The organism is Sphingobium sp. LMC3-1-1.1 (genome assembly GCF_040676285.1).
GTDB lineage: Bacteria > Pseudomonadota > Alphaproteobacteria > Sphingomonadales > Sphingomonadaceae > Sphingobium.
On the sequence record NZ_JBEGHQ010000006.1, the window covers coordinates 1 to 54,912 of the forward strand.

Genomic DNA, 54,912 nt, shown 5'->3' on the forward strand with positions numbered 1-54,912 from the left:
GGCAGAAGTCCGCCGATCACCGCCCACTCTTCATCCGACAAATCGCCCCGAAACATCGCTGCCCCAAAAAAGCAGCCTTGAATCAGAACTCAGCCCAAATGAAAACCTCTTTTGTCAACATCGCCTAGTGTGGGGATGCTATGTTGCCGACGGTTCCCCACCCCTCGATATTCGCAGGGATACGATTTACATTATCGAGCCTGCCCGTCGCACATTTAGCTATATCGCCGAACCTTCCAAGACGAGCTATCAGTTAAATGTGCGACCTGCATTGCTGCTGACACGTGAACCGACCGGGCGCTATGAATTCTCTCCTACGCGAGGCGACGGCTATTTTTGGCCGTTGCTGCCCACCCCCGGAAAGAACAGAGATCGGGTAAGGCATCCCGGTGAATATGCTGGGCGCATCGAAATTGCCGCTGATGGGGGAGGGGTAGTATATTCTCGAACAAGCGATGTTCGTGCTTGTCTCCAATAGTCCGCTATTGAGAAGGCTTATTGCCCTGTTTAGCGACCGACAATGGTCGTTAGCCGACTATATCAGCATCCGTCCGCCCCATGAAAAAGCAACGGCATAGAAAAAGAGGGCGGCGAAAAAATAGCCTGCTGTTGATAGACGGCTCGGCCCGACTTCTACGGAACTGGGTCGTGTGTGAAATGCTCCCAGTGCCACGGGGAACCATGCGGCGATCAATGCGGCGGCAGCGATTTGGGTCTGCCAACCTCGCGCAGAAGCATCGACCCATAGGAAGCCTATATAAGCTAGAAGCGAGGCCGGAATTAGCAGGGCCAGATAAATCAACCAGCTTAATCTGAACCAATTCCGCGACGGCGGCGAGGAGGTTGGATCTGTCATATTCCAATTATCCGCGATCCCGCCAATGTCTGCAACGGAGATCACGTCGATGGGCATTGAGCGTCCACAAATGGTCGATCTCAGCCATGCGCTAAATGCGGTGAAGCAGCGTCGTAGTCGATCGCCACAATAGATACAGAGCACTGCTGAGAAAAACTATGCAGCCTCCGAGCATCAGGCGTGCCGTGATCAGGCCCGGACCGTCGCTCACCCCTACCGCCAAGATAGAATAGAAAGCGGCGACGCAGCTACCAACGAACAAAAGGAGTCCACCAATAAAGGCCACTTTTGGAAAACGGCCTATCAAGCTGTGCACTTTCAGCATGGGCAATTTATGTCCGCTTTAGCGTTGCAATTCAAGCCGAGCGGGCGGCGAGTTTTGGTCGAAATGCGCAGCCAACCTGTCGATGCACAGAAAAGGGCGCCCGGACCGCACCGGGCGCCCTTCTTCGGCTTTTTAAGGGTCAGGCCTTGTAAACCTTGCCCACTGCTGCGCGGAACTTCGCCATGTCGTCTGTCGAACCGACGGTGACGCGTGAGACGGTGGGCCAGATCGCCCAGTTGCGCCCGATCTGGACCTTTTCCGGTGTGGCGATCAGTGCGGCCTGCATGTCCTTGGCCGGCTTGGTCTTCCAGTCCACCATGAACATGTTGGCCTGGCTGCCAGGCTGCACCTCTATGCCGTTGCTGGTGAGCCAGGCGATGGTTTCCTCCCGGTTCGCGATCATTTCCTGACGCCGCGCCTTGATGAGGCCAGCTTCGGGGTAGACTGCATTGCCGCAGGCCATGGCGGTGATCGACAGGCCGCCGGCCGTGGGGCCGAAGAGGCTGATGCGTTTCTGGATTTCCGGGTCCGCGAAGGTCAGTCCCAGGCGCACGCCCGCCATGCCGAACAGCTTGGAAAAGGTCCGCATGACGATCAGGTCCTTGCGGCCCGCCACCAGCTTCACCGCGCTGGGCGCTTCGGAGAAGTGGATATAGGCTTCGTCGACCAGCAGGATCGAATCCTTGGGCTTGTTGGCGAGCAGCCATTCGATGTCGGCCAGCGGGGTCACGGTGCCGGTCGGGTTGTTGGGCGAGCAGATATAATAGAGCCCGGCATTGGGATTGGCGGCCAGCATCGCCTTCACGTCATGGCCCTTGCCGACGGCCTGGGGCGCCTTGGCAATGGGGGCCTTCAGGTAATCGGCCGTGCGCCAGGCGGATTCGAAGGTCGGATCGGCGGTGACAAGGCCCCTGGTGGGAGAGCAGAAAGCCGCTACCGTGCTGACCAGCGGGCCACCGGAGCCGGGCCACAGCATGATGTGTGATTCCGGAATGCCTTCCACCTTGGCGACGGTAGCGATCAGGTCGCCCTTGTAGTTATCCGGATCGTACCAGTTGCCGACGGCCGCGGCCCTGGCGGCGGCCTGCACCCCCGGTTCGAACGGGCCGGTCCAGCATTCGTTGGCGCCGATGCGCACCGCGCCCTTCACTCCGCGCGCGGCCTGCTGCTGCGCGAAGGCGGGCTGGACCAACATGTTGCCGGCAGCCGCGCCGGCAGCCATCAAAGCGGAAATCTTGCCAATGGTGCGACGGGAATAGCCCCGTTCGAGCAGGTCTTCGCGGGCGTCCTTTTCCAACATCATGGTCATGTCTGTCCCCTAGTTTTGCACGACTGCGTATATTCAACCGGGGGAAACGAAGGAGGCGGCGCATTTCCGCAATGCGCCGCCTCCGTTTTCGGGGAAATAATGAGCCGCTGTGCTTGATCAGGCTTTCCAGACCTTGTCGACGGCGTCGCAAAAGGCCTTCATCTCCTCGGTCGAGCCGACCGAGACGCGCGACACGTTTGGCCAGATCGGCCAGTTGCGCCCGATCTGCACCTTTTGCGCAAGGATCGCGGCCTGCATTTCCTTCGCCGGCTTGCCCCAGTCGACCATGAACATGTTGGCCTGGCTGCCCGGAATGACCTTGATCCCCTTCTTTTTCAGATGCGCGATGGCCATTTCCCGGTTGGCGACCATTTCGGCGCGGCGGGCCTTGATAAGGTCGGCCTGCGCCACCGACACCGTGCCGCAGGCGACGGCCGTCATCGGCAGCATCGCTGTCACCTGCCCGCCGTCATAGCGCATCATCTTTTGCATGATCGCCGGGCTGGCGAAGGTCAGTCCCAGGCGCATGCCCGCCATGCCGAACAGCTTGGAAAAGGTCCGCAGGATCAGCACATCGTCGCGGGTTGCGGCCAGTTTGGCGGCATTGGGACCGTCGAACCAGTGGATATAGGCCTCGTCGACGACGAGGATCGCGTCCTTGGGCTTGTTGTCGGCCAGCCACTGGATGTCCGCCAAGGGTGTCATCGTGCCCGTGGGATTATTGGGCGAACAGATATAATAGACGCCCGCATTGGGATCGGCGGCCAGCATCGCCTTCACGTCATGGGCATAGTCCTTGGTAAGCGGCACCTTCGTCACCTTTGCGCCCAGCCAGTCGCCAGTGCGCCAGATGGCTTCATAGGCAGGGTTGCCGGTGACGATGCCGCGGGTGGGGGAGGCATAGGCGACGGCGACGCGGCTCAACGGATCGCTGGAGCCCGGCCAGGCGGTGATATGCTCTGCGGGGATGCCCTCCACGGTGGCGACCGCAGCGAACAGCTTGGCATGCTCATCATCCGGTTCGTATCGATTGCCTTCCCGTACCAGCTTGAACGCGGCTTCGGCGGCGACAGGGAAGGGGCCGGTCCAGCATTCATTGGCGCCGATGCGCACGGCACCCTCGACCGGCTTTGCGGCCTGTTGCGCCATGGCACCGGTGACGCGCAGGGCTGCCGCGCCTGCACTCAGCAGGGCGGCGACCTTGCCCATCTGGCGGCGGGAATAGCCGCGGTCGATCAGATCCTGTTCGAACGCCTTCGTGTCGATTTCTGCCATATGCTCGTCTCCCTGACTCGCTGACCAACCAAGATTTTACGACCGTAAACGAATTCGCTTCCTCTTTCCGCCATGGGCGGGGAAGGAAATTGGATGGAACCGCGCATATTCGCCTTGGAAAGCGGACGTACGATCTGTTAGCGCTTGGTATATGCTCAGCACGCCCGCCGCCGCCGCCCGCCAGATCCTCGTCCGCCTGCAGGAAGTCATGGCCGCGCGCACCAGTGCGCAGGCGAAGCTGAACAAGGTGGTGGAGATCATCGGGGAATCGCTGTCGAGCGAGGTCTGCTCCATCTATCTGGTGCGCGAGGGGCTGCTGGAGCTGTTCGCGACCCGGGGTCTCAAGCAGGAGGCCGTCCACGTCACCCGCATGGCGATGGGCGAGGGGCTGGTCGGCATGATCGCCACCAATGTCGAGACGCTGAACCTGGACGAGGCGGCCTCGCACCCCGATTACAGCTATCGGCCGGAAACGGGGGAGGAACTGTTCCACAGTTTCGCCGGCGTGCCGATCGTGCGGCGGGAGCGCGCCATCGGCGTGCTTTGCGTCCAGCATGTCGAGCCGCGCCGCTATGAGGAAATCGAGATAGAGGCGCTGCAGACGGTGGCCATGGTGCTGTCGGAGCTGATCGCCAATGCGGAACTGGCCGATGACGGGCCACTGGACAGCAGGGTTCAGGACACGGGTCCGTCCGTGCTGCACGGGTTGCAGCTGGTGATGGGCATGGCGCGCGGCCATGCGGTGTTTCATCAGCCGCGCGTGCATATCGAACATACCGTCGCCGAAGATACGGAGGCGGAGCGGCAGCGCGTCATTTCCGCCTTCACCAAAATGCGCGAGCAGATCGACCGGATGACCGGCACGGCCGAGTTCGGTACGGAGGGCGAGCATCAGGAGGTGCTCGAAACCTACAAGATGTTCGCCTATGACGAGGGGTGGATCAGGCGGATCAACGAAGCGATCGACAGCGGCCTGACCGCCGAAGCCGCGATCGAGAGAGTGCAGCAACGCACGCGCATGCGCATGCGCCAGATCGACGATCCGCTGTTGCAGGACCGGATGCACGATCTGGAGGACATGGCGAACCGGTTGCTGCGCATCGTTTCGGGGCAATTGGGGACTGCGGCGCAGCTGGGCCTCAGGCAGGATGCCATCCTCATCGCGCGCAACCTGGGGCCGGCGGAACTGCTGGAATATGACCGGCGGCGGCTGAAGGGCGTCATCCTGGAGGAAGGATCGCTCACCGCCCATGTCACCATCGTCGCGCGCGCCATGGGCGTGCCGGTGCTGGGCCGCGTGCGTGACATCCGCCATCAGGTCAATGAGGGTGACCTGATCCTGATGGACGTCGCGGACAACAACTTGCTGATCCGGCCGACGCCCGACATGGAGGAGGCGTTCGAGAACAAGTTGCACGTGACGCAGAAGCGGCGGGCGGAATTTGCCGCGATGCGCGACCTGCCGTCGGTCACGGCGGACGGACAGCGGATCGAGTTGATGGTCAATGCCGGGTTGCGGGAGGATGCGCAGGCGCTGGACATTGTCGGCGCGGACGGCATCGGCCTTTTCCGCACGGAATTCCAGTTCCTGGTTTCCGCGACCTTGCCCCAGCGCGAAAAGCAGCAGCGCCTTTATCGCGACGTGCTGGACGCGGCGGGGGATCGTCCGGTTATCTTTCGCACTGTCGACATCGGCGGCGACAAGGCGCTGCCCTACATGGCGCGGGACGGCGAGGAGGAACTGGAGGACAATCCGGCCATGGGCTGGCGCGCGCTGCGGCTGGCGCTGGACCGGGACGGGCTGATGAAGGCGCAGGCCCGCGCGTTGCTGGAGGCGGCGGCAGGCAAGACATTGCACGTCATGTTCCCGATGGTGTCGGAACCCTGGGAATATGAGCAGGCTCGCGCGCTGGTCGAGCATCAGCGCGAATGGCTGATGGCCCAGAAGAAGAAGCTGCCGGTATCGGTGCGCTATGGCGCCATGCTGGAGGTGCCCGCGCTGGCAGAGGTGCTGGACCTGCTCCTGCCCCGGGTCGACTTCCTCTCCATCGGCACGAACGACCTCACCCAGTTCCTCTTTGCCGCCGACCGTGCGCATCCGCGCCTGGCGGAACGCTATGACTGGCTCAGCATAGCGATCTTGCGGTTTCTCGACAGGGTGGTTCGTGCCTGCGAGGCGCAAGAGGTGCCGGTAGGCGTCTGTGGTGAAATGGGTGGGCGCACGCTGGAGGCGATGGCGCTGGTCGGGCTGGGCGTGCGGCGCCTGTCGATCACGCCGGCCTCGGTCGGTCCCGTCAAGGCGATGATCCGCTCCCTCGACGCGGCGAAGCTGCGGACGGTGATGCGCAAGTTGCTCGACGAGGGTGTGACGGATGTTCGCTCGGCGCTGGTCGACTGGGCCGGGGAACATGCTATTGAATTGAATTGAGAGGATTGTGGCGACACATCGGGCCGGTGCGGCGTTGACAATCCCCGTCCCGCAATGAGACAAGGCCGGCCTTCAAGGATCGCGGAGCAGCATGTCAGAAGAAGCTGAACAGGAAGCCGGCGTCGCGACGCCGGAACGGCTAGGCACCCCGGGGGCGCGACTGCGTGCGGCGCGAGAGGCGCAAGGGCTGTCGATCCAGGACGTCGCCACCCGCACCCGCATAGCGCAACGGCAACTGGAGGCGATCGAGCGGGACGATTATGCCGCCTTGCCCGGCATACCCTATGCGGTCGGCTTCGCCCGCGCCTATGCCCGCGCCATCGACGTGGATGAGGTCGCGATTGCCGCCGACGTGCGCAGCGCCGTGCATAATTCGGATATGGGCAGCGTCCGTTACGAAGCGTTCGAGCCGGCTGATCCGGCGCGTGTTCCGTCCCGCGCGCTGGCTTGGACGGCCGCCGCCATCGTCGTGATTCTGATGGCGGGCTTTGCGGTGTGGCGCATGCAGGTCATGACCCCGCCGACGGGCGAGGAAATCGCGGCGCAGCAGGCGCCGGCACCGACCGCCGCCCATCCTGCCGCTGGCGCGCCCCAGGCTGCGCCGGTGTCGCAGACCGTGCTGTTCACTGCCAATGACGATGTGTGGCTGCGCATCTATGACGAGGCTGGCGAGCGGCTGAAGGACGGCCTTATGAAGAAGGGCGAGACCTTCACGCTGCCGGCCAATGCGCGCAATCCGATGATATTGACCGGCCGGCCGCAGGCGCTCACCGTGACGGTCGGAGGGAAGCAGATCGCGCCGCTGGGGCCGCCGGACCGGACCATTGCCGACGTGCCGGTCAATGCCGAGGCGCTGCTCGCGCGTGCGGCGCCGACTGGCGGGGCGACGACGCCGGCACTGGCACCGGCGCCTTCCACCCGGACGGGCGCCGGGCATGCGGTTCCCGCTGTGTCGCCCACGGCTCCGGCGGCGCCAGCCGCATCGGCATCGCCCGGCATGGCTCCAGCCGAGACTGCTCCCGCCCAGACCGCTCCTGAGGATTAAGGCGTCGACTTTACGCCAACGGCTTTAGGCAAAGTCTCGCTTTACCGGGCGGGATAACGCCTTATGGTTACGGATGGAGAGCGGCCGGGATGCGCCGTATTGCATTGAAGAAGTTCAAGTCGGGGATCATCATGCGTAACGCCTTTTTCGCGACCTCTGTACTGGTGCTGGCCGCGCCCGTCGCGGCCCAGAATGTCAGCGTCGATGTGCGGGTTGACCGGCTGGAGAAGGAAATGCGCGCCGTGCAGCGCAAGGTGTTTCCCGCCGGCGCGCCGCTGGAGGCGGAAATCACCCGCCCGGCGACGCCCGCCATCATGCCCGGATCGCCTTCCTCAACGCCGGTGGCCGACCTGACGGCGCGGGTGAGCGCGCTGGAATCGCAACTTGCCTCTGTCACCGGTCAGGTCGAGGAAAACAGTTTCAAGCTGAAGCAGTTGGAGGAGGCGTTCAACCGCTACAAGGCGGAGCAGGAAAGCCGCGCCGCGCCCGTTGTCGTACCCCCGGTCTCCGCACCCTCGGCTTCTGTTGCGCCTGCTGCGGCATCCAGCCACCCCGCGCCTCGCCCCGCCCCCAGCGGCGCAAGCGAGGAGCGCAAGACCGCTGTTGCCGCGATCGAGCGGCCTTCCAGCGGCAATGAGGCGGACGATGCCTATAGCTACGGTTTCCGCCTATGGGACGCGAAATTCTATCCGGAGGCGCAGGCGCAGCTGAAGGCGACGGTCGACAAATATGGCAGCAGCCCGATCGCCAGCAAGGCGGCGAACCTGCTGGGCCGCGCTTATCTGGACGATGGCAAGCCGGCGCTCGCGTCGGTCGCCTTCTATGAAAATTATCAAAAGCGTCCCAAGGGCGACCGCGCGCCCGACAGCCTGGCCTATCTGGGCGAAGCGCTGATCCAGCTCAAGAAACCGGCTGACGCATGCAAGGTCTATGCGGAACTGGAGCAGGTCTATGGTGCGACCCTGTCGACCGGTCTGCGCGGCATGATGGACAAGGGCCGGACCAGGGCCAAGTGTACCGCCTGAAGCGCGGATGAGTGAGGGCGATCCCGTCGACGAGCTGATCCGGGCGATTGCTTCGCTGATCGGGGAAGACGGCGCCGCCCGCTTCGGCGTGGCGGTGTCGGGCGGTCCGGACAGCATGGCGCTGCTCGACATGGCGGGAAGGGCCTTTGCCGGGCGGGTCGAGGCCGCGACGGTCGATCACGGTTTGCGCGAAGCATCCGCCGCCGAGGCCGCGATGGTGGCGGACTGGTGCGCGCGGGCGGGGATCGTCCATACCACGCTGCATCCTGACGGCGCGGTTCGGGGCAATGTGCAGGGCTGGGCGCGGGCACAGCGTTATGCGCTGCTGGAGGGCTGGCGGGTGGCACGAGGCCTGGACTGGCTGCTGACCGCGCATCACGCCGATGACCAACTCGAAACACTGCTGATGCGCCTCAACCGGGGATCCGGCGTCAGCGGGCTGGCGGGCGTGCGGGCGCGGCAGGGTGTGGTTCTGCGACCGCTGCTGGGGATGCGCAAGGCGGCATTGTTGGCCTATGCGCGTGTGCGCGGGCTGCCTTATGTCGATGATCCGTCGAACAGCGATCCGCGCTTTGACCGGGCGGCCTTGCGAGCGGAGCTGGCGGGGGTCGAATGGATAGATGCCGAGGCGGCGGGCCGCAGTGCTGCGGCTCTGGCGGAGGCCGAGGAAGCATTGGAATGGATGGTGGATGATCTCGCTGCGCGTCACCTGTCGGCCGAAGGAGAAGGGCTGGCGCTGGATCGCACCGATCTGCCGCGCGAATTGCTGCGACGATTGCTTCTGCGGATGGTGAAGCGATTGCAGCCTGACGCCTCGCCGCCCCGAGGGGACGCCGTCGATCGCCTGATCGAAGCAGCGCGCCAAGGACGAAAAATGAGTGTTGGGCGCCTGGTGTTGAAGGGCGGATCCCGATGGACGCTAACCGTCGCGCCGCAGCGGCGATGGCAATAGCAATAGAGGATCGTTACGGAAAGGTTCCACCGCTTGGCGCGTCCGGCGAACCATCTGTCGATTTGTCCGCGCAAAATGACCTTTCCTTAACGCCTATGCTGGTTAATGAGGCCAGTTGAGCGTGGGATTTTTCGATTCATGTTTGAATTTGCAGCGGTGACCTATGGCCTGCTGGCCAGCGTCATTCTTTCGGCAGCACAGCGCAATCACCGGATGGAACGGCCCCATCCGCCAATGTTGCTCTATACAGGGTATATGCTCTGCGGTCTTTCCGCAGGGGTCGCGGTGATCCTGGCCTATATCGCCTTGTCGCAATTTGTCGGCGGCTGACCGGAGAGGTCGCGCGCTTGCGATTTTGCTGCGGCATCCTATCTTGCCGGGTGAAAGAGAGTGGTGAATGAACGACGAGAAGGACCCGCAGGGTAATCCCTGGATCAAGAGCGCGATGATTTGGGCGGGGGTAATTGTCGCCCTGCTGCTGTTCGTCTCCATGTTCGACAGCCGCACGGCGTCGACCGCCGGCACGGGCATCGCCTATTCCGAATTCCGTGCCAAGGTGCAGGAAGGCCAGGTCAAGGACGTCGCCATCGCCACCGACCGGATTTCCGGCACACTGAGCAGCGGCCAGAAATTCAGCACCGTCCCGGTCAACGATCCGGGGCTTACCGGCCTTCTGGACGACTATAATGTAAAATATTCCGGACAGGCGGAGGAACAGCCGAGCTTCTGGATGATCCTCATCTACCAGTCGCTGCCATTCCTGTTGATCCTGGGCATTGCCTTCTTCGTGCTGCGCCAGATGCAGAAGGGCGGCGGTGCGGGCGGCGCGATGGGCTTCGGCAAATCGAAGGCCAAGCTGCTGACGGAGAAGCACGGCAAGGTGACGTTCGATGACGTCGCCGGTATCGACGAAGCGCGCGAGGAGCTTCAGGAAATCGTCGAGTTCCTGAAGGACCCGACCAAGTTCGCGCGGCTGGGCGGCAAGATTCCCAAGGGCGCGCTGCTGGTCGGTTCGCCTGGCACCGGCAAGACGCTGCTGGCCCGCGCGATCGCGGGTGAGGCGGGCGTGCCCTTCTTCACCATTTCGGGTTCGGACTTTGTCGAGATGTTCGTCGGCGTCGGCGCCAGCCGCGTGCGCGACATGTTCGAGCAGGCAAAGAAGAATGCGCCCTGCATCGTCTTCATCGACGAAATCGACGCGGTCGGCCGCCATCGCGGCGCTGGTCTGGGCAACGGCAATGACGAACGCGAGCAGACGCTGAACCAGCTTCTGGTCGAGATGGACGGCTTTGAGGCGAATGAGGGCATCATCATCGTCGCGGCGACGAACCGCCCCGACGTGCTGGACCCCGCGCTGCTTCGTCCGGGCCGCTTCGACCGGCAGGTCGTGGTGCCCCGTCCCGACATCGAGGGCCGCGAGAAGATCCTGGCTGTTCACATGAAGAAGGTGCCGCTGGCGCCGGACGTCAATCCGCGGACCATCGCGCGGGGCACGCCGGGTTTCTCCGGCGCGGACCTCGCCAACCTCGTCAATGAAGCCGCGCTGATGGCGGCTCGTCGCGGCAAGCGCCTCGTCGCCATGGACGAGTTCGAGGCGGCGAAGGACAAGGTCATGATGGGCAGCGAGCGCCGCTCCATGGTCATGACCGACGATGAAAAGAAGATGACCGCCTATCATGAGGCGGGCCATGCCATCGTCGCGGTCCATGAGCCGGCGTCCGACCCGATCCACAAGGCGACGATCATCCCGCGCGGCCGTGCGCTGGGCATGGTGATGCGCCTGCCGGAGCGGGACAGCTACAGCTACCACCGCGACAAGATGCACGCGAACATGGCCGTCGCCATGGGTGGCCGCGTGGCCGAGGAGATCATCTTCGGCTATGACAAGGTGTCTTCGGGTGCGTCGGGCGACATCCAATATGCCACCAAATTGGCGCGCGACATGGTTACGCAATGGGGCATGTCCGACAAGCTTGGGCCGCTCCAATATGAGGAGCAGCAGGGCGAGACTTTCCTCGGCTATTCGCAGAGTCAGCGCGTCCATATGTCGGACGAGACGGCGAAGCTGATCGACAAGGAAATTCGGGGGCTGGTCGAGCAGGGCTATGCCCGGGCGCAGGAAGTGCTGAGCGGACACGAGGATCAGCTTCACCTGCTTGCCAATGCGATGCTGGAATATGAGACGCTCTCGGGCGACGAGATCAAGACGTTACTCGAAAAGGGTGAGATCACCCGCGACGACGGCACGACGATCAAGCCGTCGGTGATCCCGGCGGCGGGATCTTCGATCCCGAAAACGCGCCGTCGCAAGGGGCCTTTCGGCGATCCATCGCCTGCTGGCGCTTGATCCCACCTCTATATTCGGAAAGGCGCTGCCTGAGGGCGGCGCCTTTTTTGTCGGATGCAGCCGGCTTTGGGCTGGAAGAGCGGTCCTCAGCCGTCCGCCCGGCTATGCATGAAGAGTGGGCGGGAACCGTGCCGGATCCTTTTTCACTCCCGCCCCGCGCGAATGGCGGCGCCTCCGGCAAAGGGGGTGATCGCTACCAGCAGCAATGACGTGGCGCCCAGGAATTTGAGCGCCGCACCGCTGCCATCGCCCAGCGTCCCTGCGCCGAAGATCAGAAGCGGCACGGCAAGCGGCAAGGCCAGCAGCCCCGACAGCGCGCCGCTGGAGCGCAATCCTGCCGTCAGCGTCGCGACCAGCAATCCCAATGCCGCCAGCGCGGGCGTGCCGATCAGCAGTCCCGCTTCGAGCAACCCGATGGTCGTTCCGTCGAGCTTCAACAGCGCAGCCGCGGGCAAGGTCGCGACCATCAGCGCCGGTCCAAATCCCAGCCAGTGGGCAATCAGCCTGGCAAGCACGACCGTCTCTTCCCCGATGCCGCGCAGCGCCAACTGGTCAAGCACGCCGGCGTCGCGATCCGGCGCCACCAGCCGGTCCACTGGCAGCAGACTGGCGAGCAACGCCGCAATCCACAGCATGCCGCCGCCGCTCCGCCGCAACAATGCCGCGTCCGGACCCACGGCAAAGGGATAGAGGCTGGCCACCAGCAGCAGAAAGGCGACCGGCAGCCACAGTCCGGCGGATTGCCAGGATTGCCGCAAATCCCGCGCCGCCAGGGTCAGGAGGATGGTCATGCCTCCTCCTCCATCGCCCAGACATGGTCCTGCATCTTCACCATGGCGGGGCTGGCCAGCGGCAAGGGTTGGTGCGATGCGGCCACGACGATCCCGCCATCGGCCAGATGTCGGGTCACCGCTTTTCCCAGCAGGTCAAGCGCCGCCTCGTCAAGTCCGTTGCCCGGCTCGTCGAGCAGCCAGATGGGTGCGCCGCTCGCGATCACGCGCGCCAGCGCCGCCCGTTTCCTTTGTCCCGTCGACAGCAGGCGCACCGGCACCTGGCTGAGAGGTTCCAGCGCCATTGCCGCCAATGCTGCATCCAGGGCCTCCGGCGCTGTTGCATCCAGCCGCGCCCAGAAACGGAGCGCCGTTCCAAGTGGCTGCTCCGTGTCCAGGGCCAGCCTTTCGTCTGTAAGGGCTACCCGGCCCTGGCGTTCGACTGTCCCGGCGGTCGCAGCCAGCAGGCCGGCGCAGATGCGCATCAGGCTGGACTTGCCGATGCCGTTCGGCCCCTTCAGCAACGCACTGCCGCCCGGCTCCAAGCTGAGGTCGACGTCGCGGAACAGCCGCCGCCCGCCCCGCGCGCACGCGACGCCCGACAGGTGCAATCCCGCCGGGCTCATAGCGTGACCATATCCTCCAGCACGTGCATGTCGAGGTCAGACAGGCCGAAATGATGGCCGATCTCGTGTACGACGACATGGGTGATCAGCATGTCGAGCGGCACGCCGGTTTCGACCCATTCGTCCAACAATGGGCGACGGAACAGGTGGATGGTCGGCGGCAGGTCGCCGGTCTGTGCCCTTTCTCCGACCGGGCGCCCGGTATAAAGGCCGGTCAGGCCGAAGGGATCATCGATCTCCATCTCCTTGAGCAGCTTGGGATCGGCAAACTCCTCCACGAACAGCAGGACATTGGAAAGGTGCGAGCGGAACGGCTCAGGCAATCGGGAGAGAGCCCCCAGCGCCAGGCTTTCAATATCCTCGCGCGTCGGCGCAAATCGGGGCTGTTGACCGGCATCGTCCATAAGGGAGACATAAAGCATGTTCCGAATCGTCTGCAAACCGCCGACGCACCGGAAAATGGGTTAATGCCGCCGGAAAATGGAACGGCGAGGCAGGGGATGAATGGATGATTGCGAAATTGGACGGAGAGGAACGCGCGCTGGCGCTACGGAACCTGCCGGATTGGACGCCGGTGCAGGATCCGGACGGCATTCGCCGCCTTTTCACCTTCAGGGACTTCTCCGCGGCGTTCGGCTTCATGACGCGCGTGGCGTTGCTGGCGGAAATGGCGGATCACCATCCCGAATGGTCGAACGTCTACAATCGCGTCGAGATCCTGCTGACCACCCATGACGCGGGCGGTCTGTCACGCCGGGACATAGACCTCGCCGCCCGGATCGATGCCCTCTTATAGACTCTATTGGGAGGCATTGCCCTCGATCCGGTCGTCATAGCCGCTGAGGGCCGACATGACCGCCGGATCATCGGCATAGCGGTGACGCAGGAGCGACAGTCGCGCATCGGTGCCGGTGCAGAGCGCCGCGATATTGTCCTGCAAATAGGCAAGCCGTTCCGCGTCATAGGCCTCCTCACCGCGAAAATGGTCGCAACTGTCGCGGTCGACCATGAATCGCGTTACCTCGTCCGGAAAGGGCGTGGGATCCGCCGTGCCGTCCGATGGCGGCAGGTCGGGCACATAGGGCGGCGGCGGGATGTTGACCACGGACGGCTTCATCGGCAGCGGGCGCAGGGTTGATGCGCCGGCGGCCGCGATTTCCTTCCGCGGTCCACTGTCCATTTCACCATGGCGCGAAGGCGCGGGGTCGAGCTCGGGCGATGCGGGCAGGGCGGCCGGATCCTGTTCGCGCTGTGGAGGGCTGTCCCCGGTGAGAAGGGGGCCGGCTGCGAGACCTGGCGCGGATGGTGGTCCGGCTTTCGCGTTTGCCCGTCCCTCAGGGTCGGGAGAACAACCGGCAAGCAGGGCCAGCATCATCATCGGAAACAGCACCTTGCCTGCGTTCACCCGATCTCCTCTCTCAAGCTGGCGATCAGATCGGCGACATGGTCCAGCCGCTCTTCCTCTTCGTCGAGAATCGCCATGAAAGCGGTTCGCCTATATTGATCCACTGCTTCCCGGGAAAGACGGTTTGCCGCAGGACATGCTGAAATCACGATATCCAGCAGCCGCTCGACCCCGTGCAGACGTCCCCAGAGATAGTCGTTTTCCCGATAGGTGCGGCTGAAAAAAGCGCCGAAATTATTGAACTCTATGCCCTTGAGCGTTGCTTCTGCGCCGCCAGGGCGGATGGCGCTGCAATCCTCCGGCGAAATGCGGTCGACCTTGACCGGATCATATTCATCCATCCCATGGCCCTGCAGCAGCGGCAGGGTGGCAATGTCGTAAAAGGGGAAGCCAAGATAGGCGAGCAGCATCGTCCGCCGCGCTGCCTTGGGCAGTGCGGCCAGGGCTTCGGCCAATATCATGTCCGCCGCTTCGTCCCGTTCGCGGAGGCCGCGGAGTTTCGCCACCGCCTCCAGCGCCGCGCCAGCATCGCTGGGCACCTGGCCGGCCGCCGCCTTGATCTCCCCATTGTAGAAGTCGGTGCCCTCGCATTCGGTATAGTGCGACAGGGCGGCATAGATGGCGTCGTGCATCTTCTGGATGGCGGGGTCGGCGGCGGCCGCCTCCACCTCCACCTCCAGCGTCTCGGCCAGCCGCCGGGCGAGGAAGCGCAGGCGCCGGATGCGGAAGGACAGGTCGTGCAGGCGGAAGAAGTCGACCGGCGCAGAGGCGGGGCCGACATCCTCCGTCAACTGGTCAGCGCCCATGGCACGCACATGGCTCCACAGGGCCTGGCGATAGCTTTCGCGCATCAGGGCGCTTTCCTCCCCGCTCAGGCGGAACAGCAGGTCGGCCAGATCCTCGACGATGCCGGACAGCTTGAGATGGCCATAAGCGGGAAAGGCGAAACCGGCGGAACTGGCCGCCCGCTGCTGCGCCTTGTTGCGCCAGGCGGAAAGCCGTGCCGGCGTCGGCCGGTCGAGGAAGAGCATACCGCCGATGGCGCTTTCCACCTCCGCCTCGATCCCTGGTCGCAGCGCGTTCAAAATGCGCACCATGCGACGGATACGGGCACTGTGGCGGTCGATCGCCTCCAGATTGTCCCGGATCGGCTGTTCGCGGGGAATATCGCTCAGGGCGCCGAAGATCGTGCGGAAGAAGCCGGGCAGCGGCGCATCCTGGCCCGATGCTTCCTCCGCCTCGCCGTGTCGGTTGAGCTGGATCGAGCGATGACCGGGCTTGGGATCGATATAGACGAAGCGCCGATCGACCTCGCGACGCGACGGCCGGTTCCTGAGCGCGCCGATGGCCTGCGCGAAGGGAGCGTTGGCCAGCACCGAGCCGTCGATCAACACCGCGTCCTCGGCACGGCCGCGCGCCGCATGACGGGGAAGGGCACGCGCCAGAAAGGCGTCGCGCGTCGGCCAGGCGCGATGGCGGCGTTTCAGCACCCGATCCAGCTCACGCACAGTGAAGGGCGGAAAGGCGCCGGGGAAGCTGGCAGTGGCTCGGGCGGCGAAGACCAGTTCGGCCGGGTCGGCAAGATTGCGTCCGTCCCGACCGTGGGCGCGAAAGCCGATGGAGAGCCGATGCTCCGTCTCCACCACCTGTGGCGGGCTGTTGAGGTTCAGGCTCTGGGGATGGCCTTCGAAATCCGTGACAGTGACGAACAGGTCCAAAGGATGGCCGGCGGGCAACAAGGGTGGACCGCGCCCGGTCGCCTCCATCGCGTCGAAGGCATCCAGGATCATGGCGGTGAAGATTTCCCCGCCGAAGGGAGGCTCGAACCACCGGGAGCGGATGAAGTGCGACAGCTTGTGTCGAACCTCCTCCCGCGTGTCAGGCGCGACGGTGCGTTCGACCGTGTCGCCCGGATGCCGCGCCGCCATCCAGACGAGCGGCGTCGCCCAGAATTTGGTGATCCGCCGCGCCGGTCGGGCATCGGGATCGAGCAGCTTTTCCACATCCGCATTGTCGAGCCACATGTCGGTCAGCGGGTCCAGCGACTGGCCCGTCTCAATCGCCTGCGCCAGGAAGATGCCGTTGATGCCGCCGGCGCTGGCCCCGGCGATGATATCGGGCATCACCCGCAATTTGATGCCGCAGGTCTTTTCCAGATCCTCCAGCAACTGACGATAGACTGCCTCGCTGCTGTTGCCGGAGGGGACGCCGTCATGAAAAGCCCGGCTGGCGCGGGCCAGGTGCCAGATTTCCTTGGTGATGCCGTGCATGTAGACGGCCAGGCTGATCCCGCCATAGCAGACCAGTGCGAGCCTGAGTTCCCGCTCTTTCATGGGGCGGAGAGTTGCAGAGCAAGGGCGGCTTGTCGAGGGGGTGTAGGTGGTGAGGCGCCTTTGCCCAACAGGTTCGTCACCCCAGGTTGAATTCCGCCCAGATCGGCAGATGGTCCGACGCCTTGCGCGCTGAAGCGCTTTCGTGCACGCCACAGTCGACCAGCTTCAGCCGCTCGCAATGCATGATCCGGTCGAGCCTTGCTACAGGGCGCCGCGCGTGGAAGGACCGACCGCAGGGCGCGAAGCTGTAATGCCGCGCGAAGTCGGCGAGGCAGCCGCGCTCCGCGCTCCATTCGTTGAGATCGCCCATCAGGACCGTCGGCATCGGATCGCCCAGATGCGCGGCATGGATCACGGCGGCGGCCTGCTTGCGCCGCCATAGTCCCGACAGATCGAGATGCATGCCGAAGATGCGCAAGGACGCCTGGCCCAGCGTCACCTCCGCCATGGTGGCGCCGCGCGGTTCCAGGCAGGGCAGGTGCAGCACGTCGTGCGCGCCCACCTCTGCCTCCTTGCGCACCAATATGGCGTTGCCGTGCCAGCCCATCGAATCGACCTGCACGTTGAGCGGCACGGGCTTATAGGGGCTGATGCTCTCAACCAGCCAGTGCGGCAGCGCGGCCGACCGGACACCGAAGCGCCGGTCGGCCTCTTGCAGGGCTATGATGTCCGCATCCAGTTCGTTCAGAACGTCGATCACTCGTTCGGGAACCCGGCGGCGGTCGGTGCCTATGGCCTTGCGGATGTTGTAGCTTGCGAGGCGGACGGTCTTCATGACGAAACAATGCGCCACTCCGCGCCCGGTTTCCACGGGAAGATGCAAAGAGGATTTGTGTTCCGCATATGTTCTGTTATGCGTGCGCAATGGCCAAGGCAAAGCGCAAATTCGTCTGTCAGCAATGCGGCACCGTTTCGGGCCGGTGGCAGGGGCAGTGCGACGATTGCGGCGAATGGAACAGCATTGTCGAGGAAGCTGCGGAAACCGTCTTTTCCGCCCGTCATGACCTGCATAGCGGGGGCAGGGCGCTGATGCTGGTGGGGCTGGACGACAAGGTGGAACTGCCGCCGCGCACCACCACCGGCATAGCGGAGTTCGACCGGGCACTGGGAGGCGGCATCGTCTCCGGTTCGGCCACGCTGATCGGCGGCGATCCCGGCATCGGGAAGTCGACGCTGCTGCTGCAGGCCGCCGCCCGCATTGCATCTGCGGGGCACAGCGTCGCCTATATCAGCGGGGAGGAGGCATCGGACCAGGTGCGCCTGCGCGCGCAGCGGCTGGGGCTGGGCAACGCGCCCGTGCAGCTTGCCAGCGCCACTTCCGTGCGCGACATTTTGACGACCCTGGGCGAAGGTGCACCACCGGCGCTGCTGATCATCGATTCGATCCAGACGATGCACAGCGACCTTATCGAGGGCGCGCCCGGCACGGTGAGCCAGGTTCGCGCCTCCTCGCAGGAGCTGATCCGCTTTGCCAAGCAGCGCGGCACGGCCCTGATCCTTGTCGGCCATGTCACCAAGGACGGCAGCATCGCCGGTCCGCGCGTGCTGGAGCATATGGTCGACACCGTGTTGAGCTTCGAGGGTGAGCGGAGCCATCAATATCGCATCCTGCGCGCGATCAAGAACCGATTCGGCGGCACGGACGAGATCGGCGTCTTCGCCATGGTGGCGGAGGGGCTGGAGGAGGTTGCCAATCCCTCCGCCCTGTTCCTCACCCATCGCGACGAGAATGTGACCGGCGCGACCGTATTCCCGGCGCTGGAGGGAACGCGCCCGGTGCTGGTCGAGATTCAGGCGCTGGTCGTCCGTCTTTCCAGCGGCGCCACGCCCCGTCGCGCCGTGGTGGGATGGGACAGCGGGCGGCTCGCCATGGTGCTGGCCGTGCTGGAGGCGCGCTGCGGCCTCAGCTTCTCTACCTGCGAAGTCTATCTGAACGTCGCGGGCGGCTATCGCCTGTCGGACCCTGCGGCCGACCTGGCGGTTGCGGCGGCGCTGATGTCGGCCCTGTCGGAGCGTCCGGTGCCCGCCGATGTGGTCCTCTTCGGGGAAATTGCTCTGTCTGGCGAAATCCGGCCGGTGGCCCATGCTCCGCTCCGATTGCGCGAGGCGGCCAAGCTCGGCTTCAATCGTGCCTTTGTTCCCGCCGCCGTGGCTGACGGCGTCAAGGGCATTTCCGTGAGCGGTTATCGCGCCCTTGCGCAACTTGTTGACCAGATGCTCGGCCGCGGATAGCCAACAGCGCGATGAACGCGATCGACATACTCGTCCTGCTGCTGATCGGCGGCTGTGCCATTTTCGGGCTGATGCGTGGTTTCGTGCAGGAAACCCTGTCGCTGATCGCGTGGGTGCTGGCGATCTTTGCGATCCGGCTCTTCCATGCCTCGGCCACGGAACTGGTGGCGCCCTTCGTCGGCAGTGTGAGTGGGGCGGCTGTGCTGGCCTTCGTTCTGGTCTTCGGCATCACGTTCGGCGCTGGCAAGATGCTGGCGCACGCGATTGGCCGGCGCACGCGGCAGTCGATTCTGGGACCTGTCGATCGGGTTCTGGGCGCGGGCTTCGGCGCGGTCAAAGGCCTGATCGGCGCGACGCTGGTGTTTCTGGCGTTCAGCCTGGTTTATGACACTTTTTACGGCAGCGGCGCGCGACGCCCCGACTGGCTGTCGGATGCCCGGACATATCCGTTGCTCAATGCCAGCGGTCAGGCGATCAGCGAATTCGTGGTGGAGCATCGGGCGCGCAAGCCATCCGCTTCGGACTAGGCGGTCTGAACGCGCGCCGCCGTGACGCCCGTTTCGCAATGCTGTCCGTTCCGCCTGCGTATTGGTGGAAACTTTCGGTTCTGCTCATCCGTTCATCGGGTAACAGCAACGCAAGGAGATTTCCGATGGGCGAGATGACCGACAAGGTGAAGGCCGCGGGCAACAAGGCCGCTGGTGCGATCAAGGAAGCTGTCGGCCGCAACCAGCGCGATCCTGACCTGGTCGCGGAGGGGCAAGCCCAGAAGGTCAAGGGCACGGCGCAGGACATCAAGGGTTCCGTCAAGGGCGCTCTTGGCGACAAGATCTGAACCAAAGTCCATGAATGTTACATAGAATGGCCTCGCCTTTTTGGCGGGGCCTTTTACTGTATTATTGACATCATACACCTCTTGCTGCTTCACTTGGTGGGCAAGGGAGTTCAGGGACATGTTGGATCGACGGTCGATAATCGCGGGCGGGACGGCTTCGCTCCTGTGCGCGACTGGATTGCGCGCGCAGGTCCTGCCGCCGCAGGGTTTTGCCACGCCGTCGGGAACGGTCCCCTTCGCGCCCGAGGTGTTCCGCGAACGCCGTCGCCGGGTGATGGAGGCATTGAAGGACGGGGTCGCCGTCGTCCATGGCGCGGGGCCGGTGGAAAGCAGCGCGGCGGTGGCGCCGCCCTTCGTGCAGGATGGCGATTTTGCCTGGCTGACTGGCATTGTCGACGAGCCGGATGCCGTCCTTGTCATGGCGCCCGCCGAACGCACAATCAGGGAATGGCTGCTGCTGCCGTCGCGCGATGTGGAGTCGGAGCGCTGGGAGGTCGAGCGCTTGCCGCTGGGCACGGAACTGGAGCGGCGCACGGGCTTTGCCAGGGTTTCGCGCACCGGCGGCCTGGGGAGCCTGGTCACCACCCTGGCCGAGCGGTCCAAGACGCTGCATTTCCTGGGGCCGATCGTCAGCGCATCGGCGCCCGTGCCCAAGGCGCTGGAGCTCTATGGCAGGGTGATGCAGCGCGTGCCGGGCGTTTCGATGAAGGATGACAGCGCGCTTCTGCCTTCGCTGCGCATCGTCAAGGAAGCGCGCGAACTGGAGTTGATGCGCAAGGCGATGGCAGCGACGGCGCGGGGTCACATCGCCGCGATGAAGCAGGTGCGTCCCGGCATGACCGAACGGCAGTTGAAGGCGATATTGGAGGAGGGCTTCCGCGCCGGAGGCGGCGAGGGGCTGGCCTATGACAGCATCGTCGCGACCGGGCGCAACGCGGCGTCGCTGCACTATACGGGCGGCAGCGGCGTGATCGGCGAGAAGGACCTGATCCTGATCGACGCGGCCGCCTCCGTCGGGGGTTATGCCTGCGACGTGACGCGCACCTTCCCCGCCAGCGGCAGGTTCACCGACGAACAGCGCGCATCCTATGAACTGGTCCTCGCCGCGCAGGCCGCCGCCGTCGCCAGGCTGAAGGCCGGGGTCTATTATGAGGATCTGGTCGAGGCGGCGAAGGACGTGTTCCGGAAAGCGGGGCGGGTGGACGATTTCACCCATGGGCTGGGGCATCTGGTCGGGCTCGACGTCCATGATGTGGGCGACATGTCGAAGCCGCTGCCCGCCGGCGCGGTCATCACCGTGGAGCCGGGGCTGTATGTCCAGTCCGCCAATTACGGCATCCGGATCGAGGATCTGTACCTGATCACGCCGACCGGATCGCAGCGGTTGAGCGAAGGCGTGCCGCGCAGCATTGCGGAGATCGAGGCGGCGATGGCGCGATAGGCTGCCTCAACAAGGGCACGGTGTTCCTGCCCTGCCGTCATTCGGTGATCAGGGGGATGCGAGCCGTTCAGGCGGCGGGACTGGGCTCCTGCCTTCGCAGGAGCACGGCTTGCTGAAAGCCTGGGGGCCTAATCCTCTTCGGGGGTTGCCAGATAGTCCCGCACATCGCGTCGCAGCTCCCCGGCGCAGAGGTAGAGGGCGATGACATTGGGGACCGCCATCAGGAAGAAGCTGCTGTCGACGATGCCGACCACCCGGCCGAGGTCGATCGCGGCGGCGGGGGGCAGGGCGACGATATAGAGGATCTTGTAGGTCCATTGCGCCCTGGGGCCGTTGCCGAACAGATAGCCCCAGGCCTGAAGGCCGTAAAAGCCCCAGGCGACCAGCGTCGAATAGGCGAACAGCACCACCACCACCGCGAGCAGCCAGGGGAAGGAGGGCGACACCTGCGCGAAGGCGGCGGAGGTGATGGCAATCCCCTCCAGCCCGCCCTTCCATGTGCCGGCCACGACCAGCGCCAGCCCGCCCAGGGCGCAGACGACCATCGTGCCGAGCAGCGGTTCTAGCAGGGCGACCAGCCCCTCCGACACCGGATGCCGCACGCGCGCCAGGCTGTGCGCCATCACCGCCGATCCCACGCCCGCCTCGCTGGCGAACACGGCGCGCCGCATGCCGGCGACGAAGGCGCCGACCGCGCCGCCGGTCGCGGCCTGCCCGTTCCATGCGCCGTGCCAGATGTCCGCCAGCGCGCCCGGAATGGCGGCGGCATGAAGGATCAGCACGGTCGCCACGCCGACCAGATAGACCGCGACCTTGAGCGGGGTCAGACGTTTCGCCACTTCGCCCAGCCAGGCCGCGCCGCCCAGCGTCACCAGCGCCACCGCGCCCGCCAGCATCGTGCCATAGGCCCAGCCATTGCCGAAGCCCGTCACTACCTTCACCTGCGCGAAGCTCTGGTTGACCTGAACCATGGGGATCGCCCCGAACAGCGCGAAAAAAGCGTAGAGGCCGCCCAGGATCAGCCCGGCCCTGGGCCAGCCGCGCGCGGCGCCGACCGCCTTCAGCACATACATCGGCCCGCCATGCACATGGCCCTGCGCGTCGAAGACGCGATATTTGAGGCCCAGCGTTACTTCCGCCATCTTCACCGTCATGGCGAACCAGCCGATGATGAACATCCAGAGGATCGCGCCCGGCCCGCCCATTGTCAGCGCGACCGCGACGCCGGCGATATTGCCGAGGCCGATGGTGCCCGACAGCGCCGTCGACAGCGCGCCCCATTGGCTGACGTCGCCCTTCGCCTCGCCCGCATGGGGCTGCACCTTGAGGATGCGGAGCGCCCGGCCCACGGCCGTCAGGTTGGGAAAGCCGAGCCAGATGGTGAAGAACAGCATCGGCAGCGCGAGGTAGAGCACGATCAGTTCGATCTGCGTGCCCAGCACCGGCACCTTCATGAAGACCGCGCCGGAAAGGGCGTCGACCGCTGCATTGAATCCGTCCATTCGCAAGGGGATGGCCGGTCCCGGCTGGAAAGTCGAACAAAGATTGCTATGGGAGGGTGAGAGCTTCACCGCTGGGCGGGCAGGGACGATGAGCAGGAAATATTTCGGTACGGACGGCATTCGCGGGCGCACGAACCAGTGGCCGATGACGGCCGAGCTGGCGATGAAGGTCGGCATGGCGGCGGGCAAGCATTTCCAGCGGGGCACCCATCGCCACCGCGTGGTGATCGGCAAGGACACGCGGCTGTCGGGCTATATGGTGGAAAATGCCCTGGTCGCCGGGTTCACCGCGGTCGGCATGGACGTCGTGCAGTTCGGGCCGATCCCGACGCCCGCCGTGGCGTTGCTGGCCCATTCGATGCGCGCCGACCTGGGCGTGATGATCTCCGCCAGTCATAATCCCTATTTCGACAATGGCATCAAGCTGTTCGGTCCGGACGGATACAAGCTGTCCGATGAGGATGAACTGAAGATCGAGGCGATGCTGGACCAGCAGATTCCGCTCGCCGCATCGCAGGACATCGGCCGGGCCCGCCGCGTGGAGGATGCGCGCGGCCGCTATATCCATGCGGTGAAGTCGAGCTTTCCGGCGGAACTGCGGCTCGACGGACTCAAGATCGTGGTCGATTGCGCCAATGGCGCGGCCTATCAGGTCGCGCCTTCCGCCCTGTGGGAGCTGGGGGCGGAGGTCGTGGCGGTCGGCGTCACGCCCAACGGCATCAACATCAACGACCAGTGCGGATCGACCGCGCCGCTGCTGTTGCAGGAAAGCGTGGTGTCGGCGGGCGCGGACATCGGCATTGCGCTGGACGGCGACGCCGACCGGCTGATCGTGGTGGACGAGCATGGCACGATCGTCGACGGCGACCAGATCATGGCCCTGATCGCGGGCAATTTCGCGAAGGCGGGCACGCTGCGCGGCGGCGGGCTGGTGGCGACGGTGATGTCGAACCTGGGGCTGGAGCGTTTCCTGGCGGGGCAGGGCATGGCGCTGGAGCGGACCAAGGTCGGCGACCGCTATGTGCTGGAACGGATGCGCGAGGGCGGCTTCAATGTGGGAGGCGAGCAGTCGGGACATATGATCCTGTCGGACTATGCGACGACCGGCGACGGCACGGTCGCGGCGCTGCAGGTGCTGGCGGCGCTGGTGCGATCGGGCAAGCCGGCGAGCGAGGTGCTGCACCAGTTCGATCCCGTGCCGCAATTGCTGAAGAATGTCCGCTTTTCGGGCGGCAGGCCGCTGGAGCATGAGGATGTGAAGCGCGTCATCGCCCAGGCCGAGGCGGAACTGCAGGGCAGCGGGCGGCTGGTCATCCGTCCTTCCGGTACGGAGCCGGTGATCCGGGTGATGGCGGAAGGCGACCGGGAGGAACAGGTCAGGGATGTAGTGGAGCGCATCTGCGACGCGGTGGCCAGGGCGGCGGCGTGATGGCGTCGCGTTGCGGTCGTTCCCGCCGGCGAAGAGAGGACGGACGAGCGGCGGGTGCGGATCATGCTTGAGATGCGGCCCGATTGCGAGCGCTGCGGCGTGGACCTGCCCGCCGATGAGCCGGGCGCGTTCATCTGTTCCTTCGAATGCACCTATTGCGCGTCCTGTGCGGAGGCGCTGGACGACCGCTGCCCCAATTGCGGCGGGGAGTTGATGGACCGGCCGACCCGGACGGGCGACGCGCTGAAGCGGCATCCGGCGTCGGCGGAGCGGCGTTTCAGGGCATGACCGTCGCGCGCGTCCTGATCATCGCCGGGTCCGACAGCGGCGGCGGGGCCGGCATCCAGGCCGATATCCGCACCGTGACGCTGCTGGGCGGTCATGCCATGACGGCGATCACCGCGATCACCGCGCAGAACACGCTGGGCGTGCAGGGCGTTCACCCGGTACCGACCGACATGGTGATCGGGCAGATGGAGAGCGTCATCAGCGATATCGGTGTCGACGCGGTGAAGATCGGCATGATCGGATCGGCGCAGACCGCCGCGGCGGTGGCGGAGCGGCTGGCGATGCTGGAGGGCGTGCCCATCGTCTTCGACCCGGTCATGGTCGCCAGCAGCGGTTCGGTGCTGGCCGATGAGGCGACCGTGGCGGCGTTCGAGAGGCTGATGGCGCTGGCCACGGTGGTGACGCCCAATATCCCGGAACTGGCGGCGCTGGGCGGGGAGGAGATCGCGATCCGCTTCGCCACCCATGTGCTCGCCAAGGGCGGCCATGGCGAGGGGCCGATGCTGACCGACCGGCTGATCGGGCCGCGCGGCGTGGTGAAGGCGTGGAGCAATGCGCGGATCGACACGCGGCATAGCCATGGCACCGGCTGCACGCTGGCCAGCGCGATCGCGACGGGGCTGGGCCAGGGATGGGACATGATCGACGCGATCGAACGGGCGCGCAAATATGTGCGGGAGGCGCTGGCGCTGGCGCCTGGGCTGGGCGGCGGACATGGGCCGATGGGCGCGCCTTTCGGATTCCATGACCATGCCTGATTTCGCCCATGAACTGCGCCATCATCCCGGACTGGTCGCCGGGGTGGACGAAGCGGGGCGGGGGCCGCTGGCCGGGCCGGTGGTGGCGGCGGCGGTGATCCTGCGGCAGGAGGATTGCCCCGACGGGCTCAATGACAGCAAGCAGCTCAGCGCGGCGAAGCGGGCCGTGCTGGAGGGCCAGATCAAGGCGCGGGCGCTGTGCTGGGGCCTGGGGGTCGCGTCGGTCGAGGAGATCGACAGCCTGAATATCCTGTGGGCGACCATGCTGGCGATGACGCGGGCGGTGGAGGCGCTGACCCATGATTGCGCGCATGTGCTGGTCGACGGCAATCGCTGTCCGCAGTGGCGATGGGCTTCGACGGCAGTGGTCGAGGGCGACGCCAAATGCCTGTCGATCGCGGCCGCCTCCATCCTGGCGAAGGAGGCGCGCGACCGGATGATGATAGAGGCGGCGGCGGTGCACCCGCATTATGGCTGGGAAAGCAACAAGGGCTATGGCAGCGCCCGGCATCTGGCCGCGCTGCGCGAGCATGGGCCGACGCCGCTGCACCGCAGGAGCTTTGCGCCGGTCGCGCAGTTGAGCCTGCTCTAGGGGATCGTTGCAGCGGCCCATCCCGTTCCGATACGGGGAAGCGACATGCGGGGGCTGGTGCCGGCCGGTCTTATGGTTAAGAAGGTGTTTATGCGCGCCTTTCCGACCTTCCTGCTGTTGCTGATCCTTGCGGTTGCGCGGCCTGCGGGGGCGCAGGAATCGCTGGGCCCGGGGGGGTATAGCTGGCTGGAGGAGGGGCCGTTTGGCGGGCCGCTCTATCTGGTCATCAGCATCGAGCGGCAGCGGGTGCATGTCTATGACGGTGACCGGCTGGTCGGCATCGCCAGCGTGTCGACGGGGATGAAGGGGCATCGCACGCCGACCGGCGAGTTTCCCGTCCTGCAGAAGCGGGAATGGCATCGGTCCAACATCTATTCCAACGCGCCCATGCCCTTCATGCAGCGGCTGACCTGGGACGGGATCGCGCTGCATGCCGGGCACAATCCGGGTTATCCGGCGAGCCATGGCTGTATCCGCCTGCCCTATGCCTTCGCCCGCAAGCTGTTCGGGATGACGCAGGTCGGAACGCTGGTCAGCGTGACGCCGGAGCGGTTGAGCCCGACGATGATGGTGGACGCGCTGGTGCTGGGCGATCCGGGCAGCGCCGTCGCCACCTTCACCCCGCAGGCGCCGGTCGCGCTGGCGCAGCGGGACGATCCGGTGGAGGGCGCGCCGATGCTGGAGGTGGATCCGGGAATATTCCGGTTGAGGTTGATGCGGCGTTAGGCCCGAAAGGGTGTGAGAAAGGCGGCGAGGCTCCTGTGAACCCCGCCGCCTTCCTGATTGCCGTCCTTGTGATCAGGCCGCTTCGGCGGCTTCCTCCGTCGCGGGGAGGCGGATGAGATAGTCGAAGGCGGACAGCGCCGCCGTCGATCCGGCACCCATGGCGATCACGATCTGCTTGTAGGGCACGGTGGTGCAATCGCCTGCGGCGAAGATGCCCGGCTGGCTGGTTTCGCCGCGCGCGTCGATCTCGATCTCGCCGCGTGGGGAAAGGGCGATCGCGTCCTTCAGCCATTCGGTGTTCGGGACAAGGCCGATCTGGACGAAGATGCCCTCCAGCTCGACATCATGCTCCGTGCCGCTGTTGCGGTCCTTGTAGCTGAGGCCGGTCACTTTCTCCCCATTGCCGTCCACCCTGGTCGTCAGGGCCGAGGTGATGATCCTGACATTGGGCAGGCTGGCGAGCTTGCGCTGAAGCACGGCGTCGGCACGAAGCTGGCTGTCGAATTCGATCAGCGTCACATGGGCGACGATGCCGGCAAGGTCGATCGCGGCTTCGACGCCGCTATTGCCGCCGCCGATCACCGCCACGCGCTTGCCCTTGAACAGCGGACCGTCGCAATGCGGGCAATAGGCGACGCCCTTGTTGCGATATTCCTCTTCGCCCGGCACGCCCATCTGCCGCCAGCGGGCGCCAGTGGAGAGGATGACGGTCCGGCCCTTGAGCGACGCGCCATTTTCCAGCACGACCTCATGATAGCCGCCTTCGGTCCTGGCGGGGATCAGCTTTGCAGCCTTCTGAAGGTTCATGATCTCGACTTCATAATCCTTGACGTGCGCTTCCAGCGCCGACGCCAGCTTGGGGCCCTCGGTACGGCTGACCGAGATGAAATTTTCGATATCCATGGTGTCGAGCACCTGGCCGCCGAAACGCTCCGCCGCGACGCCGGTGCGTATGCCCTTGCGCGCCGCATAGATCGCGGCGGCCGCGCCGGCGGGGCCGCCGCCGACCACCAGCACCTCGAACGGGTCCTGGGCCTCGATCTTCTCGGCCGCGCGGGCTGCCGCGCCGCTGTCGATCCTGGCGACGATCTGCTCCAGCTCCATGCGGCCGCTGGCGAAGGGTTCGCCGTTCAGGAAGACGGTGGGGACGGCCATGACCTTGCGGGCGTCGACCTCTTCCTTGAACAGCCCGCCGTCGATCGCGACGTGGCTGATGCGCGGGTTGAGCACGCTCATCAGATTGAGAGCCTGCACCACGTCGGGGCAATTCTGGCAGGAGAGGGAGAAATAGGTTTCGAAGGCGAAGTCGCCGTCCAGATCCTTGATCTGCTGGATCAGGTCCTGCGCCGCCTTGGAAGGGTGGCCGCCGACCTGGAGCAGTGCCAGCACCAGCGAGGTGAATTCATGGCCCATGGGCAGGCCGGCGAAGGTGACGCCGATGTCCGTGCCGGCGCGGCGGATCATGAAGCTGGGCACGCGCCTGTCATGACCGGCGGCGATGGTCACCTTGTCCGACAGTTCGGCGATCTCGTCCAGCAGGGTCTTCAGTTCCCGGCTCTTCGCGCCGTCGTCCAGCGACGCGACCAGTTCGATCGGCTGGGTGATGTTCGCCATATAGGCCTTGAGCTGGCCCTTGAGATTTGCGTCCAACATCTTCTGGTCTCCTTGGGTTGGGCGCGCCTATCCGGGGCGCGGCTAGAGCGCGTTGCGTCAAGTCCGAGTCATGCAGCGCGCGCTATGCTTTTGATGTCGCATCGTTTTTGCGCAAAACCGGTTCCCACTTTTGCGCACGATGCTCTATATCTTCGCCGGGATGGTGCGACCCGAAGGCCCGGCGTTCTTGCCAATGATCTGGCGGTATTGACGTTCCGTTTTCCTGCGAAGGCGGGAATTCGGCACGAAAGGGGACCGTGTTCCTGTCTTCGCAGGAAAACGCGGTTCCAGGATGGTCCGCCGGGCAGGGGAGAGCGTGTCTCGACCCAGCCCGACGAGACTCAAGGCTCTTAGATCTTGCCGACGAGGTCGAGCGACGGAGCGAGGGTTGCTTCGCCTTCTTCCCACTTGGCCGGGCAGACTTCGCCGGGATTGGCGGCGACATATTGCGCAGCCTTGACCTTGCGAAGCAGTTCGGTCGCGTTGCGGCCGACGCCTTCCGAGGTGATTTCCATGAACTGGATCACGCCTTCGGGATCGACCAGGAAGGTCGCGCGGTCGGCCAGGCCGACGCCCGGACGCATCACGTCGAAATTATTGGTGATCTGGCCCGACTGGTCGCCCAGCATGTAATAATTGATCTTGCCGATGGCCGGCGAGGTGTCATGCCAGGCCTTGTGGCTGAAATGCGTGTCGGTCGACACCGAGTACACCTCGACATTCAGCTTCTGCAGCGTCGGGTAGATGTCGGCCAGATCCTCCAGTTCCGTCGGGCAGACGAAGGTGAAGTCGGCGGGGTAGAAGAAGAAGACGGCCCACTTGCCCTTCACGTCGGCGTCGGTCACGTCGACGAACTTGCCTTCCTTGTAAGCGGTGGCGGTGAACGGCTTGATGGTCGTATTGATAAGCGCCATGGGCTTTCCAGTTCCTTTACAGGGGTTGCTGTTGCCCGACCCATGTAGGGAATGCGCGGGGTGGCGTGAAATTGGTTTTATTGGCCAGCTTGATTGATAAAAACGATCACTACCCGCGTCATTGATCGACTTGGCCATTTCTGGGCTTCGCCAGCACGTAATTCATCGCTTCCTCTATCATGCCGAGCGCTTCGGCGATCGTGAAGGTCGAGGAGTCGAGGCACAGTTCCAGCCACAGGCCGTCGATCATGGCGGTCAGCCCGATCGCGGCGATGCGCGCGTCGGGACGCGGGATCTGCGGCGCTGCTTCACGCAGCAGAACCTCCATGCGTTCGCGTCCCCCGCCATAGGTTTCGGCATGGGTGGCGGCGATCGCCGGATTGGTCTTGTTGAGGCTCCAGAAGGAAATCCAGGTCGCGAGCAGATTGGGGTCCAGCACGGGCGGCTGGAAGTTCGACCGCAGATAGGCCCAGAGTCGGTCACGCGGATCGGGTCCAGCCTCCGCCACGGCGCGTTCCATCGCGGCGGCGACCTTTTCGCCGACATCGCGATAGGTGGCCAGGATCAAGGCGTCGACGCCATCGAAATAATGGGTGAGCAAGCCCGCCGAGACGCCGGCATAGGCGCAGATCGCACGAACGGAAGTGCCGCCCACGCCCTTTTCCGCAAGGCAGCGCGCCGTCGCCTCTATCAGCGCCTGCCGCCGGAAATCAGCGGATTCGCGAACGAACCGTGCCCGTTCCGGGCGCACCTCAACCTTGTTCTCCATCTCTCTTCCCCGCCCATGATCCGATTTTCCCGCCGCAGCCGCTGACATGCGGCTCCGTCCCTTCCGGAAAAAATGGATCGAAGCCTCGCGTTCAGCGGTTTATCGGGTCAATTGCAAGGAGAAAGATGGATGAAACGCCGCAATCTGGGCCTGCTCCTGCCGCTGATGGCAATGGGAGCGCTATCGTCGGGCTGCACGAAGAATGTGGACCGGAACGAGGGAAATAATGTCGAGGCCCCGGAGGTTGAGGCGATCGCGGAGCCGGACGCCGTCGGATCAGCCGTCAACGAGTCGGCGAACCTGCCGACCGACGAATGGGTCGGACGGTGGAACGGGCCGGAGGGGCTATTCCTGGACATTCAGCCTTCGCCGGACGGCCGGCGCGGCCATTATGCGATCGCGAACCAGGACAATCTGGACCGGCAGGCGGATTATGCCGGCGTGGCCGAAGGAAAGACGATCCGCTTCATGCGCGACGGCAAGGATCTGACCATCCGTCCGGGAACGGGGGCGGAGACCGGCTTCAAGGATCTGGCTGGCCGGCAGGACTGCCTGATCGTCCTGCCGGGACGGGAGGGCTATTGCCGCTGAGGGATTATCCGGAAAGGCGCCTTGGCGCGGCCGTCGCGGCCCAGGAACCCGCCAGGAACCCGTCTGTGTGCTTGCGCATTTATGCCGCCGGGTGGCGTGAAGATGAGGAGGATCAATATGGCGGATTATCAGGAGCGTCCAGCAACGACCACGATCATCGAAAAGCGTGGCGGCGGCGGCACCATGATAGCGGTTCTCCTGCTGGTCGTGGTTGTGGCCATTGCCGCCTTCTTTCTGATCAGCAGCCAGAGCCGGAAGGACAACGCGGTCGAAAGCGCCGCCTCGCAGGTCGGTCAGGCGGCGAGCGACGTCGGCGACGCGGCCAAGGATGCGGCAGGCGCGGCCAAGGGCGAGTGAAGCCCTCGGCGGAACCGGCCGTCCGGCTTCATCCGCGTGGCTGACATGCAAAAAGGGCGCCCCCGATCGGGGGCGCCCTTTTCCAGGCCTGCCGTTGTCGGTTCAGCCCGAATTCTTCAGCCTTCGACCTTCACGTGCCGGGGTGCGGCCTCATTGAGGATGCGCAGGATCTTCTTGAGGGCGCTGGGTTCGTCCGTTTCCTCCATCGCCGCGAGTTCGCGGGCGAGGCGGCTGGACGCTGCCTCGAAGATCTGCCGTTCGGAATAGCTCTGTTCCGGCTGATCGTCGGCGCGGAACAGGTCACGCGTCACTTCAGCGATCGACACCAGGTCGCCCGAGTTGATCTTCGCTTCATATTCCTGGGCGCGGCGCGACCACATGGTCCGCTTTACCTTGGGCTTGCCCTTCAGCGTTTCGACCGCCTCCTCCAGCGTCTTGTTGGAGGACAGCTTGCGCATGCCGACGCCTTCGGCCTTGTTCGTGGGAACGCGGAGCGTCATGCGCTCCTTCTCGAAGCGGAGCACGTACAGCTCCAGCTCCATGCCTGCGATCTGCTCCTTTTGCAGCTCTATGACGCGGCCAACGCCATGCTTGGGGTAAACAACATAATCACCTACGTCAAAGGACAGCGCCTTGGCAGCCATTTGAAACCTTTCCATGTGTTCGGGGGAACGGTGGCATTCGCGTTGCAGGTGCGAAAAGACGCACCAGCCAGGGGAAGCGCGGCGCCACCATCATAACATCAGGCATTTGTCTCCGTAGCGGACGCGACCATGTCCACCTGTTGGTTCCCATTTATCAGATTCGTAACAAAATTGCCACCCCCGGACACAAAATCCGGGAGTGGGCGCGCAAGTTGACCGCTAGAGCTAGTCCTGGGCCGACCGGGGCCGGTCGCTCAGCTGCCGGTGCCGGGTTCCGCCGAGAAGAATTTCTCCAGCTTGTTTTCGATGCCCTTCATTTCATCGGCGTCCGCGGGCGCATCGCCCTTGACCGTGATGTTCGGCCATTCGGCGGAGAATTTCGTGTTGAGCTCCAGCCATTTTTCCAGGCCGTTCTCGGTATCGGGCAAGATCGCTTCGGCCGGGCATTCCGGTTCGCACACGCCGCAGTCGATGCACTCATTGGGATTGATGACCAACATGTTCTCACCCTCGTAGAAACAGTCCACGGGGCAAACTTCGACGCAATCCATATATTTGCAGCGGATGCAGTTATCGGTCACCACATAGGTCATGGGTCAACACTCTTGGAATTGAGACAATCGGCGCCTGCTATGCGCGGCCGGGGCGAAGGTCAATGAGGATATTTTTGGGTGGGCGTTAGCCGGGCTTGGCGGGAAGGATCATCGGGGCTCAGGCGCCCACGGTAAGTTCCTCATAACAGGATTGCGCTTCGGCCGCCGGGCCCCGGCGGCCGGGGAGCTGGAGGATGCGGACGACCCGGACGCCGCTGGGGTGGGGAAAGGTGATGAGGTCGCCCGCCCGCACCGGCGCGTGCGAGCGTTCGATGCGGCGGCCATTGAGGCGGATGTGACCGTCCTCCGCCATTTTCTGGGCGATGGAACGGCTCTTTGCGAGGCGCGCGAACCAGAGGAACTTGTCGATGCGCAGGCTGGGGCCGTGGGCCGGAACCAGGCCCGCGTCAGCCATTGCGGCCGAGCAGTTCGGCCAGGCCCGCAAAGGCGTTGTTGCCGGTGGGGGCTGGGCCGGACGAGGCGGCGGGGCGCGGCCCGCGGTCGTTGCGCGGCTTGCCCTGGGCCGGTGCGCCGCGCTTTTCACGGCTGGCGTGCTGTTGGTGCGCGCGGGCCTTCTGCCGGCCGCGGAAGGCCCAGTTGGGCCCGCCCTCGGCCGGCGCCTCCACGGCGCGGAAGCCCGCCAGGCGCATCAGTTGCTGGAAGGCATCCTCCGACAGGCCGAGCGAGACGATCTGCGGGCTTTGCGCGGTGAAGGCCTCGTTCTTTGCAATGGCCTCATGCGCGGTGCGGGCCATGCGTTCGGCCATGTCGATGCGCAGCATCTGTTCGCCAAAGCCGCGGAAGCCGGCGATGCGCGCGCCCATCTGTTCGGGCTTCTCGCCAGCCGGGATCAGGGTGAGGCCGGGGCCGGGCAGGGGCAGGCACGGCTTGCCCAGGCGCGCCGCCAGCAGGACAGCGCGCCAGCGTGCGGCGCCGGGCTTCAGCAGGCCGGGATGATAGATGTCGAGCACGCCGATATCGATGCCCGCGCGGCGCAGCAGATGGCGCTGGTCCTTGTCGAGATGGCCGAGCGCCGAATCGAGGTCGGTGCGCGCGATGACGCCGCCGGCATCGGCAAGCTGGGCAAAGACGGCGCGGACGACGGCGGGGACTTCCGGGTCGGAGGCGCTGGCCACCATCTTGGTGAGCGGCAGCAGATGCTTTTCCTTTTGCGCGTCCATCCACGCGGCGAGGCGGGCCGCCACCTGCTTCTGCACATCCTGGCCCAGCGCCAGAAGCGCGCGATCCAGCCGAATTTCCGGTGTCAGCAGCGTGGCGCCGCCGTGCAGCGTGGCCACCGGATCCCCCTTCCAGCCTATGCCGGGGGTCTGTCCTGCTTCGTCCATGAGCGCGAAATCAGTATCGGGTGCGCCCAGCAATTCGTCAGCCTTCACTCGCAATATCCTTCCAAGGCGCCGTTCAGCGGCCGCCAGCAGCATCTTCCTGTCCTGATGCCGGGTAGCGGGATCGACCGAGAAACGAAATCCGTCAAGTCGCCCGATCGTCTCGCCATCGACGCAGACTGTCCCATCCGGTTCGATTTCGACCGGCAGATTGGCCGCGCTCTGGCCAATATCCCTTAGCAGAACCGTGGTGCGCCGGTCCACGAAACGCTGCGTCAGCGCGGCGTGGAGGGCGTCGGACAGCTTTTCCTCCAGGGCGCGCGTCCGCTCCGCCATTTCCGCCGGATGGGCGAGCCAGTCGGCCCGGTGGGCGATATAGGACCAGGTTCGGGCGGCGGCGATCCGGCCGGACAGGGTGTCGATGTCGCCCTGCACCGAATCGAGTCGGGCAATTTGCTGGGCGAACCAGTCGCGGGGAATATGGCCCCCGGCACCCAGGCCGTCGTCCGACAGGAAGCGCCAGATGCGGCCGACGGCGCGGGCATGATGTTCAGCACCCAGCTTCTGGAAATCGGGCAGGCTGCACGCGGCCCAGAGGCGTTCGACCTGCTTCCTGCCGCGTGCCCGATCGATGACCAGCGGATCGTCGGCGAGCCGCTTGAGCACGGCAAGGTCGACCGCTTCGGGAGCGGCGCGCAGTTCGGGGCGGTCGGGTTTCTGCTCCAGATCGGAAATGAGGTGATCCAGCCTGTCGGTGCGGGGCGTGCCGTTGCGCCAGAAAAGCTGTTCCACCGGAGGGAAGCGGTGGGCCTCTATCGCCTCTATCTCCTCCGGCGTGAAGGCGGCGTCGCCGTCTTCATGGCCCAGGCTGCCGAAGGTGCCGTCCCGGTGGTGGCGTCCGGCGCGTCCCGCGATCTGCGCCATTTCCGCGACCGTCAGGCGGCGGGTGCGGCGGCCGTCATATTTGCGCAGCGAAGCGAAGGCGACATGCGCCACGTCGAGGTTGAGGCCCATGCCGATCGCGTCGGTGGCGACCAGATAGTCGACTTCTCCGTTCAGGAACATCTGCACCTGCGCATTGCGGGTGCGGGGCGAGAGCGCGCCCATGACCACCGCCGCTCCACCCCGGAAGCGGCGGAGCATTTCCGCCACGGCATAGACCTCCTCGGCGGAGAAGGCGACGATGGCGGAGCGTTTGGGCAGGCGGGAGAGCTTTTTCGCGCCGGCATAGCTGAGCGTCGAGAAGCGGGGGCGGCCGATGATCTCCGCATCGGGGACCAGCGCCTTCACCACGCGGCCGATGCTGGCTGAACCCAGGATCATGGTTTCCTCCCGCCCCCTTGCCCGGAGGAGGCGGTCGGTGAAGACATGGCCCCGTTCCGGATCGGCGCCGAGCTGGGCCTCGTCCAGGGCGACGAAGGCATAATCGCCGAGCCCGTCCTGCGCCGTTCCAGCCTGCCGGCCTGTGCCGATCGGCATCGATTCCGCCGTGCAGAGGAAGTAGCGCGCGCCCGGCGGCACGATCTTTTCCTCGCCGGTGACAAGGGCGACCTGCGCCGGCCCCTTCATGCCGACCACCCGGTCATAGACTTCCCGCGCCAGCAGGCGCAGCGGAAAGCCCATCATGCCGGAGGAATGGCCGCACATGCGTTCGACCGCCAGATGCGTCTTGCCGGTATTGGTGGGGCCCAGGACGGCGGTGAGGGGCGATCGGGCGAACTGGGCCATGGTCCCCGCTATGTCGGGCATGGATCGGGCAAGGGCAAGGGGGATTGGTCTGCCGGCCCCTTGCGCGGCACGGCCGGTCGCGGAAAAAGGGTTAAAAAAGGCGCGTTTATTTGACTTTAACCTTGCCCTTTTACAAAATTGCGGATGAGCGCGCGGCGGGGGTCGGGCGACATTTGCCCCGGGGGCCTGTTTTACCGTGTTTCATGATGGTCAGATCAATGCCCAGCAGGGTGGCGCCTCCGCGTCCCTGTGGCTGACTGACTCGATCCGCAACGGGGGGCCGGACCGGCGCGACTGGCGCGAGAAGCTGCGCGACTGGGCCGAGGATGTCGAACTGGTCCCCGACCTTGGCCAGCGGGTGGGAAGTTTCACCTGGTTCCGGGGCCTTGCGACCTGTTTCGGCTTGTGCGCGGCGGCGCTCTATCTGTCGCCGGGCTTTCATCCCTTGCCCGGCGAACGGCAGCCGCTGATGGCGGCCAGGCAGTTCGATGAAGTGCGCAGCCAGATGATCATGCCCCTGGCCCTGGGCGCGGACAGCGGGCGGCGCATGGGACCGACCGACGCGGTGCAACCGCTGCGCGAGACGCCGGAGCGGCCGCAGATCGAATTGCGCGCGCAGATCGGCGGCAGCGATTCGCTGTCACGGGCACTGGCGCGAGCGGGCGTGAGCAGCAGCGACACGGCGACGGTCACCAGCCTGATGGCGGGCGACATCGGCGCGGGATTGAAGCCGGGGACACCGCTGGACATCGTGCTGGGCCGGCGGGCGAGTCAGGACGTGCCGCGGCCTCTGGACAAGCTGGCTTTCCGGGCGCGGCTTGACCTGGGGATCGAGATTGCGCGGGTCGGCGGCGTGTTGCAGGTGCAGCGGACGGCGATCCATGTGGACGAGACGCCGCTGCGCATCCAGGGCGTGGTGGGCGAGAGCCTCTATCGCTCGGCCAGGGCGGCGGGGGCGCCGCCCAAGGCGATCCAGAGCTTCCTGCGCGTCGTGGCGCAGCAGGTCGATCTGGGTTCGATCTCCGCCGGCGACCGATACGACATCGTCACCGAATATCGGCGGGCCGACACCGGCGATGTGGAGGTGGGCGACCTGCTGTTCGCCGGGCTGCACCGGGCGAGCGGGCGCGGCATCGACATGCTGAAATGGACGCAGGACGGGCGGACCCAATGGTTCGAGGCATCTGGCGTGGGCCAGCGGCGCGGCGTGCTGTCGGCGCCGGTGGCGGGGCGCATGTCGTCCAGCTACGGCATGCGGCGGCATCCCATATTGGGCTATACCCGCATGCATGCGGGGATCGACTTCGCCGCCGCCTATGGATCGCCCATCTATGCCGCGACCGACGGCGTCGTATCCTATGCCGGGCGGCATGGCGGGCATGGCAATTATGTCCGGCTGGAGCATGGCGGCGGCCTTGCCACCGGCTATGCGCATATGAGCCGCATCGCGGCATCGCCGGGGCAGCGGGTGCGGCAGGGGCAGGTGATCGGCTATGTCGGGTCGTCGGGCCTGTCGACCGGACCGCATCTGCATTATGAATTGTACCGTAACGGGCAGACGATCAATCCGCTGTCGGTGCGCTTCACCACGACGTCGCAACTGGCGGGCAGGGAACTGGCGGCCTTCCGGACGCGGCTGGCGCAGTTGAAGAGCCTGCGCATCGGCCTGCCGGTGCAGGTGGCGCAGAAGACCGCAGGGCCGGCGGCGACCGGGAAATAGCTTTTCGTGGCGGACTCCCTCCGCTAACGGGCGGGAATGAACGCAGCGGCTTCCGACATCACCGCGATATTGCTGGCCGGGTCGCGGCCGATCCCTGATCCTTTGGCGGTGGCCGCCGGGGTTGCGGTCAAGCCGCTGGTGCCCGTGGCGGGGGAGCCGATGATCAACCGCCCGGCCCGTGCCCTGCTGGCGCATCCGGCGATCGGGCGGCTGGTCGTGCTGACGCAGGCGCCGGAATTGTTCGCCGCCGATCCCGCCACCGCCTGGCTGGCGGAGCATCCCAAAGTGCGGTTCGAGAAGAGCGGGGGCGGGATCGCGTCATCGATCATGGCCCTGCTGGATCGGGCGGATTTGCCCTTTCCACTGCTGATGACGACGGCGGATCATGTGCTGCTGGATGGGGCGATGCTCGACCAGATGGCAGGGCAGGCGTCCGGGGCGGACATTGCCGTGGCGATGGTGGAGCGGGCCACGCTGCTGGCGCGCTATCCCGGGTCACGGCGGACATGGCTGAAATTCCGCGATGGCTGGTGGTCGGGGGCGAACATCTTCTGGTTCGGCAGCATCAAGGCGCGGCCAGTGGTCGCCTTGTGGCAGGAGGTCGAGCAGGACCGGAAGAAGGGGTGGAAGATATTGTCTGCCTTTGGCCCGCTGGCCTTGCTGGGGGCGGTGTTCAGGATTTCCACGCTGCGGGGCGGGATCGCGCGGGTGGGGCGGCGGTTCGGGCTGGTCGCGCGGCTGGTGGCGATGGAGAAGGCTGAGGCCTGCATCGATGCCGACAAGCCGGATGACGTGCTGCTGATTGAGGCGATCCTGGCCCAGTCGGCTAAATAGATCTGCTACATGGAATTGCCGTGCTCCTGCCTTCGCAGGAGCAGGATGTTCCTTAATAGCCGTCCAGATCCTCCAGCGCGGTGAATCGCTGGGACCATAGCGCGCCATAGACCGCCATCCATTGCACCACCGGGGCGAGGCCCTTTGCCCTGGCCGTATAATAGGTTTCGCGCCCGGCCCGACGGGCCGTCACGAGGCTGGCGCGTTTCAGCTTGCCGAGGTGGCGGGACACCATGGGTTGCGATACGCCGGAGATGGCGGTGAGGGCGTGAACGCTCTGTTCCCCTTCGCGCACCAGATATTCGAGCAGGGCGCGTCGCGTGCCGTCCGACAGGGCCTTGAATAGTTCGTCGCAGGAGGCCGACCGATCGCCCCTCAAAACATGTTCCGTCATGGCCAATCCATACTCGTCGGGTTATGAATTGGTCAAGGTGAACGTCGTTTTTACCCTTCCAGATGGCGTTAACCAAAAAAACTTCGAGCCTCTTTCCATCTGAGTCTTTTGCGTCACACTAGCCGATCTTGAGTCTGCGAGGCGGCTGTCGACTCAATATCTAGTGGCTACCCGGTTCGTTCGCCGTTGCGTTAACCATTTTGTCAGGCGTGAACCCTAAGTTGCTGATCTTGACGGCTGACTCCGGAGGACTCATCGCTGGGCCTCAGAAGGAAACGGGGGTCACGAAATGGGTGTCATGGAACGCGTCGCGCCGCGGCGGAAAAAGGCGGTTGCGCCCGTAGAGGTCGAGGCCGACCGGCTGCTGCGTGGTGACTGCATCGCTGAAATGGCGAAGCTGCCCGACGCGTGCATCGACATGATCTTCGCGGATCCGCCCTATAATCTCCAGCTTGGCGGCGACCTGTTCCGGCCCGAGGGCAGCCGGGTGGACGCGGTCGACAATGACTGGGACAAGTTCGACACGCTGGGTTCTTACGACCGTTTCACCAAGGCATGGCTGCGCGAGGCGCGGCGCATATTGAAGCCCAACGGCACCATCTGGGTGATCGGCAGCTACCACAATATCTTCCGCGTCGGCACCGCGTTGCAGGATGAAGGCTTCTGGATCCTCAACGACATCATCTGGCGTAAATCCAACCCCATGCCCAATTTCAAGGGCACCCGCTTCACCAACGCGCATGAGACGCTGATCTGGGCGAGCCAGGGGGAGGACGCCAAATATACGTTCAACTACAAGGCGATGAAGACGCTGAACGACGAGTTGCAGATGCGTTCCGACTGGGTGCTGCCGATCTGCGGCGGGCAGGAGCGGCTGAAACGCAACGGCACCAAGGCGCATCCGACGCAGAAGCCCGAGGCGCTGCTCTATCGCGTGATGCTGGCCTGCACCAAACCGGGCGACGTGGTGCTTGATCCCTTTTTCGGCACCGGGACGACGGGGGCGGTCGCCAAGCGCCTGGGCCGCAGGTGGATCGGCATCGAGCGCGAGGATGATTATATCGAGGTCGCGCTGGAGCGGATCGAGGCGGCGTTGCCGCTCGATGAAAGCGCGCTGACCATCATGCAGACCGCGCGGCAGCAGCCAAAGGTGGCGTTCGGCACACTGGTCGAGACCGGCTATCTGCAACCCGGCGCGGTGCTGGTGGACGCACGGCGGCGCTGGCAGGCGGTGGTGCGGGCGGACGGTTCGCTGTCCGTGGGCGCGGATACCGGGTCGATCCACAAGATGGGTGCGACGTTGCAGGGTGCGCCGAGCTGCAACGGCTGGACCTTCTGGCATTGCGAGATAGAGGGCGTGTTGAAGCCGATCGACGCGCTGCGGCAGACCTATTTGTTGGCGAACGAGCCCTGAGGATCATCGGATGTTTCCGTTCGGGCTGAGCGGGGTTTGAACATGCTTTCCCAAATTCCCGCCGATGCGCGGCTTTATCTGCGTCCCACATGGTTCGTGTCGTCGCCTGTCGGCCTGGCCGAAGGATCGGCGGCGCGGATGGGCAATGGGCTGATCTGGTTCCAGGGCTATGAGCTGACCGCGCGAAAGGGCGGGCAGAAAGTGGCGCGGGCGACGGTGCCGGTCGCGACGTTCGACGATGTGGTGGCGGGCCTGCCCGAGCCCGTGGCGGAGCGGGCGCGGCTGTTGGCGGCCAATATCTCGGCGCCGCGGCAGCCCCTGATGCTGGGGGAACGCACCATCCGTTTCGACGCGCCGCAGGTGATGGCGATCCTCAACATCACGCCGGACAGCTTTTCCGACGGCGGCAAGCATATGGATGATCCGCAGGCAGCGGCCGATGCGGGCTTCGCCATGGCGGCGGCGGGGGCCGCGCTGATCGATGTGGGCGGGGAGTCCACCCGGCCCAGGGCGCCGCGCTTGTGGGAGGGGGATGAGATCGCCCGCGTCGTGCCGGTGATCGAAAGGCTGGCAGCGGCCGGCATTCCCATGTCCATCGACACGCGCAAGGCGGCGGTGATGGAGGCCGCGCTGGCCGCGGGAGCGGCGGTGGTCAACGATGTGAGCGCGCTGCGGCATGATCCCCGCGCCATGGACGTGGTGGTCGCGGGGGGATGCCCGGTCATCCTCATGCATGCGCCGTCGGCCGGCGATGATCCGCATGACAATGCGGGCGGCTATGGCGATGTCGTGGCCGATGTGTTCGACATGCTGGAGGAGCGGGTGGAGGCCTGTCTGGCGGCCGGGGTGCCGCGCGGGAAGATCATGGTCGATCCCGGACTGGGCTTTGGCAAGTCGCTTGCCGACAATCTGGCGCTGGTGAATGGCCTGGGGACCCTTCAGGGGCTGGGCGTGCCGTTGCTGTTCGCGGGCAGCCGCAAGCGCCTGATCGGGGCCCTGTCGAACGAGGCGCCGGCGGCCGAGCGGCTGGGCGGTTCGGTGGCCCTGGCGTTCCGCGCCGCCGAACTGGGCGCGCAGATGGTGCGGGTGCACGATGTGGCGGAAAGCGTGCAGGCGCTGCACCTTTGGCGCGGCCTGGCGGACGCGGGGTTGAGCGCCGTCTAGGACGGGTTTCGATCTGATCGAACCAGACCGCCGCTCTGGATTCTCTGTTTTCTGCGATTTCTTGACCAGCGATCGGTTCCGATCGCTTGGAAATCGCTCTGGAACGGCGTCCGCGCGCTGCCTTGAGCGGGCGCCGTTCCGATCGTCAGAGCCAGCCCTTCGCGCGATAGGCCTGGGCCGTCGCCTTCAATCCCTCTTCGGTCGGCACCTTGGGCACCCACAGCTTCCTGAGAGGTTGCTTGCGCTTCTTCACGACCCAATCGGGGTGGCAGAAATAATGGACCCGGTCGGGCGTCAGCTTCGCGTTCCTGCCGCGCACCAGCCGGTCAAGCCGCGCGCCCATGCCCAACAGCCAGGCTGGCGTCGCGAAGGCCCGCACCGGCCGTCCCACCGCGCGGCCGATCGCCTGCGCGAAGTCCATATGGTCCCAGCCGCCGGGCGTGCCGTCATCGACCTCATAGACATGGGTGAGGCTCTTCATGTCCTTTTCGACCGCCAGCGTCAGGAACAGGCGTGCAAGGTCGCTCACCTCGATCACCGACAGGCGTCCGCCAGGCGGCAGCAGCATGATCCCGCGCCGGGCCATGCGGAACAGTTCCAGCATTTCCCGGTCGCCCGGACCGTAGATGGCGGGCGGGCGGACGATGGTCCAGTCGAGGCCGCTTGCCTTCACGTGCCGCTCCGCCAGTTCCTTCGACCAGCCATAGTCCGAGAGCCCAGGCTCCCGCGCCGAGAGCGAGGACACGTGGATCAGCCGCCTGACGCCGCGCTGTCGCATCGCGTCGACCACCGCCATGGTGCCGCGGGCATTGCCCATTTCGAAGCCTTCGCGGTCGGGCGCGTTCACGACGCCGGCAATGTGGATGACCACATCGGCGTCGCGGACCAGCGTGTTGAGCGCCGCCCGGTCCTCCAGCGCACCGGGTACCCATTTGAGATGGGCGCGGGGCGGCTGTGCGCGGCGGGTGATGGCGCTGACATGATGCCCCGCCGCCAGCGCCTGATTCAGCGTCTCGGCACCGACGAAACCCGTCGCGCCCGTCATCGCAATGCGCAGGGACATGGATCAGACCATCGCCATATGATCGCGATGGACCAGCACGGATCGGGGCAGGTGCCCCAGCAGCGCGGCGATATCCTCGCTGCGCTTGCCGGCGATGCGGGAGGCTTCCTCGCTGTCATATTCGATGAGGCCGCGAGCGATCACCCGTCCATCCTGCGCCAATATGTCGACCACGTCGCCACGGGCGAAAACGCCCTCGCACCGAGTCACGCCGGCTGGGAGCAGGCTGTTGCCGCGTCCCAGGGCCGCCTCTGCCCCGGCGTCGACCACGATCCGCCCGCGCACCGTCAGGCGCCCGGCCAGCCAGCCCTTTCGCGCGCCCCTGGCCTGCGCCGCGAGGAAGATCGACCCCTTGCCGCCATTCGCCCAGTGCGACAGCGGCGAATCCACCTTGCCTGAGATGATCGCCAGATGCGCGCCGGCCCCGGTCGCTATCCGCGCCGCTTCGATCTTGGAGGTCATGCCGCCCGATCCCATTCCGGACGCCGAACCGCCGTCCGCCATCCCGGCGATGCGCGCATCGATGCGCTCGATTGTCTCTATCAGCATGGCGTCCGCATCGACATGCGGGTTCGCCGTGTAAAGCCCGTCGACGTCCGACAGCAGCACAACTGCGTCAGCCCGTGCCGCCTGTCCGATGCGCGCCGCCAGCCGGTCATTGTCGCCAAAGCGGATCTCCGCCGTGGCGACGCTGTCATTCTCGTTCACGACCGGTACGACGTCGAGCGCCATCAGCCGTTCCAGCGTGGCCGACGCATTGAGATAGCGGCGGCGGTTTTCCAGATCGTCCAGCGTCACCAGCATCTGCGCCGCGGTGATGCCGTTTTCGTGGAGCAGGCTGGCCCAGCATTGCGACAGTGCGATCTGGCCAGTGGCGGCGGCCGCCTGCGCGTCCTCCAGCGAGCCGCGCCCGCCTTTGGGCAGCTTCAGCCGTCGCGCGCCAAGCGCGATCGCGCCGGAGGAGACGATGATGATCTGCTGCCCCGCCGCCTTGCGGGCCGCGATGTCGGCTACCAGCGTGCGCAGCCATGCGGTGCGCACTTCCCCCTGGGGATCGACGAGCAGCGCCGAGCCGATCTTGATGACGAGGCGACGGATTTGCGGAGGGGGAAAGCCGGAGAGGGAGGGGGTCATCTATGTCTTCCTCCCCTCCCGCAGGCGGGAAGGGTTGGGGTGAACGCGAGCGAAGCGGGCCTTGGGTCCGGGGAGAGGTGATCAGCGCCGTTGCCCGGTACGATCGGCCTGAGGGAGGGGAGAATCAGAGGGGCGACCACGGCTTATCGTCTTCTTCCACCCCATCTTCATCCTCATCCTCTTCGCCGGGGTGGTCCAGCAAGGGCAATACCGCGTCCAGCAGTGCCGGCACGCCTTCGCCGGTCGCGCCGGAGATGATGAACAGCTCCTCCACGCCTGCCTCTTCCCGGATCTGGCCGGCAATGTCCTCCATCAGGTCCGGCCCCAGCAGGTCGCCCTTGTTGAGCGCCACGATCTGCGGCTTTTCGTCCAGGCCGCCGCCATAGGCCGCGAGTTCATCCTGGACGATGCGGAATTGTTCGATGGGGTCGTCGCCGGTCGCGTCGATCAGGTGCAGCAGCACCCGGCAACGCTCGACATGGCCCAGGAAGCGGTCGCCGATGCCGGCCCCCTCGGCCGCGCCTTCGATCAGGCCGGGAATGTCGGCCAGGACGAATTCCCTGTCGCGATGCAGCACCACGCCCAATTGCGGCTTGGTAGTGGTGAAGGCGTAGGCGCCGACCTTCGCCTTGGTGTTGGTGACCTGGTTGATGAAGGTGGACTTGCCCGCATTGGGCATGCCGACCAGCCCGACATCGGCCAGCAGCTTCAGTCGCAGCCATACCCACATTTCCTGCCCCGGCCAGCCCGTGCCATGCTGGCGCGGGGCGCGGTTGGTGCTGGTCTTGTAGGACAGGTTGCCGCGTCCGCCATCGCCGCCGCGCAGCAGCACGATGCGCTGGCCGACTTCGGTGAAGTCGGCCAGCAGTTCCTGCTCATATTCCATCGTGCCGTCCTCATCCTCGGTGCCGTCGATGGGCGTGGGATCGGACAGGATCTGCGTGCCGACCGGCACCTTGATGACGAGGTCGTCGCCGCCGGCGCCATAACGGTTCTTGCCCATACCGGGCATGCCGCGCTGCGCCTTGAAATGTTGGGTGTACCGGAAGTCGATCAGGGTGTTGAGCCCAGCTACCGCCTCGAAGATGATGTCGCCGCCCTTGCCGCCGTTGCCGCCGTCGGGACCGCCATATTCGACATATTTTTCGCGCCGGAAACTGACCGCGCCGGGACCGCCCCAGCCGGACTTGATGTAAATCTTCGCTTGATCAAGAAAATGCATCGCGCGCCCATAGCGGTTTATGCGGCGGAATTAAACAGGGGCGCGGCAAAAGCGGCCGCTTCTTCCAAAACACTGTCGGGCTGGGGGGAAGGCGGCGCAAAGCCGCCCTCCCGGCCGCAAGGGGTCAGGCCGCCAGAGCGGGCAGCGAATCGCCGTAAAGATCCATCGACGAATCCGTCATCATGGGGATTGCGCGCCCTTCCTCAGCGACGCCCTGCTCGAAGATCAGGCAGTCGGCCGCCGCGCCGCGAGCGAGGCTGAAGCGCCTTTCCGTCTTTCCCCTGTAGTGGAAGCCGATCTTGCGCAGGACGTTGCCGGACGCCGGATTGTCCACGAAATGGGCGGCGCGCGCGTCGCGGACGCCCGAGGCGCGGGCCATGCACATGACGGCGCTGGCTGCCTCGGTCGCGAAGCCGAGCCCCCAATAGGGGCGGGCGATCCAATAGCCCAGTTCGACCGCGCCATCCTGCGCCCTGTGGAGGCCGCAGCCGCCCACCAGGCGCGGCGCGCCCTTGGTACGGGTGAAGGCGAGCAGGCTGGGCAGGCGCAGGTCCTGCGGCTGGGCCAGGAATGCCTCCGCATCGGCCAGGCCATAGGCGGCTGGCGCGCGGGCCAGGTTGCGCAGGACGGCCGGGTCGCCGATTGCGTCGGCAAGGGCGCGGGCATCTTCCATCCAGCCAGGCCGCAGCAACAGGCGGGGGGTACGGGCGAACATCGAAAGTCTCCTAATCTCCGGCGCGCCAATGACCGTGAAAAGTTACGGCTTGACGACTGTCTTCTCTGGCTGGGCCCCGCCCGCATGACGCGCGAGAAAGGCCACGGTTCCAGAGAGTTGAGGGAAATACAGGGGAGACGGCTTTTGATACGAAAAAGGGACGCTCCCGGAAGGGGCGCCCCTTGTTTCCCTCGAACACTGGCGGTCTGGCCAAAGCCGTTCCGTCAGGAGGATCGCCCCGATTGCGAGGGACGATCCGTCATCGATCGTCCGTTATTCGGCTGCTTCGGCCATGGCGTCGACCGACACATATTTGCGGCCGAGCTTGCCGGTGTGGAATACCACGCGGCCTTCACCCAGCGCGAACAGCGTGTGGTCCTTGCCCATGCCGACATTGCGGCCGGGATAGACGCGGGTGCCGCGCTGGCGAATGATGATGTTGCCGCCGATCACTTCCTGACCGCCGAACTTCTTCACGCCAAGGCGCTTCGATTCCGAATCGCGACCGTTGCGCGACGAACCGCCAGCTTTCTTATGTGCCATGACTTAAACTCCTCGTGACTTTGCTGCGGCTCAGGCGATCGACACGATCTTGAGGATCGTGTGATTCTGGCGATGGCCGTTGCGACGACGGTAGTTGTGCCGACGGCGCTTCTTGAAAACGATGACCTTCTCGCCCTTCGCCTGCGCGATGATTTCGGCGGCGACGGTCAGCTTGGCTGCGTCCTTCACGTCGCTGCCTTCGCCGGCGAACAGGACGTCATCCAGCGTCACCTTGTCGCCAGCCTCACCGGCCAGCTTCTCGACGACGATCTTGTCTCCGGCGGCGACGCGATATTGCTTGCCGCCCGTGCGCACGACTGCGAACATGGCTCTTCTCTTCTCGTTCAAATCTGCTTTACGCAGATCGTCGAGGGACTATGCCCTGTTGGACCCGCGCGGGAATGTGGCCCGCTACTGGAATGACTCGCCCATGTCAACCGGCAAGCGCGGCATTCGGGGCTGGTTTTTGGCCTGGTCCGTCCCTATCTTCGCCCGGCGCAGGGCCAGCGGACGGCCAGCGAAGGGATAGCATCACGGATGACGCCAGCGCCATACAGGAATGAAGCCTTGGCGGGCCGGTTGTTGTTCATCCTGACATTGTGGCTGTCGCTGAGCGTCGCCCTGTTGAGCGCACTCGCGCCCCTGGGGCCGCCGTCCAGCCGGTTCACCGGCTCCGCCTTCAATCCGGCCACCACCAGCGTGGTGTTGAAGGCCCGCGCCCATGCCAGTCCCGTTGCCATGCAGGCAATGGAGCCGGATGACGACGGAAGGGCGTCGTGGCCGACGTTCGCCGTGGGCGTGCCGGGGGTCGTGGCGATGCTGCTGGCTGTCGTCCTGCCATATGCCGGCAACCGATTCCCGCGTTCCTCCTTCTCCTTCCCGCCCTTGCGCCTGCTGTCCCGCCAACGGGCGCGGGCGCCTCCTGTTCTTTCCTGACGCATCGTTTCCAGGCCACCGTTGCGGCCGCCGTCAGGAAAAAGGAGCCTCTTCATGACCCGCAGAAGATCGCGACGCGGCGGCACCAGGCCGTCCCGCCGCCGTCCGCCATGGTGGTTCATGCCCGCCGTCATGGCGGGATTGGGCGCGGCCGGCGCCTTGTTGTCGGCGGCGATGCTGACCATCGCTGAATGAATATGATATGCCGCCGATGGAGGAAGCCCCTCCGTCGGCGGCCAGGGAAAGACACTCCATGCCCCATCACACGCCCCTGATCGGAACGATCGTCGCGGGCCTTGTCGTTGCCTTTGTCATGGGCGCCATCGCCCATCGCCTGAAATTGTCGCCGCTCGTCGGCTATCTGGTCGCCGGCATCATCGTCGGGCCGTTCACGCCGGGCTTCGTCGCCAATGCCAGCCTGGCCAATGAGCTGGCGGAAATCGGCGTCATCCTGCTGATGTTCGGCGTCGGCCTGCATTTCTCCCTGCGTGACCTGCTGTCGGTGAAGAACATCGCCGTGCCCGGCGCGATTGGCCAGATCGCCGTGGCGACGCTGATGGGCATGGGCCTGGCGCATGTCATGGGCTGGCCGCTGCTCGGCGGGCTGGTCTTCGGCCTTGCGCTGTCGGTGGCGAGCACGGTCGTCCTGCTGCGCGCCCTGCAGGGGGCGGACCTGGTGGAAACCCGCAGGGGCCGGATCGCCGTGGGATGGCTGATCGTCGAGGATCTGGTGATGGTGTTGGCGCTGGTGCTGCTCCCTGCGCTTGCCGGCGTCATGAACAATGCCGATGCGTCGGGCGGGGCGGCGGCCCTGCTGGCGCCGCTGCTGGGCACGCTGCTGAAGGTCGCGGGCTTCGTCGCGCTGATGCTGGTGGTTGGCCGGCGCGTCATTCCCTGGGCGCTGCACTGGGTCGTCCATAGCGGATCGCGCGAGCTGTTCCGCCTCGCCGTCCTGGCGATCGCGCTGGGCGTCGCCTTTGGCGCGGCGGTCGCCTTCGACGTGTCCTTTGCGCTCGGGGCCTTCTTCGCCGGCATGATCCTGGGCGAGACGCCGCTCAGCCGCCGTGCGACCGAGGAGACGCTGCCGCTGCGGGATGCCTTTGCCGTGCTTTTCTTCGTCTCCGTCGGCATGCTCTTCAATCCGGCGGTGCTGGTCGAGCAGCCGTTGCCGTTGTTGGTCACGGTGGCGATCATCATCGTCGGCAAGTCGATCGCCGCCTTCGCTATCGTCCGCGCCTTCGGTCATCCGGGCGACACGGCGCTCACCATCGCGGCAAGCCTGGCGCAGATCGGGGAATTCTCCTTCATCCTGGCATCATTGGGCACGGGACTGGGGGTGTTGCCGGCCGAGGCGCGCGACCTGATCCTTGCCGGCGCGATCGTGTCGATCTTTCTCAATCCGCTGATCTTCTCGCTCATCGTGCGCGGGCACAAGCAGGAGGAGGTCGAGGAAGAGGCGCAGGCGGAAAGGGCTAAGGCCAAGGCAAGCATCGGCCCACGCATCGGCCATGTCATCCTGGTCGGCTATGGCCGGGTGGGGAAGCTGATCGCGGATCGGCTGGCCGAGAAGGGCGCGCATTTCGTGGTGGTCGAGGCAGATGCCGACCGGGCGGAGGAGGCGGAGGAAGCGGGCCTCACGGTCGTGCGCGGCAGCGCGCTGGAGGACCGGCACCTGCGGGCGGCGGGCATAATCGAGGCGCGGCGCTTGCTGATCGCCGTGCCTGAAGGGTTTGAGGGCGGCGCGATCCACGAACATGCGCGTCATCTCAATCCCGATCTTCAGGTCATCGCCCGCGCCCATTCCGATGCGGAGGTCAAGCATCTGGAGGGGCTGGGCGTACCCCATGTGGTGATGGGGGAGAGGGAACTCGCGGCGCGGATGCTGTCGCTCTGCGGTGCGGGCTAGAGCGAGGCGGGTCAAGACGAGAGCGTTTCCACTCATGATGGAAACGCTCCAGAGGCCGATCGCCTGGAAATCGCTCCATGGACCGGCATCTGAAGCTCGTCGACACTGTGGGGCAGGTGTCGGACGAGCTTCATCTCTTCAGCCTCTCGGCTTGCGCGGGCCGCTCTTGCGCGGGCCGCCCTTGAAGGGTCGCGCGCCATAAGCGGGCTGAGGTCCGCGCCCTTCATTGGGGCGGCCTTTGCCACGCGGGCCGCCGTCGCGCCGGTTCTCGCGCGCCATTTCGCGGGGCTTGCCCTCGATCTGTTCGATCGCGACTTCCGCCCCCTCGTCGCTTGCCTGCCCGGTGCGTTTCACCGCGCCGATGAACTTCGCCGCGATGGCGGAGGGGATTTCGAACATCGTTTCATTGGCGGCGATGCGGATCGCGCCGATTTCCTGCCGCGACACATGGCCGCGGCGGCAGATCAGCGGCAATATCCAGCGCGGATCGGCATTCTGGTTGCGGCCGATGTCCATGCGGAACCAGACCGTATCCTCAAAGCCCGGACGCGGCCCGTCGCGTCGCGCGGGTGCCTCGCTCGCGTCCAGCAGTTCCTCCGGGGCGGGGAGGGCGGCACGGGCGCTCCTCACCAGCATGGCGGCGATTTCCTTGGGCGATTTTTCGGCCAGCAGCTCTGCCCCCAGGGCCCAGTCCTGCTCGTCGAGTTCGGCACGCTCCATCAGCTTCTCGCGCAGGCGCGCATTGTCCTGCTCCTGGATCGCTTCCTTGCCGGGCGGGGTGCCCCATTCGACGGGAATCTTCGCGCCGCGCAGCATGGATTCGACCCTCCGGCGGCGCGGATAGGGGACGATCAGCACGGCCGTGCCCTTCTTGCCGGCGCGGCCGGTGCGGCCGGAGCGGTGCTGCATCGTTTCCGCGTCGCGCGGGATTTCGACATGGACGACGAGGCTGAGATTGGGGAGGTCGATGCCGCGCGCGGCCACGTCGGTGGCCACGCAGACCCGCGCCCGGCGGTCGCGCAGCGCCTGGAGCGCGTGGTTGCGCTCATTCTGGCTGTGCTCGCCCGACAGCGCCACCGCCGCGAAGCCGCGTTCCGTCAGGCTGGCGTGCAGGTGCCGGACATTGTCGCGGGTGGCGCAGAAGAGGATCGCCGTTTCCGCCTCATGATAGCGCAGCAGGTTGACCACCGCATTTTCGATATCGGCGGGCGCGACCGTCACCGCCTGGTAGCTGATGTCGCCATGGCCGCGTTCATCGCTGACCGTGGAGATGCGCAGTGCGTCCTTCTGGTAGCGCTTGGCCAGCGCCACGATCGGCTTGGGCATGGTGGCGGAGAAAAGGAGCGTGCGGCGGTTGTCGGGCGCGCCGTCGAGAATCTCCTCCAGATCCTCGCGGAAGCCCATGTCGAGCATTTCGTCCGCTTCGTCGAGCACCACCGTCTTGATGGCGGACAGGTCGAGCGCGCCGCGTTCCAGATGATCGCGCAGGCGGCCCGGGGTGCCGACGACGATATGCGCGCCTTGCGAAAGCGCGCGGCGTTCCTTGGCGGCGTCCATGCCGCCCACGCAGGTGGTGATGCGGGCGCGGGCCTCGCCATAGAGCCATTCCAGTTCGCGCGCGACCTGAAGCGCCAGTTCGCGGGTCGGCGCGATCGCCAGCGCCAGCGGCCGGGCGGCGACGGGCAGGCGGTTCTGGTCGCCCAGCAGTTCGGTTGCCATGGCAAGGCCGAAGGCGACCGTCTTGCCCGATCCGGTCTGGGCCGAGACGATGAGGTCGCGGCCTTCGGCTTCGGTCTGGGTGACCTCTGCCTGCACGGGCGTCAGGCTTTCATAGCCTTTCCGCGTCAGCGCGTCGGACAGGAGGGCAGGGAGGTGTTCGAAAGACATTTCTATTTCCATCGGTAAAGCGACCCGCCATTCCCGACGGATACATGATGACCTGTTTGTCGCTTCAGCCGATGCGGAAGCCGGGGCGGAAGGTCACTCGCCCCGAAGTTCACACCGTCCCTTGGCGATTCCGCCGAAGGTCACGGTGCCCTCCCCGCAAGGGGAGAATAGCCCAAATAAGAAGGCCGCCTTCCCCCGCAAAGAGGGAAGGCGGCCCCTTTTTCTCTCATCCGCGAGGGATCAGACCGAAGCGACTTCCGCCACGTCGACCTTCACGCCCGGGCCCATCGAGGACGACAGGGCGATCTTGCGGACATATTTGCCCTTCGAACCCGACGGCTTCGCCTTGACGATCGCGTCGACGAAGGCGTCGAAATTCTTGCGCAGGTCCTCGGCCGAGAAGCTGGCCTTGCCGAGGCCGGCGTGGATGATGCCGGCCTTTTCGACGCGGAATTCGATCTGGCCGCCCTTGGCAGCCTTGACCGCTTCGGCGACGTTCGGGGTGACGGTGCCCAGCTTCGGGTTCGGCATCAGGCCCTTGGGACCCAGAACCTTACCCAGGCGACCGACCAGACCCATCATGTCGGGAGTGGCGATCACGCGCTGGAAGTCGATATTGCCGGCCTGGATCGAGTCCAGCAGATCTTCTGCACCCACGATATCGGCGCCAGCGGCGGTCGCGGCTTCAGCCTTGTCGCCACGGGCGAACACGGCGACGCGCACGTCCTTGCCGGTGCCGGCGGGCAGGGTCACGACACCGCGGACCATCTGGTCGGCGTGACGCGGATCGACGCCCAGGTTGATCGCGATTTCGACGCTTTCGTCGAACTTGGCGGTCGCGTGGGTCTTGATGAGGCCCAGCGCCTCGTCGACGCCGTGCAGCTTTTCGCGGTCAACGGCAGCGGCCAGGACCTTCGCCTTTTTCGTCAGCTTTGCCATGATCTCAGCCCTCCACCACTTCGAGGCCCATCGCGCGGGCGGAGCCTTCGATGATCTTCGTCGCCGCGTCGATATCGTTCGCGTTCAGGTCAACCATCTTGGCCTGCGCGATTTCGGCGAGCTGGGCGCGGGTGATCTTGCCGGCGACGACCTTGCCCGGTTCCTTGGAGCCGGACTTCAGATTGACGGCCTTCTTGATGAGGTAGGTGGCGGGCGGCTGCTTCGTCACGAAGCTGAACGAACGGTCCGCATAGACGGTGATGATGGTCGGCAGCGGCGTGCCCTTTTCCATCTTTTCCGTCGAGGCGTTGAACGCCTTGCAGAATTCCATGATGTTCACACCGCGCTGACCCAGCGCCGGACCGATCGGCGGCGAGGGGTTGGCGGCTCCAGCGGGCACCTGGAGCTTGATATAGCCCGTAATCTTCTTGGCCATTTTCACTCACTCTGTTGCTGGTGGACTTGCGAGCAAATCCACCGGTTCAAGTTTAGCGGTCAAGCAGCGGACTTAACATCCGCCTCCCGCACTTACCCTTGTCATCATCCCGGTGAAGGCCGGGACCTCAGGCCGCAAGGGAACGGCGTGAAGGCACGAAACCCCGGCCTGCGCCGGGGTGACGTGAAATCATTTGGACAGTTCGACCTGCTCGAAGTCCAGTTCGACCGGGGTGGCGCGGCCGAAGATCGACACGGACACCTTGACCCGGTTCTTTTCGAAATCCAGCTCCTCGACCGTGCCGTTGAAGCTGGCGAAGGGGCCGTCCAGCACCTTGACGCTGTCGCCGATCTCGTAATCGACGTTGATCTTGTGCTTGGGCGCGGCCTCTGCCGCCTTCTGCGCGCCGAAATAGCGGGCGGCGTCCGCCTCGCTGATGGCCTGCGGCTTGCCGCTCGACCCCAGGAAGCCCGTCACCTTCGGCGTGTTCTTGACGAGGTGATAGATGTCGTCGTTCATCGCCAGCTTGGCGAGGACATAGCCGGGCATGAACTTGCGCTCGACCTGCACCTTCTTGCCGCGCTTTACCTCTGTCACGGTCTCGGTGGGGACTTCCACCTGCTCGACCAGCTGGGAGAGGCCCATGCGCTCGGCTTCGGACAGGATCGATTCCTTGACCTTGTTCTCGAAGCCCGAATAGGCGTGGATGATGTACCAGCGCGCCATGTTACCGTCTCAAACTCCCGTTTAGGCCGTTATGCCTGGCCGGCGGCGAACGCCAGCAGCCACTGGACGACCGCGCCGAAGAAGGTGTCGATGCCGAAGAAGAACAGGCCCAGCAGCGAGGTCATGATGACCACCATCACGCCGGTCATGATCGTTTCGCGGCCGGTGGGCCACACGATCTTCGACGCTTCGGTCTTCACCTGATTGACGAATTCGCCCGGAGAAACCTTCGCCATCGCCTGCCTCAAAACCCTTCGAACAAACACCAAAGCGCGAAGCAACAGTCCGCCCTCCCGATCCCGCCCTGTTTGGCGTCCGGGGGTGCGGCCGCGCTTCGCGACCCATGCTTCGTCAAGCGCAGCTAGCCGCGAAACCCCGATATTTCAAGGGGTCGCGGCCAGTTCGCCTGGCAGGAGTGGAGGGACTCGAACCCCCGGCATTCGGTTTTGGAGACCGACGCTCTACCAACTGAGCTACACTCCTGCACTGGCCGGGGCCAGCGAAGGAGGGCGCTTTAGCGTGGCCTGCCGGGGAGAGCAAGCGGGAAACTGAGCGCATGTTCCGATCGCCTGGAAATCGCCCTAGAGGAAATTGCCGCCCTTCATGATGCGCCGCACGCGTCCCTGCACGGGCATGCGGTCGAACGGCGTGTTCCCGGCCTGCGCAGCCATCTTCCCCGAATCCACGATCCAGGGCGCGTCCGGATCGACGAAGATCAGGTCCGCTGCGCTGCCCGCCGCGAAGCTGCCGCCATTGACGCCCAATATCCGCGCCGGATTGGCGCTGAGCAGCATCATCAGCCGGTTGAGCGTCACATGCCCGTCCCGCACCAGGTTGAGCGAGAGGGCGAGCAGCGTTTCCGCCCCCGCCATGCCGGGGGCGGCGTCGGCGAAGGGGAGGCGCTTGTCCTCCGGCCCGCGGGGGTCGTGGCTGGACGTGATGACGTCGACGGTGCCGTCGGCGACCGCGGCGATGGTGGCCCTTCGGTCATCCTCCGACCGCAGCGGCGGAGAGAGCCGGGCGAAGGTGCGGAAGTCCGTCACGGCATTGTCGGAGAGGAAGAGATAGGCCGGGCTGATGCCGCAGGTGACCTTGAGGCCCTCTGCCTTGGCCGCGCGGATCAGGTCGAAACCGGCGCCGGTCGTCACCAGCCGGAAATGGATCGCGCCGCCCGTGGCCCGCGCCAGCATGATGTCGCGGGCTATGGCCATCGCCTCTGCGCAGGCGGGCGCGTGGGGCAGGCCGAGCCGCGTCGCCGTCTCGCCGCTGGTCGCCACCGCCTTGCCCGTCAGGCCGCTGTCCTCCGCATGGGTGATGACGGTGAGGCCAAGGCCCGAGGCATAGGAGAGCACGCGCATCATCACGCCTGAATCGGCGATCCACTGGCGTCCGGTGCCGACCGCCCTTGCCCCTGCCGCCTGCATCATGCCGATCTCGGCCAGTTCGGCGCCCTTGAGGCCGCGCGTTGCCGCCGCGATGGGGTGGACCCAGAAGTCGGGCTTGCCCGCGCGCGTCGCCTGGCGGATGAGGCCGGCATCGTCCAGGGGCGAGGATTGATCCGGCATCAGCGCTGCGCGGGTGATGCCGCCGAAGTGGAAGGCGGGCTTGTCGGTGGCGAAGACGCCGAGGTCGATCAGTCCGGGCGCGACGACGAGGCCGGCCGCATCGATGGTTTCCGCATCGGCCGGGACGGCGACATCGCCCGCCGCCGCGATGCGGTCATCCTCGATCAGGATGATGCCGGGGGAGAGCTCCGTGGCGGCAGGGTCTGCCAGCTTGCCGTTGATGATGGCGATTCTGGTCATCGGGCTGCGCTCCATCCCCTTGGCTTTCCGAGGGGCTGTTCCTGAAGGGGAATGCCGGGCTTCGACAGGGTCGGCGCCAATGGCGGGACAGGGGTTTTCATGCCCAGCCCTCCACGCCGCGCGCGCCACGGGTCAGCACGTCCAGGCAGGCCATGCGGATGGCGACGCCCATCTCCACCTGCTCCGTGATCGCGGAGCGTTCCGGGTGGTCGGCGACGACGCTGGCGATCTCCACACCCCGGTTCATCGGGCCGGGATGCATGACCAGCGCGTCGGGCCGGGCGATCGCCAGCCGTTCCGGCGTCAGCCCGTAGAGCATGTGATATTCGCGGGCGGAGGGAATGAAGGTGCCGTCCATCCGCTCATTCTGGAGCCGCAGCATCATGACGACGTCCGCGCCGTCCAGCCCTTCGTCCATGCGATGGCAGGGCGTGGCGCCCAGCATCTCGACCTCTGGCGGCATCAGCGTCGGCGGGGCGACGGCGCGGACCTGCGCGCCGAGCGCGGCGAGGCAGAGCATGTTCGAGCGCGCCACCCGGCTGTGCAGGACATCGCCGCAAATCGCGACGACCAGCCCCTCGAACCCGCCCTTGCGCCGCCGGATGGTGAGGGCGTCGAGCAGCGCCTGGGTCGGGTGCTGGTGCCAGCCGTCGCCTGCGTTCAGCACCGGGCAGTCGACCTTGTCCGCGATCAGCGCGACCGCGCCCGAACTGGCGTGGCGGATGACGATCACGTCGGCGGCCATGGCGTTGAGCGTCATGGCGGTGTCGATCAGCGTTTCGCCCTTCTTCACGCTGGACTGGCCGGCGTGCATGTTGACGACGTCCGCGCCCAGCCGCTTGCCCGCGATTTCGAAGGACAGCAGGGTGCGCGTGCTGTTTTCGAAAAAGGCGTTGATCTGGGTCATGCCCGCCAGCCGGTCGTCATGCTTGCGCGCGCCGCCCCGGTTGCTCCTTGCCCAATGTTCCGCCTCGTCTAGCAGG

At 65.6% G+C, this 54,912-nt stretch carries 55 protein-coding genes and 1 tRNA gene (1 of these 56 only partly in view); 23 read left to right on the top strand and 33 right to left on the bottom strand.

Annotated features, from left to right (window positions below):
* Positions 1-535 precede the first annotated feature (535 nt).
* The 3 genes from MRBLMC3_RS08900 to MRBLMC3_RS08910 form a co-directional block, all read right to left on the bottom strand.
* Complete coding sequence (locus MRBLMC3_RS08900; protein WP_363735517.1) at positions 536-913, bottom strand: hypothetical protein; 378 nt, start codon at positions 911-913, stop codon at positions 536-538.
* A gap of 407 nt (positions 914-1,320) precedes the next feature.
* A complete protein-coding gene (locus MRBLMC3_RS08905) occupies positions 1,321-2,490 on the bottom strand; it encodes a pyridoxal phosphate-dependent aminotransferase (RefSeq protein WP_363827757.1) in 1,170 nt (389 codons plus the stop codon).
* 117 nt (positions 2,491-2,607) lie between these two features.
* Positions 2,608-3,765: a pyridoxal phosphate-dependent aminotransferase gene (locus MRBLMC3_RS08910; RefSeq protein ID WP_363735515.1), complete on the bottom strand. Its 1,158-nt coding sequence runs from the start codon at positions 3,763-3,765 to the stop codon at positions 2,608-2,610.
* A gap of 151 nt (positions 3,766-3,916) precedes the next feature.
* Here MRBLMC3_RS08910 and ptsP point away from each other — a divergent pair, with 151 nt between their 5' ends.
* The 6 genes from ptsP (at position 3,917) to ftsH (ending at position 11,562) form a co-directional block, all read left to right on the top strand.
* A complete protein-coding gene (gene ptsP, locus MRBLMC3_RS08915) occupies positions 3,917-6,193 on the top strand; it encodes a phosphoenolpyruvate--protein phosphotransferase (RefSeq protein WP_363735513.1) in 2,277 nt (758 codons plus the stop codon).
* A 91-nt stretch (positions 6,194-6,284) separates the two neighbouring features.
* Positions 6,285-7,238, top strand: a complete 954-nt coding sequence (locus MRBLMC3_RS08920) for a helix-turn-helix domain-containing protein (RefSeq protein ID WP_363827760.1) — start codon at positions 6,285-6,287, stop codon at positions 7,236-7,238.
* 131 nt (positions 7,239-7,369) lie between these two features.
* Complete coding sequence (locus MRBLMC3_RS08925) at positions 7,370-8,263, top strand: tetratricopeptide repeat protein (RefSeq protein ID WP_363827936.1); 894 nt, start codon at positions 7,370-7,372, stop codon at positions 8,261-8,263.
* Positions 8,264-8,270: 7 nt separating this feature from the next.
* A complete protein-coding gene (tilS, locus tag MRBLMC3_RS08930; protein ID WP_363735511.1) occupies positions 8,271-9,215 on the top strand; it encodes a tRNA lysidine(34) synthetase TilS in 945 nt (314 codons plus the stop codon).
* A gap of 138 nt (positions 9,216-9,353) precedes the next feature.
* A complete protein-coding gene (locus MRBLMC3_RS08935; protein WP_066555398.1) occupies positions 9,354-9,545 on the top strand; it encodes a hypothetical protein in 192 nt (63 codons plus the stop codon).
* 67 nt (positions 9,546-9,612) lie between these two features.
* Positions 9,613-11,562 carry an ATP-dependent zinc metalloprotease FtsH gene (gene ftsH, locus MRBLMC3_RS08940; RefSeq protein ID WP_363735509.1) on the top strand — a complete coding sequence of 650 codons (1,950 nt, stop codon included), beginning with the start codon at positions 9,613-9,615 and terminating at the stop codon, positions 11,560-11,562.
* Between the two features lie 143 nt (positions 11,563-11,705).
* Here ftsH and MRBLMC3_RS08945 read toward each other — a convergent pair whose 3' ends face one another.
* Genes MRBLMC3_RS08945 through MRBLMC3_RS08955 form a run of 3 tightly spaced genes read right to left on the bottom strand, consistent with a single transcriptional unit; the run spans position 11,706 to position 13,380 of the window.
* Complete coding sequence (locus tag MRBLMC3_RS08945; protein WP_133654573.1) at positions 11,706-12,353, bottom strand: heme exporter protein CcmB; 648 nt, start codon at positions 12,351-12,353, stop codon at positions 11,706-11,708.
* Positions 12,350-12,958: a heme ABC exporter ATP-binding protein CcmA gene (ccmA, locus tag MRBLMC3_RS08950; RefSeq protein ID WP_363827763.1), complete on the bottom strand. Its 609-nt coding sequence runs from the start codon at positions 12,956-12,958 to the stop codon at positions 12,350-12,352. Before ccmA ends, MRBLMC3_RS08945 begins: the two co-directional genes overlap by 4 nt.
* A complete protein-coding gene (locus MRBLMC3_RS08955) occupies positions 12,955-13,380 on the bottom strand; it encodes a metallopeptidase family protein (protein WP_133654575.1) in 426 nt (141 codons plus the stop codon). Before MRBLMC3_RS08955 ends, ccmA begins: the two co-directional genes overlap by 4 nt.
* 86 nt (positions 13,381-13,466) lie before the next feature.
* Here MRBLMC3_RS08955 and MRBLMC3_RS08960 point away from each other — a divergent pair, with 86 nt between their 5' ends.
* On the top strand, positions 13,467-13,754 hold the full coding sequence (locus MRBLMC3_RS08960; protein WP_363735505.1) for a 4a-hydroxytetrahydrobiopterin dehydratase: 288 nt from the start codon (positions 13,467-13,469) through the stop codon (positions 13,752-13,754).
* A 3-nt stretch (positions 13,755-13,757) separates the two neighbouring features.
* Here the strand turns inward: MRBLMC3_RS08960 and MRBLMC3_RS08965 are convergent, their stop codons facing one another.
* The 3 genes from MRBLMC3_RS08965 to MRBLMC3_RS08975 form a co-directional block, all read right to left on the bottom strand.
* Positions 13,758-14,363, bottom strand: coding sequence for a hypothetical protein (locus MRBLMC3_RS08965; protein WP_363753429.1), 606 nt, complete (start codon positions 14,361-14,363; stop codon positions 13,758-13,760).
* Complete coding sequence (locus MRBLMC3_RS08970) at positions 14,360-16,696, bottom strand: patatin-like protein (RefSeq protein WP_363827766.1); 2,337 nt, start codon at positions 16,694-16,696, stop codon at positions 14,360-14,362. The genes MRBLMC3_RS08965 and MRBLMC3_RS08970 overlap by 4 nt, the downstream gene beginning before the upstream one ends.
* Positions 16,697-16,772: 76 nt before the next feature.
* On the bottom strand, positions 16,773-17,471 hold the full coding sequence (locus tag MRBLMC3_RS08975) for an endonuclease/exonuclease/phosphatase family protein (RefSeq protein ID WP_363827768.1): 699 nt from the start codon (positions 17,469-17,471) through the stop codon (positions 16,773-16,775).
* 89 nt (positions 17,472-17,560) lie between these two features.
* Here MRBLMC3_RS08975 and radA point away from each other — a divergent pair, with 89 nt between their 5' ends.
* The 4 genes from radA to MRBLMC3_RS08995 all read left to right on the top strand — a co-directional run bounded on the left by radA (position 17,561) and on the right by MRBLMC3_RS08995 (position 21,204).
* Positions 17,561-18,928, top strand: a complete 1,368-nt coding sequence (radA, locus tag MRBLMC3_RS08980) for a DNA repair protein RadA (RefSeq protein WP_007687127.1) — start codon at positions 17,561-17,563, stop codon at positions 18,926-18,928.
* 11 nt (positions 18,929-18,939) lie between these two features.
* Positions 18,940-19,455, top strand: coding sequence for a CvpA family protein (locus MRBLMC3_RS08985; RefSeq protein ID WP_363735499.1), 516 nt, complete (start codon positions 18,940-18,942; stop codon positions 19,453-19,455).
* Positions 19,456-19,580: 125 nt separating this feature from the next.
* Entirely contained in the window at positions 19,581-19,763 is a 183-nt protein-coding gene (locus MRBLMC3_RS08990) for a CsbD family protein (RefSeq protein WP_363735498.1), read from the top strand.
* 118 nt (positions 19,764-19,881) lie between these two features.
* Entirely contained in the window at positions 19,882-21,204 is a 1,323-nt protein-coding gene (locus MRBLMC3_RS08995; protein WP_363827770.1) for an aminopeptidase P family protein, read from the top strand.
* A gap of 128 nt (positions 21,205-21,332) precedes the next feature.
* Here the strand turns inward: MRBLMC3_RS08995 and MRBLMC3_RS09000 are convergent, their stop codons facing one another.
* Entirely contained in the window at positions 21,333-22,706 is a 1,374-nt protein-coding gene (locus MRBLMC3_RS09000; RefSeq protein WP_363827773.1) for an alanine/glycine:cation symporter family protein, read from the bottom strand.
* 88 nt (positions 22,707-22,794) lie between these two features.
* Here MRBLMC3_RS09000 and glmM point away from each other — a divergent pair, with 88 nt between their 5' ends.
* The 5 genes from glmM to MRBLMC3_RS09025 all read left to right on the top strand — a co-directional run bounded on the left by glmM (position 22,795) and on the right by MRBLMC3_RS09025 (position 26,499).
* Positions 22,795-24,135: a phosphoglucosamine mutase gene (gene glmM, locus MRBLMC3_RS09005; protein WP_363735494.1), complete on the top strand. Its 1,341-nt coding sequence runs from the start codon at positions 22,795-22,797 to the stop codon at positions 24,133-24,135.
* A gap of 63 nt (positions 24,136-24,198) precedes the next feature.
* On the top strand, positions 24,199-24,423 hold the full coding sequence (locus MRBLMC3_RS09010) for a DUF1272 domain-containing protein (protein WP_363827939.1): 225 nt from the start codon (positions 24,199-24,201) through the stop codon (positions 24,421-24,423).
* A complete protein-coding gene (gene thiD / locus MRBLMC3_RS09015) occupies positions 24,420-25,181 on the top strand; it encodes a bifunctional hydroxymethylpyrimidine kinase/phosphomethylpyrimidine kinase (protein WP_363735493.1) in 762 nt (253 codons plus the stop codon). Before MRBLMC3_RS09010 ends, thiD begins: the two co-directional genes overlap by 4 nt.
* A complete protein-coding gene (locus MRBLMC3_RS09020; RefSeq protein ID WP_363735589.1) occupies positions 25,174-25,773 on the top strand; it encodes a ribonuclease HII in 600 nt (199 codons plus the stop codon). The genes thiD and MRBLMC3_RS09020 overlap by 8 nt, the downstream gene beginning before the upstream one ends.
* A gap of 90 nt (positions 25,774-25,863) precedes the next feature.
* A complete protein-coding gene (locus MRBLMC3_RS09025; protein WP_363827776.1) occupies positions 25,864-26,499 on the top strand; it encodes a L,D-transpeptidase family protein in 636 nt (211 codons plus the stop codon).
* A gap of 72 nt (positions 26,500-26,571) precedes the next feature.
* Here the strand turns inward: MRBLMC3_RS09025 and ahpF are convergent, their stop codons facing one another.
* The 3 genes from ahpF to MRBLMC3_RS09040 form a co-directional block, all read right to left on the bottom strand.
* Positions 26,572-28,152 (bottom strand): alkyl hydroperoxide reductase subunit F, encoded by a 1,581-nt coding sequence (gene ahpF, locus MRBLMC3_RS09030; RefSeq protein WP_363827778.1) that lies wholly within the window; start codon positions 28,150-28,152, stop codon positions 26,572-26,574.
* A 350-nt stretch (positions 28,153-28,502) separates the two neighbouring features.
* Positions 28,503-29,066: an alkyl hydroperoxide reductase subunit C gene (gene ahpC / locus MRBLMC3_RS09035; RefSeq protein ID WP_133654589.1), complete on the bottom strand. Its 564-nt coding sequence runs from the start codon at positions 29,064-29,066 to the stop codon at positions 28,503-28,505.
* A gap of 118 nt (positions 29,067-29,184) precedes the next feature.
* Complete coding sequence (locus MRBLMC3_RS09040) at positions 29,185-29,835, bottom strand: TetR family transcriptional regulator C-terminal domain-containing protein (RefSeq protein WP_133654590.1); 651 nt, start codon at positions 29,833-29,835, stop codon at positions 29,185-29,187.
* A gap of 129 nt (positions 29,836-29,964) precedes the next feature.
* Here MRBLMC3_RS09040 and MRBLMC3_RS09045 point away from each other — a divergent pair, with 129 nt between their 5' ends.
* Positions 29,965-30,426 carry a hypothetical protein gene (locus MRBLMC3_RS09045; RefSeq protein WP_363827781.1) on the top strand — a complete coding sequence of 154 codons (462 nt, stop codon included), beginning with the start codon at positions 29,965-29,967 and terminating at the stop codon, positions 30,424-30,426.
* Positions 30,427-30,543: 117 nt separating this feature from the next.
* Positions 30,544-30,783, top strand: coding sequence for a hypothetical protein (locus MRBLMC3_RS09050; RefSeq protein WP_363735488.1), 240 nt, complete (start codon positions 30,544-30,546; stop codon positions 30,781-30,783).
* 116 nt (positions 30,784-30,899) lie between these two features.
* Here MRBLMC3_RS09050 and MRBLMC3_RS09055 read toward each other — a convergent pair whose 3' ends face one another.
* The 4 genes from MRBLMC3_RS09055 to MRBLMC3_RS09070 all read right to left on the bottom strand — a co-directional run bounded on the left by MRBLMC3_RS09055 (position 30,900) and on the right by MRBLMC3_RS09070 (position 35,091).
* Positions 30,900-31,427 carry a CarD family transcriptional regulator gene (locus MRBLMC3_RS09055; protein WP_133654593.1) on the bottom strand — a complete coding sequence of 176 codons (528 nt, stop codon included), beginning with the start codon at positions 31,425-31,427 and terminating at the stop codon, positions 30,900-30,902.
* Between the two features lie 254 nt (positions 31,428-31,681).
* The gene (gene fdxA / locus MRBLMC3_RS09060; RefSeq protein ID WP_363735486.1) at positions 31,682-32,020 is read right to left on the bottom strand and encodes a ferredoxin FdxA; all 339 of its coding nucleotides are present in this window, start codon (positions 32,018-32,020) and stop codon (positions 31,682-31,684) included.
* Between the two features lie 118 nt (positions 32,021-32,138).
* Positions 32,139-32,435 carry an RNA-binding S4 domain-containing protein gene (locus MRBLMC3_RS09065; protein WP_363735485.1) on the bottom strand — a complete coding sequence of 99 codons (297 nt, stop codon included), beginning with the start codon at positions 32,433-32,435 and terminating at the stop codon, positions 32,139-32,141.
* Positions 32,428-35,091, bottom strand: coding sequence for a DEAD/DEAH box helicase (locus MRBLMC3_RS09070; protein ID WP_363827784.1), 2,664 nt, complete (start codon positions 35,089-35,091; stop codon positions 32,428-32,430). The genes MRBLMC3_RS09065 and MRBLMC3_RS09070 overlap by 8 nt, the downstream gene beginning before the upstream one ends.
* A 196-nt stretch (positions 35,092-35,287) precedes the next feature.
* On the opposite strand from MRBLMC3_RS09070, the gene MRBLMC3_RS09075 reads away from it, so the two are divergent.
* Entirely contained in the window at positions 35,288-36,811 is a 1,524-nt protein-coding gene (locus tag MRBLMC3_RS09075) for a M23 family metallopeptidase (RefSeq protein ID WP_363827787.1), read from the top strand.
* Between the two features lie 36 nt (positions 36,812-36,847).
* Entirely contained in the window at positions 36,848-37,645 is a 798-nt protein-coding gene (locus MRBLMC3_RS09080) for a nucleotidyltransferase family protein (protein ID WP_363827790.1), read from the top strand.
* Positions 37,646-37,697: 52 nt separating this feature from the next.
* On the opposite strand, the gene MRBLMC3_RS09085 is transcribed toward MRBLMC3_RS09080, so the two are convergent.
* The gene (locus MRBLMC3_RS09085; RefSeq protein WP_363735478.1) at positions 37,698-38,039 is read right to left on the bottom strand and encodes an ArsR/SmtB family transcription factor; all 342 of its coding nucleotides are present in this window, start codon (positions 38,037-38,039) and stop codon (positions 37,698-37,700) included.
* A 289-nt stretch (positions 38,040-38,328) separates the two neighbouring features.
* Between MRBLMC3_RS09085 and MRBLMC3_RS09090 the strand changes: the two genes are divergently transcribed.
* Both MRBLMC3_RS09090 and folP read left to right on the top strand, forming a co-directional pair.
* Complete coding sequence (locus tag MRBLMC3_RS09090) at positions 38,329-39,453, top strand: site-specific DNA-methyltransferase (protein WP_133654600.1); 1,125 nt, start codon at positions 38,329-38,331, stop codon at positions 39,451-39,453.
* Between the two features lie 42 nt (positions 39,454-39,495).
* Positions 39,496-40,617, top strand: a complete 1,122-nt coding sequence (gene folP / locus MRBLMC3_RS09095; protein WP_363753406.1) for a dihydropteroate synthase — start codon at positions 39,496-39,498, stop codon at positions 40,615-40,617.
* Positions 40,618-40,762: 145 nt separating this feature from the next.
* Here the strand turns inward: folP and MRBLMC3_RS09100 are convergent, their stop codons facing one another.
* The 7 genes from MRBLMC3_RS09100 to MRBLMC3_RS09130 form a co-directional block, all read right to left on the bottom strand.
* The gene (locus MRBLMC3_RS09100; protein WP_166666446.1) at positions 40,763-41,680 is read right to left on the bottom strand and encodes an NAD-dependent epimerase/dehydratase family protein; all 918 of its coding nucleotides are present in this window, start codon (positions 41,678-41,680) and stop codon (positions 40,763-40,765) included.
* 3 nt (positions 41,681-41,683) lie between these two features.
* A complete protein-coding gene (gene proB, locus MRBLMC3_RS09105) occupies positions 41,684-42,814 on the bottom strand; it encodes a glutamate 5-kinase (RefSeq protein ID WP_133654602.1) in 1,131 nt (376 codons plus the stop codon).
* A gap of 124 nt (positions 42,815-42,938) precedes the next feature.
* A complete protein-coding gene (gene obgE / locus MRBLMC3_RS09110) occupies positions 42,939-44,036 on the bottom strand; it encodes a GTPase ObgE (RefSeq protein WP_363827795.1) in 1,098 nt (365 codons plus the stop codon).
* A gap of 124 nt (positions 44,037-44,160) precedes the next feature.
* On the bottom strand, positions 44,161-44,751 hold the full coding sequence (locus MRBLMC3_RS09115; protein ID WP_363827798.1) for a GNAT family N-acetyltransferase: 591 nt from the start codon (positions 44,749-44,751) through the stop codon (positions 44,161-44,163).
* A gap of 273 nt (positions 44,752-45,024) precedes the next feature.
* Positions 45,025-45,294, bottom strand: coding sequence for a 50S ribosomal protein L27 (rpmA, locus tag MRBLMC3_RS09120; RefSeq protein ID WP_007683600.1), 270 nt, complete (start codon positions 45,292-45,294; stop codon positions 45,025-45,027).
* A gap of 30 nt (positions 45,295-45,324) precedes the next feature.
* A complete protein-coding gene (rplU, locus tag MRBLMC3_RS09125; protein WP_133654605.1) occupies positions 45,325-45,621 on the bottom strand; it encodes a 50S ribosomal protein L21 in 297 nt (98 codons plus the stop codon).
* A 155-nt stretch (positions 45,622-45,776) separates the two neighbouring features.
* Positions 45,777-46,415 carry a hypothetical protein gene (locus MRBLMC3_RS09130; protein WP_363753396.1) on the bottom strand — a complete coding sequence of 213 codons (639 nt, stop codon included), beginning with the start codon at positions 46,413-46,415 and terminating at the stop codon, positions 45,777-45,779.
* Between the two features lie 68 nt (positions 46,416-46,483).
* Here MRBLMC3_RS09130 and ybaL point away from each other — a divergent pair, with 68 nt between their 5' ends.
* Positions 46,484-48,136 carry a YbaL family putative K(+) efflux transporter gene (gene ybaL, locus MRBLMC3_RS09135; RefSeq protein WP_363735463.1) on the top strand — a complete coding sequence of 551 codons (1,653 nt, stop codon included), beginning with the start codon at positions 46,484-46,486 and terminating at the stop codon, positions 48,134-48,136.
* Positions 48,137-48,274: 138 nt separating this feature from the next.
* Here the strand turns inward: ybaL and MRBLMC3_RS09140 are convergent, their stop codons facing one another.
* From MRBLMC3_RS09140 to MRBLMC3_RS09175, 8 genes are all read right to left on the bottom strand, one after another.
* Positions 48,275-50,023 (bottom strand): DEAD/DEAH box helicase, encoded by a 1,749-nt coding sequence (locus tag MRBLMC3_RS09140; protein ID WP_363735461.1) that lies wholly within the window; start codon positions 50,021-50,023, stop codon positions 48,275-48,277.
* 240 nt (positions 50,024-50,263) lie between these two features.
* Complete coding sequence (gene rplA, locus MRBLMC3_RS09145) at positions 50,264-50,962, bottom strand: 50S ribosomal protein L1 (RefSeq protein ID WP_363735459.1); 699 nt, start codon at positions 50,960-50,962, stop codon at positions 50,264-50,266.
* Positions 50,963-50,966: 4 nt separating this feature from the next.
* Complete coding sequence (gene rplK, locus MRBLMC3_RS09150; RefSeq protein ID WP_007709087.1) at positions 50,967-51,398, bottom strand: 50S ribosomal protein L11; 432 nt, start codon at positions 51,396-51,398, stop codon at positions 50,967-50,969.
* 189 nt (positions 51,399-51,587) lie between these two features.
* Entirely contained in the window at positions 51,588-52,124 is a 537-nt protein-coding gene (nusG, locus tag MRBLMC3_RS09155; protein ID WP_133654610.1) for a transcription termination/antitermination protein NusG, read from the bottom strand.
* Between the two features lie 29 nt (positions 52,125-52,153).
* Complete coding sequence (gene secE, locus MRBLMC3_RS09160; protein WP_133654611.1) at positions 52,154-52,360, bottom strand: preprotein translocase subunit SecE; 207 nt, start codon at positions 52,358-52,360, stop codon at positions 52,154-52,156.
* Between the two features lie 171 nt (positions 52,361-52,531).
* Positions 52,532-52,607 (bottom strand) — tRNA-Trp (locus MRBLMC3_RS09165).
* 98 nt (positions 52,608-52,705) lie between these two features.
* The gene (locus MRBLMC3_RS09170; RefSeq protein ID WP_363827801.1) at positions 52,706-53,929 is read right to left on the bottom strand and encodes a dihydroorotase; all 1,224 of its coding nucleotides are present in this window, start codon (positions 53,927-53,929) and stop codon (positions 52,706-52,708) included.
* A 97-nt stretch (positions 53,930-54,026) separates the two neighbouring features.
* A protein-coding gene (locus MRBLMC3_RS09175; RefSeq protein WP_363827803.1) for an aspartate carbamoyltransferase catalytic subunit crosses the window boundary here: on the bottom strand, positions 54,027-54,912 show its 3' portion. 110 nt of this gene lie beyond the right edge of the window; only the last 886 of its 996 coding nucleotides appear in the window; its start codon lies beyond the right edge, outside the window; its stop codon occupies positions 54,027-54,029.

Bases quoted from the DNA above. Each gene is read 5' to 3' on its own strand.
- MRBLMC3_RS08900 (WP_363735517.1), bottom strand. From the start codon at position 913: ATGCCCATCGACGTGATCTCCGTTGCAGACATTGGCGGGATCGCGGAT.
- MRBLMC3_RS08905 (WP_363827757.1), bottom strand. From the start codon at position 2,490: ATGACCATGATGTTGGAAAAGGACGCCCGCGAAGACCTGCTCGAACGG.
- MRBLMC3_RS08910 (WP_363735515.1), bottom strand. From the start codon at position 3,765: ATGGCAGAAATCGACACGAAGGCGTTCGAACAGGATCTGATCGACCGC.
- ptsP (WP_363735513.1), top strand. From the start codon at position 3,917: ATGCTCAGCACGCCCGCCGCCGCCGCCCGCCAGATCCTCGTCCGCCTG.
- MRBLMC3_RS08920 (WP_363827760.1), top strand. From the start codon at position 6,285: ATGTCAGAAGAAGCTGAACAGGAAGCCGGCGTCGCGACGCCGGAACGG.
- MRBLMC3_RS08925 (WP_363827936.1), top strand. From the start codon at position 7,370: ATGCGTAACGCCTTTTTCGCGACCTCTGTACTGGTGCTGGCCGCGCCC.
- tilS (WP_363735511.1), top strand. From the start codon at position 8,271: ATGAGTGAGGGCGATCCCGTCGACGAGCTGATCCGGGCGATTGCTTCG.
- MRBLMC3_RS08935 (WP_066555398.1), top strand. From the start codon at position 9,354: ATGTTTGAATTTGCAGCGGTGACCTATGGCCTGCTGGCCAGCGTCATT.
- ftsH (WP_363735509.1), top strand. From the start codon at position 9,613: ATGAACGACGAGAAGGACCCGCAGGGTAATCCCTGGATCAAGAGCGCG.
- MRBLMC3_RS08945 (WP_133654573.1), bottom strand. From the start codon at position 12,353: ATGACCATCCTCCTGACCCTGGCGGCGCGGGATTTGCGGCAATCCTGG.
- ccmA (WP_363827763.1), bottom strand. From the start codon at position 12,958: ATGAGCCCGGCGGGATTGCACCTGTCGGGCGTCGCGTGCGCGCGGGGC.
- MRBLMC3_RS08955 (WP_133654575.1), bottom strand. From the start codon at position 13,380: ATGCTTTATGTCTCCCTTATGGACGATGCCGGTCAACAGCCCCGATTT.
- MRBLMC3_RS08960 (WP_363735505.1), top strand. From the start codon at position 13,467: ATGATTGCGAAATTGGACGGAGAGGAACGCGCGCTGGCGCTACGGAAC.
- MRBLMC3_RS08970 (WP_363827766.1), bottom strand. From the start codon at position 16,696: ATGAAAGAGCGGGAACTCAGGCTCGCACTGGTCTGCTATGGCGGGATC.
- MRBLMC3_RS08975 (WP_363827768.1), bottom strand. From the start codon at position 17,471: ATGAAGACCGTCCGCCTCGCAAGCTACAACATCCGCAAGGCCATAGGC.
- radA (WP_007687127.1), top strand. From the start codon at position 17,561: ATGGCCAAGGCAAAGCGCAAATTCGTCTGTCAGCAATGCGGCACCGTT.
- MRBLMC3_RS08985 (WP_363735499.1), top strand. From the start codon at position 18,940: ATGAACGCGATCGACATACTCGTCCTGCTGCTGATCGGCGGCTGTGCC.
- MRBLMC3_RS08990 (WP_363735498.1), top strand. From the start codon at position 19,581: ATGGGCGAGATGACCGACAAGGTGAAGGCCGCGGGCAACAAGGCCGCT.
- MRBLMC3_RS08995 (WP_363827770.1), top strand. From the start codon at position 19,882: ATGTTGGATCGACGGTCGATAATCGCGGGCGGGACGGCTTCGCTCCTG.
- MRBLMC3_RS09000 (WP_363827773.1), bottom strand. From the start codon at position 22,706: ATGGACGGATTCAATGCAGCGGTCGACGCCCTTTCCGGCGCGGTCTTC.
- glmM (WP_363735494.1), top strand. From the start codon at position 22,795: ATGAGCAGGAAATATTTCGGTACGGACGGCATTCGCGGGCGCACGAAC.
- MRBLMC3_RS09010 (WP_363827939.1), top strand. From the start codon at position 24,199: ATGCTTGAGATGCGGCCCGATTGCGAGCGCTGCGGCGTGGACCTGCCC.
- thiD (WP_363735493.1), top strand. From the start codon at position 24,420: ATGACCGTCGCGCGCGTCCTGATCATCGCCGGGTCCGACAGCGGCGGC.
- MRBLMC3_RS09020 (WP_363735589.1), top strand. From the start codon at position 25,174: ATGCCTGATTTCGCCCATGAACTGCGCCATCATCCCGGACTGGTCGCC.
- MRBLMC3_RS09025 (WP_363827776.1), top strand. From the start codon at position 25,864: ATGCGCGCCTTTCCGACCTTCCTGCTGTTGCTGATCCTTGCGGTTGCG.
- ahpF (WP_363827778.1), bottom strand. From the start codon at position 28,152: ATGTTGGACGCAAATCTCAAGGGCCAGCTCAAGGCCTATATGGCGAAC.
- ahpC (WP_133654589.1), bottom strand. From the start codon at position 29,066: ATGGCGCTTATCAATACGACCATCAAGCCGTTCACCGCCACCGCTTAC.
- MRBLMC3_RS09040 (WP_133654590.1), bottom strand. From the start codon at position 29,835: ATGGAGAACAAGGTTGAGGTGCGCCCGGAACGGGCACGGTTCGTTCGC.
- MRBLMC3_RS09045 (WP_363827781.1), top strand. From the start codon at position 29,965: ATGAAACGCCGCAATCTGGGCCTGCTCCTGCCGCTGATGGCAATGGGA.
- MRBLMC3_RS09050 (WP_363735488.1), top strand. From the start codon at position 30,544: ATGGCGGATTATCAGGAGCGTCCAGCAACGACCACGATCATCGAAAAG.
- MRBLMC3_RS09055 (WP_133654593.1), bottom strand. From the start codon at position 31,427: ATGGCTGCCAAGGCGCTGTCCTTTGACGTAGGTGATTATGTTGTTTAC.
- fdxA (WP_363735486.1), bottom strand. From the start codon at position 32,020: ATGACCTATGTGGTGACCGATAACTGCATCCGCTGCAAATATATGGAT.
- MRBLMC3_RS09065 (WP_363735485.1), bottom strand. From the start codon at position 32,435: ATGGCTGACGCGGGCCTGGTTCCGGCCCACGGCCCCAGCCTGCGCATC.
- MRBLMC3_RS09070 (WP_363827784.1), bottom strand. From the start codon at position 35,091: ATGGCCCAGTTCGCCCGATCGCCCCTCACCGCCGTCCTGGGCCCCACC.
- MRBLMC3_RS09080 (WP_363827790.1), top strand. From the start codon at position 36,848: ATGAACGCAGCGGCTTCCGACATCACCGCGATATTGCTGGCCGGGTCG.
- MRBLMC3_RS09085 (WP_363735478.1), bottom strand. From the start codon at position 38,039: ATGACGGAACATGTTTTGAGGGGCGATCGGTCGGCCTCCTGCGACGAA.
- MRBLMC3_RS09090 (WP_133654600.1), top strand. From the start codon at position 38,329: ATGGGTGTCATGGAACGCGTCGCGCCGCGGCGGAAAAAGGCGGTTGCG.
- folP (WP_363753406.1), top strand. From the start codon at position 39,496: ATGCTTTCCCAAATTCCCGCCGATGCGCGGCTTTATCTGCGTCCCACA.
- MRBLMC3_RS09100 (WP_166666446.1), bottom strand. From the start codon at position 41,680: ATGTCCCTGCGCATTGCGATGACGGGCGCGACGGGTTTCGTCGGTGCC.
- proB (WP_133654602.1), bottom strand. From the start codon at position 42,814: ATGACCCCCTCCCTCTCCGGCTTTCCCCCTCCGCAAATCCGTCGCCTC.
- obgE (WP_363827795.1), bottom strand. From the start codon at position 44,036: ATGCATTTTCTTGATCAAGCGAAGATTTACATCAAGTCCGGCTGGGGC.
- MRBLMC3_RS09115 (WP_363827798.1), bottom strand. From the start codon at position 44,751: ATGTTCGCCCGTACCCCCCGCCTGTTGCTGCGGCCTGGCTGGATGGAA.
- rpmA (WP_007683600.1), bottom strand. From the start codon at position 45,294: ATGGCACATAAGAAAGCTGGCGGTTCGTCGCGCAACGGTCGCGATTCG.
- rplU (WP_133654605.1), bottom strand. From the start codon at position 45,621: ATGTTCGCAGTCGTGCGCACGGGCGGCAAGCAATATCGCGTCGCCGCC.
- MRBLMC3_RS09130 (WP_363753396.1), bottom strand. From the start codon at position 46,415: ATGGTCAGCATCGCCGCCGACAACAAGGCGCCGGCCGCGCCCAATCCC.
- ybaL (WP_363735463.1), top strand. From the start codon at position 46,484: ATGCCCCATCACACGCCCCTGATCGGAACGATCGTCGCGGGCCTTGTC.
- MRBLMC3_RS09140 (WP_363735461.1), bottom strand. From the start codon at position 50,023: ATGTCTTTCGAACACCTCCCTGCCCTCCTGTCCGACGCGCTGACGCGG.
- rplA (WP_363735459.1), bottom strand. From the start codon at position 50,962: ATGGCAAAGCTGACGAAAAAGGCGAAGGTCCTGGCCGCTGCCGTTGAC.
- rplK (WP_007709087.1), bottom strand. From the start codon at position 51,398: ATGGCCAAGAAGATTACGGGCTATATCAAGCTCCAGGTGCCCGCTGGA.
- nusG (WP_133654610.1), bottom strand. From the start codon at position 52,124: ATGGCGCGCTGGTACATCATCCACGCCTATTCGGGCTTCGAGAACAAG.
- secE (WP_133654611.1), bottom strand. From the start codon at position 52,360: ATGGCGAAGGTTTCTCCGGGCGAATTCGTCAATCAGGTGAAGACCGAA.
- MRBLMC3_RS09170 (WP_363827801.1), bottom strand. From the start codon at position 53,929: ATGACCAGAATCGCCATCATCAACGGCAAGCTGGCAGACCCTGCCGCC.